This is a genomic window from Pseudoalteromonas sp. BSi20495, assembly GCF_000241185.1.
In the GTDB taxonomy this organism is placed as follows: Bacteria; Pseudomonadota; Gammaproteobacteria; order Enterobacterales; family Alteromonadaceae; genus Pseudoalteromonas; species Pseudoalteromonas fuliginea.
Map to the genome: position 1 here is coordinate 1 of NZ_BADY01000175.1, position 57,671 is coordinate 57,671.

Annotated in this window: 34 protein-coding genes, 1 tRNA gene and 1 pseudogene (1 of these 36 running past the window's edge); 17 read left to right on the top strand and 19 right to left on the bottom strand. The window is 39.3% G+C overall.

What is annotated here, in order from left to right; genetic code table 11:
• Positions 1-142: 142 nt before the first annotated feature.
• Together nadA and P20495_RS01445 are read left to right on the top strand one after the other, a co-directional pair.
• Positions 143-1,183: a quinolinate synthase NadA gene (nadA, locus tag P20495_RS01450; protein ID WP_008139136.1), complete on the top strand. Its 1,041-nt coding sequence runs from the start codon at positions 143-145 to the stop codon at positions 1,181-1,183.
• Positions 1,184-1,444: 261 nt separating this feature from the next.
• Positions 1,445-1,534, top strand: a tRNA-Ser gene (locus P20495_RS01445).
• 140 nt (positions 1,535-1,674) lie between these two features.
• Here P20495_RS01445 and P20495_RS01440 read toward each other — a convergent pair.
• The 3 genes from P20495_RS01440 to P20495_RS01430 all read right to left on the bottom strand — a co-directional run bounded on the left by P20495_RS01440 (position 1,675) and on the right by P20495_RS01430 (position 13,935).
• The gene (locus tag P20495_RS01440) at positions 1,675-4,356 is read right to left on the bottom strand and encodes a CHASE domain-containing protein (RefSeq protein ID WP_008139137.1); all 2,682 of its coding nucleotides are present in this window, start codon (positions 4,354-4,356) and stop codon (positions 1,675-1,677) included.
• Between the two features lie 300 nt (positions 4,357-4,656).
• The gene (locus P20495_RS01435; protein WP_008139138.1) at positions 4,657-10,836 is read right to left on the bottom strand and encodes a pectinesterase family protein; all 6,180 of its coding nucleotides are present in this window, start codon (positions 10,834-10,836) and stop codon (positions 4,657-4,659) included.
• A 135-nt stretch (positions 10,837-10,971) separates the two neighbouring features.
• Positions 10,972-13,935, bottom strand: a complete 2,964-nt coding sequence (locus tag P20495_RS01430; RefSeq protein ID WP_008139139.1) for a TonB-dependent receptor — start codon at positions 13,933-13,935, stop codon at positions 10,972-10,974.
• A 512-nt stretch (positions 13,936-14,447) separates the two neighbouring features.
• Between P20495_RS01430 and P20495_RS01425 the strand changes: the two genes are divergently transcribed.
• A complete protein-coding gene (locus P20495_RS01425; protein ID WP_008139140.1) occupies positions 14,448-15,317 on the top strand; it encodes an alpha/beta fold hydrolase in 870 nt (289 codons plus the stop codon).
• A 68-nt stretch (positions 15,318-15,385) separates the two neighbouring features.
• Here P20495_RS01425 and P20495_RS01420 read toward each other — a convergent pair whose 3' ends face one another.
• On the bottom strand, positions 15,386-15,775 hold the full coding sequence (locus P20495_RS01420) for a DUF2750 domain-containing protein (protein ID WP_008139141.1): 390 nt from the start codon (positions 15,773-15,775) through the stop codon (positions 15,386-15,388).
• 224 nt (positions 15,776-15,999) lie between these two features.
• On the opposite strand from P20495_RS01420, the gene P20495_RS01415 reads away from it, so the two are divergent.
• From P20495_RS01415 to P20495_RS01370, 10 genes and pseudogenes are all read left to right on the top strand, one after another.
• Complete coding sequence (locus tag P20495_RS01415; protein WP_008139142.1) at positions 16,000-17,043, top strand: alkene reductase; 1,044 nt, start codon at positions 16,000-16,002, stop codon at positions 17,041-17,043.
• A gap of 194 nt (positions 17,044-17,237) precedes the next feature.
• Entirely contained in the window at positions 17,238-19,607 is a 2,370-nt protein-coding gene (locus P20495_RS01410; protein ID WP_008139144.1) for a TonB-dependent receptor domain-containing protein, read from the top strand.
• Positions 19,608-19,681: 74 nt separating this feature from the next.
• The gene (locus P20495_RS01405; RefSeq protein ID WP_008139146.1) at positions 19,682-20,809 is read left to right on the top strand and encodes an alkaline phosphatase family protein; all 1,128 of its coding nucleotides are present in this window, start codon (positions 19,682-19,684) and stop codon (positions 20,807-20,809) included.
• The gene (locus tag P20495_RS01400) at positions 20,806-21,867 is read left to right on the top strand and encodes an alkaline phosphatase D family protein (RefSeq protein ID WP_008139148.1); all 1,062 of its coding nucleotides are present in this window, start codon (positions 20,806-20,808) and stop codon (positions 21,865-21,867) included. The genes P20495_RS01405 and P20495_RS01400 overlap by 4 nt, the downstream gene beginning before the upstream one ends.
• 161 nt (positions 21,868-22,028) lie before the next feature.
• A complete protein-coding gene (gene recC, locus P20495_RS01395) occupies positions 22,029-25,328 on the top strand; it encodes an exodeoxyribonuclease V subunit gamma (RefSeq protein ID WP_008139150.1) in 3,300 nt (1,099 codons plus the stop codon).
• Positions 25,315-28,878: an exodeoxyribonuclease V subunit beta gene (recB, locus tag P20495_RS01390; protein ID WP_008139151.1), complete on the top strand. Its 3,564-nt coding sequence runs from the start codon at positions 25,315-25,317 to the stop codon at positions 28,876-28,878. Before recC ends, recB begins: the two co-directional genes overlap by 14 nt.
• Positions 28,875-30,855 (top strand): annotated as a pseudogene (gene recD, locus P20495_RS01385) (exodeoxyribonuclease V subunit alpha). The gene recB and the pseudogene recD overlap by 4 nt, the downstream one beginning before the upstream one ends.
• 431 nt (positions 30,856-31,286) lie before the next feature.
• Positions 31,287-32,612, top strand: a complete 1,326-nt coding sequence (locus P20495_RS01380; RefSeq protein ID WP_008139154.1) for a PAS domain-containing methyl-accepting chemotaxis protein — start codon at positions 31,287-31,289, stop codon at positions 32,610-32,612.
• A gap of 562 nt (positions 32,613-33,174) precedes the next feature.
• Positions 33,175-34,245, top strand: a complete 1,071-nt coding sequence (locus P20495_RS01375) for a hypothetical protein (RefSeq protein WP_008139155.1) — start codon at positions 33,175-33,177, stop codon at positions 34,243-34,245.
• A 55-nt stretch (positions 34,246-34,300) separates the two neighbouring features.
• Entirely contained in the window at positions 34,301-35,362 is a 1,062-nt protein-coding gene (locus P20495_RS01370; RefSeq protein WP_007375306.1) for a hypothetical protein, read from the top strand.
• Between the two features lie 67 nt (positions 35,363-35,429).
• On the opposite strand, the gene ttcA is transcribed toward P20495_RS01370, so the two are convergent.
• From ttcA to ccoN, 11 genes are all read right to left on the bottom strand, one after another.
• Entirely contained in the window at positions 35,430-36,344 is a 915-nt protein-coding gene (gene ttcA / locus P20495_RS01365; protein WP_007375305.1) for a tRNA 2-thiocytidine(32) synthetase TtcA, read from the bottom strand.
• Positions 36,345-36,501: 157 nt separating this feature from the next.
• Complete coding sequence (gene uspE, locus P20495_RS01360) at positions 36,502-37,434, bottom strand: universal stress protein UspE (RefSeq protein WP_007375304.1); 933 nt, start codon at positions 37,432-37,434, stop codon at positions 36,502-36,504.
• Between the two features lie 103 nt (positions 37,435-37,537).
• Positions 37,538-38,275, bottom strand: a complete 738-nt coding sequence (locus tag P20495_RS01355) for an FNR family transcription factor (protein ID WP_007375303.1) — start codon at positions 38,273-38,275, stop codon at positions 37,538-37,540.
• 42 nt (positions 38,276-38,317) lie between these two features.
• Positions 38,318-38,989, bottom strand: coding sequence for a sulfite exporter TauE/SafE family protein (locus P20495_RS01350; protein ID WP_008139160.1), 672 nt, complete (start codon positions 38,987-38,989; stop codon positions 38,318-38,320).
• Positions 38,982-39,149 carry a cbb3-type cytochrome oxidase assembly protein CcoS gene (ccoS, locus tag P20495_RS01345; RefSeq protein ID WP_002963071.1) on the bottom strand — a complete coding sequence of 56 codons (168 nt, stop codon included), beginning with the start codon at positions 39,147-39,149 and terminating at the stop codon, positions 38,982-38,984. Before ccoS ends, P20495_RS01350 begins: the two co-directional genes overlap by 8 nt.
• Positions 39,146-41,521: a heavy metal translocating P-type ATPase gene (locus P20495_RS01340; protein ID WP_008139161.1), complete on the bottom strand. Its 2,376-nt coding sequence runs from the start codon at positions 41,519-41,521 to the stop codon at positions 39,146-39,148. The genes ccoS and P20495_RS01340 overlap by 4 nt, the downstream gene beginning before the upstream one ends.
• A gap of 8 nt (positions 41,522-41,529) precedes the next feature.
• Entirely contained in the window at positions 41,530-42,021 is a 492-nt protein-coding gene (locus P20495_RS01335) for a FixH family protein (protein WP_008139162.1), read from the bottom strand.
• A gap of 149 nt (positions 42,022-42,170) precedes the next feature.
• Positions 42,171-43,205, bottom strand: a complete 1,035-nt coding sequence (ccoP, locus tag P20495_RS01330) for a cytochrome-c oxidase, cbb3-type subunit III (protein ID WP_007375299.1) — start codon at positions 43,203-43,205, stop codon at positions 42,171-42,173.
• Positions 43,202-43,387: a CcoQ/FixQ family Cbb3-type cytochrome c oxidase assembly chaperone gene (locus tag P20495_RS21075; RefSeq protein WP_024597380.1), complete on the bottom strand. Its 186-nt coding sequence runs from the start codon at positions 43,385-43,387 to the stop codon at positions 43,202-43,204. The genes ccoP and P20495_RS21075 overlap by 4 nt, the downstream gene beginning before the upstream one ends.
• A gap of 6 nt (positions 43,388-43,393) precedes the next feature.
• Positions 43,394-44,068: a cytochrome-c oxidase, cbb3-type subunit II gene (gene ccoO, locus P20495_RS01325; protein WP_033016430.1), complete on the bottom strand. Its 675-nt coding sequence runs from the start codon at positions 44,066-44,068 to the stop codon at positions 43,394-43,396.
• A gap of 12 nt (positions 44,069-44,080) precedes the next feature.
• A complete protein-coding gene (ccoN, locus tag P20495_RS01320; protein WP_002961515.1) occupies positions 44,081-45,514 on the bottom strand; it encodes a cytochrome-c oxidase, cbb3-type subunit I in 1,434 nt (477 codons plus the stop codon).
• A 342-nt stretch (positions 45,515-45,856) separates the two neighbouring features.
• Between ccoN and P20495_RS01315 the strand changes: the two genes are divergently transcribed.
• The 4 genes from P20495_RS01315 (at position 45,857) to P20495_RS01300 (ending at position 52,669) form a co-directional block, all read left to right on the top strand.
• Complete coding sequence (locus tag P20495_RS01315; RefSeq protein WP_008139164.1) at positions 45,857-46,282, top strand: hypothetical protein; 426 nt, start codon at positions 45,857-45,859, stop codon at positions 46,280-46,282.
• A gap of 1,153 nt (positions 46,283-47,435) precedes the next feature.
• On the top strand, positions 47,436-49,886 hold the full coding sequence (locus P20495_RS01310) for a TonB-dependent receptor (protein ID WP_008139165.1): 2,451 nt from the start codon (positions 47,436-47,438) through the stop codon (positions 49,884-49,886).
• Between the two features lie 167 nt (positions 49,887-50,053).
• Positions 50,054-51,148 carry a hypothetical protein gene (locus P20495_RS01305; protein WP_008139173.1) on the top strand — a complete coding sequence of 365 codons (1,095 nt, stop codon included), beginning with the start codon at positions 50,054-50,056 and terminating at the stop codon, positions 51,146-51,148.
• A 168-nt stretch (positions 51,149-51,316) separates the two neighbouring features.
• On the top strand, positions 51,317-52,669 hold the full coding sequence (locus P20495_RS01300) for a hypothetical protein (RefSeq protein ID WP_007375296.1): 1,353 nt from the start codon (positions 51,317-51,319) through the stop codon (positions 52,667-52,669).
• Between the two features lie 120 nt (positions 52,670-52,789).
• Here P20495_RS01300 and P20495_RS01295 read toward each other — a convergent pair whose 3' ends face one another.
• The 4 genes in view from P20495_RS01295 to P20495_RS01280 are tightly spaced (at most 59 nt apart) and all read right to left on the bottom strand, a layout consistent with a single transcriptional unit that may run on beyond the window.
• Positions 52,790-53,041 carry a hypothetical protein gene (locus tag P20495_RS01295; protein ID WP_007375295.1) on the bottom strand — a complete coding sequence of 84 codons (252 nt, stop codon included), beginning with the start codon at positions 53,039-53,041 and terminating at the stop codon, positions 52,790-52,792.
• Between the two features lie 26 nt (positions 53,042-53,067).
• Complete coding sequence (locus P20495_RS01290; RefSeq protein ID WP_008139176.1) at positions 53,068-53,904, bottom strand: peptidoglycan binding protein CsiV; 837 nt, start codon at positions 53,902-53,904, stop codon at positions 53,068-53,070.
• Positions 53,904-57,377: a transcription-repair coupling factor gene (mfd, locus tag P20495_RS01285; protein WP_008139177.1), complete on the bottom strand. Its 3,474-nt coding sequence runs from the start codon at positions 57,375-57,377 to the stop codon at positions 53,904-53,906. The genes P20495_RS01290 and mfd overlap by 1 nt, the downstream gene beginning before the upstream one ends.
• A 59-nt stretch (positions 57,378-57,436) precedes the next feature.
• On the bottom strand, positions 57,437-57,671 hold the 3' portion of the coding sequence (locus P20495_RS01280) for a carbon-nitrogen hydrolase (protein WP_008139179.1). 659 nt of this gene lie beyond the right edge of the window; the window shows 235 of its 894 coding nt (coding positions 660-894); its start codon lies beyond the right edge, outside the window — the gene reads right to left on this strand; its stop codon occupies positions 57,437-57,439.

Consider the following 57,671-nt stretch of genomic DNA (forward strand, 5'->3'; position numbering starts at 1 on the left):
ACTCTCTAATACTTTCCTTTATATTCTTTTTTAAATTCCCACTTTATTTTTTATAAACAGCCTCGCTAGTTTGCTGTTATTTGCTTTGATATTCTCGTATAATTCGCCCTAATTAATGCACTGTAGATAAGTGGTCGAGAACATGAGTCTAGCTCAAACTATTATGCCTGAAGGTTATATCTTTCCCCCTAAGCCAGCACCGTTAACACAAGACGAGCAAGGCGAATATAAAGCGCGTATAAAGCAATTACTAAAAGATAAAAATGCAGTACTTGTTGCCCATTATTATACCGATCCTGAAATTCAAGCACTTGCTGAAGAAACCGGCGGCTGCGTTGCCGATTCGCTAGAAATGGCACGTTTTGGCGCACGTCACGATGCAGATATGATTATCGTCGCGGGCGTAAAATTTATGGGCGAAACAGCTAAAATATTAACACCCAATAAAACGGTTGTTATGCCAACGCTTGAAGCAACATGTTCGCTTGATATTGGTTGCCCGATAGACGATTTCTCTGCGTTTTGCGATCAGCACCCAGATCGTAAGGTGGTTGTATATGCAAATACCTCTACTGCGGTCAAAGCGCGTGCCGATTGGATTGTAACGTCATCGTGTGCACTTGAAATTGTAGAGCACCTAGATGAGCAAGGCGAAAAAATCATTTGGGGACCAGATAAGCACCTTGGTAGTTATATTCAAAAAAATACCGGTGCTGATATGCTTATGTGGAATGGTGCATGTATTGTACATGACGAATTTAAAACTAAAGCTTTAAAAGATATGAAGTCGCTACACCCAGATGCAGGCGTATTAGTTCATCCAGAATCGCCAGCAGAGATTGTTGCACTTGCCGATGCAGTAGGATCAACGAGCCAACTCATAAAAGCTGCGCAAACAATGCCCAACAATAAATTTATTGTTGCAACCGATCGCGGTATTTTTTATAAAATGCAGCAACTATGCCCAGATAAAGAGTTTTTCGCGGCTCCAACGGCAGGTGAGGGCGCTTCATGTAAAAGTTGCGCTCATTGCCCTTGGATGGCAATGAATGGCTTAAAAGCGATTGAGGAAGCCCTCATAAGCCCTAAAGGTAAAGAAGTATTCGTTGATATGGATTTACGCGAAGGCGCACTTAAGTCACTTAATCGCATGCTTGAATTTACCGCGAGTATGGCTAAGTAACCTAAACTCTGGCTAGAGAAAATAAATTTAAATATCATCATATTCAATACGTAGTAAATCTCTTAATCAGAGTTCAGGTTAAGTCATTTTAAAGTTTAAATTAAAAACGGTTAAATCTTGAATTTAGCCGTTTTTTTTACTTAAACGTAAGTTATTGCTTGATAAGTAAGCACTTGAAGGTTCATATTTAAAAATGCCTTGCACCTTGTGGGCCTATTTCATACTATAGCGTGCCGTTGCATTATACAATTGCAACACTGTGGAGGGATGGCTGAGTGGCTGAAGGCGCACGCCTGGAAAGTGTGTTTAGGTTTATCCCTAACGAGGGTTCGAATCCCTCTCCCTCCACCATTATTCTTAAGGCCCAGTTATTAATTTAACTGGGCTTTTTAATGTAAAGTAAACTCTGCTCAACTATTGGTTAGGCGCGACAAAGTAATTTGGAGTATGTTGTTAATTCAATCTACTTAAACTTGATTTGTTGAGGCATATCAAATGTTTTCCTCTGTATTATTCATATGTAGTGCTTTTATTAATTCTTGTTTTTCAATAGGCTTAGAAATATAGCCATCAAAAAGTTGTTTATACAGTTCTTTTTGTTCAGTAAAAACATTGGCCGTTAGGGCTATAATGACTTGTTTACTATTTATTTTTTTTATTTTTTTACAGGCCTCAAAACCATCCATTTTCGGCATCTGAATATCCATAAGAATAATGTCAGGTAACAACGATTCATATAATGCAATTGCTTCAAGCCCATTATTAGCTATTACAATATTGGCTTTAGTCGGCTCTAACATTGCAGTTGCAACCAGTTGATTAATTTTGTTGTCTTCTGCGATTAAAATTGTTTTGTTTGATAAATCAGGAAATTCTAAATACTTTGTATTTAGATCTATTGCTTTTATATTTGCTTTCTTCAGTGGTAAATAAACACAAAATTGGCTTCCAGAGTTTAATGTGCTGGTCACTTTAATTTCACCTTTCATGAGGCTAATTAACGATTTTGTTATTGGTAAGCCAAGCCCTGTTCCACCATATTCTCTGGTAGTAGACGTTTCTGCTTGCTCAAAGCGTTCAAATAATCGATCAATTGCATTTTGTGATATACCAATGCCTGTATCTGAAACAATGCCGTATATTTTATTATCGTCAGTTAACTTAAACTCAACGGTTACACCACCTTCGTGGGTGAATTTAATGGCATTAGAGATTAAGTTAATGAAAATCTGTCTCAGCCTAACCGGATCACCTATCCAATAGTTGTGATCAATATTAGATATGAAACGTAAGTAAATGCCTTTCTCATTAGCAAAAAGTGCGAGATCCGACTCTAAATGGTTTATCAACTCATTCAGTTCAAAGTGCATGCTTTCTAATGATAATTTACCGGCTTCGATTTTAGAAAAGTCGAGAATATCGTTGATGATGGTTGTTAATGCTCTTGTTGAGTATAATGATTTTTTTAAATATTCTTGTGATTTTTCATTAAGTGGCTGCTCTTGTAGTAGTTGCAAAGTACCCAAAATACCATTCATTGGGGTACGAATTTCGTGACTCATATTTGCTAAAAACTCTGATTTAGCCTTAGAGCTTTGCTCTGCTAATTCTTTTGCTTGTGCAAGTGCTTCTTCATGTTTTATTTGCTGTGTTAAATCAAATGCGATACCTAAAAAACCAACTACTTGACCTCTATTATTGAGCAATGAGGTAATGCTTAAATTAATTTGGATATGCTTACCGTTAGAATCTATGTATGTCCATTGGTTTATATCAGGTTCGGTGGGGGTTGCTTTAACGACAAATACTTCAAAGCCAGGTTTAATAGGTTTGTTTAATTCTTTTGTTAATTGCTGCGCTTTTTTAACTACTTCATCTTCTACATGAAAAATACTCGGGTTTTTAATACCAATAATTTCGCTGGCTTTGTAGCCAAGTAGTTTCTCTGCAGCAGGATTAAATTCAGTAATTAGGCCGTCTTTGTCTGTAGCAATAATAGAGTAACTCGCACTGTCTAAAATACTGCGTTGTAAAGTACTTATATCGGCTATTTGTTGGGTGCGTAACTTTACTTCAATTTCTAGTTTTGAATTTGCTTGTTCAAGTATTTGTTCGTGCTTTTTAGCGGCTTCTACTTTGAGTTTTATTCTTTGTGCCCTGCGATAAAAAAATAGCTGTAGAGCGAATATAAAAAACATTAAGAAGACGGTTAAAAAGACTCCATCAACGAGTGCTTGATATTTATTAGCTAAATGGAGGTTGGCGATAAAAGATTGAGAACCATACAGTGTTACTTTCCAGCTTCGTCCCATAATATTGATAGTATTAGAAGTTTGAAACGCGGTGTTATTATTCTTATTACCGTAATTAAAAAAGGTAAATTCAGTACTGTTATTTAAATCACTGATGCTTAAACTATTTTCGTCTACTTGAGAAAGTGACTCTAAAATATTGTTAATTAATAAAGGGGCATAAGCCCAACCTACCAATTTGTCTAGGCGATGTTGTGTATTTTTTGGCACGATATTTTGTTGATATACAGGGAGTAAAATCAAAAAACCTTGCTGTGGTTTTTTGTCAGCCTGTACTAAGGTAATTGGCGCCGATAATTGGGTGCTATTGTTTATTGCTGAGTTGAGTGCTGCTTGTCGGCGTATGTTCTCAGAGCCAATATCAAGACCAAGTGCTTTTGAATTATTCTTTTCAGGAAAAATATACTGAATAATAAAATGCTCATCGTTGTCGTCTTTGAGTGACTTTAAACTAAAGGTATTATCGGGCCGCTCGTTTTTAGCGTGTTCTAAAAATTGATCTAAATGCGCTGGTGATACTCTTTTAATAAAACCGATACCATCTGCACCAGGGAATTCTAAAGCATAATTTCGGCTATTTGAGTAGTTTTGCATCGCTTGATAATTTAAATTATCAATGCCAATACCGTGTATAAATCCTTTTAAGCCGAATAGCCCATATTGATATAAATTAACCCTATTGATGATACCTGTGGATAATGAGGAAAGTCGGTTGTTTAGAGCCGTTGAAATAACAGCATTACGTTCGCGTTGATATTGAATATGCTGAGAATAAGTGAAAGTAGCACCTATAATGAGGATAATAATTTGGATGATTACTTGTAGTAAAAGCCCATTATTAATCCTGCTTTTTGCAAGCATTCATTCGTCCTTTTATATGTACTTATATAAGCGTTTAGTATCTTATGCTCGGACTAAATATAGCACTTATTTTGAATGTTACAACTTAGGCTTTTTTTGTAATTTATATAATGGACAATACCTTATAGAGTTGTATCGACTTGAATTCGAGGTAATATGTTAATCTTAAGTTGTTACTTATTGTGTTATTTGAGCTGGACTTATTTGTAATAAGAAATAACTAAAAATGTAGTTTTATATTAAAGATATAAAAATGAAAGCCCCATAGAATCAACATAAAGGGCTTTTTACTTGGGAAGGTTACTGAATTGTTAGTTCATCTATCGTAATAGTTGCCTCACTCTCTGTACGGATAGTTATAAAAGAGGTTGGTGTGGCAACAAAACCATCAACAGTATAGGTTTGCCCCAGTACTAGCTCTTCCAGCTTTATAGAGTAAAACTTAGAACTACCGTTATGTATTGAATTAGCACTTCCTGAAGTATTGTTGTCTACGTATATCTGAAAGCTTTTAGCTGTATTACCGCTTACAGCATCCACCTTGAACGTTACTTGGTAGTTATTTGATAGGTCTAGTAATCCGCTTGTTTGCGTATCGTCACCCGTGGTGTTAGTGGTCGGTGTTGTATTTGCAATACTAATACGTGTACCGGTCATGGTTAGTTTTCCGTTACTTACCTGAACACTGCCTGTAACACGGTGAAATAGGGGGGTGTTGCTCCCTGCAAGGCCTGATAAGTCACGGTAACGATTACTGAAAAATTCATCAGCGTTGTTTGCAGAAAAATTTTCAGTAAATGGTAGCCCTAACGGCTCTTGAATCGGCGGCTCTGTAGGCTCTTCAATCGCTGGGATATCTAAATCACTTTGATCTATTTTACCAATACCTGCATGCGCAATAACATGATCTTTAATAGCCATAACAGGGGTTAGTGTGTACTCATAAGGCACTTGGTAGCTACTTGTTGGTGTAATTCCATTTTCGGTTACTTCACCCGCTACGTCACCGTCTGGTACTTCACCCCAGGTAACGGTATCACTGAGGTAGTTACCCGATGTATTCCAATAGCCAATAGTATCTGAATAAAACGAGATCACTGGGTTTTTGGTGTTTTCAAAGTAGTTACCTTCTATTTGAAGCTCCGCCCCCATACGTGAATTTATGGCACTAGAGGTAATGTTGTTGTAGTAGTTATTAAATACATGGCCGCGACCGAATCTAAATAAGGGTACTCGCGATACAATATTTTCAAATCGGTTATGGTGAAAAGTAATAAAGCGATTTTTGTTGGTACTGGTGTCATCATCACTATGACCGTGTAATGAGGTTTTCCAGCTATCGTGTAAGTAGTTATAAGAAATTGTGATGTTTTGCGCGCCAGATTTAGAATCAATTAGGCCATCATAAAAATCTTGATCTGAGTCTAGCGATGAATATAACTCATTGTGGTCAATCCAGATATTAGAGGTACTTCCGTTTTCATCACCTTCAATTGAAATACCATCCTTACCACCGGTAAGCACTTGATTAATTTTTAAATTTTGAATTATGATATTATTCGCTCTGCGAATTTCGATGCCAATACCATCCAAATGACCACGATCTGCTACGCCCACAATAGACACATTATCCATATCTTTTATCTGAATTGATAAGCCATCACCGCCACTGTTCGCATCAGTAATAACACCATCAACATAAATGATAATAGGTGTACTGGTTGCTTTTGCTTCACTTAATGCTGCTTTTAATGATGAGCCATTATCTACAGTTACCACAGTGCCATTAGTACCACCGGTCACATCAAAGTTATAACCAGCAAATCCTAAATTCACGTTAACAGATATTACTTTTACAGGTTCGTCAGGTAACACTGGCACTGGTAAAGGGGTTGGGGTCCACCCTGCGCCATCGCCATAACTTGCAAAAATACTATCACGTTCAAGCAGTTGAGCTACTTCACTTGTTTGTAAAATATAACCACCATTACGGGTGCTTAAATCTAGTGCGTTACCTTGCATATCCATGCTGCCGTATTCACGCCAGCCGCTTGTTGCTGAAGGTGCTTCTGGATTTGGAGCTGGTTGATTTTCAACACCTTGAACAGCCCAGCCAACAGTTGCAATGTGGGTATCAAACTTGTTATTGATAAGGGTTACATTATCAAAGTATGAAGAGCTACCACTACTGCGGGCAAGATATGTTGAATTGTCTAGTACGCCATTACCAATAGGGCCAGGACCATTGGTAAACTCATTGTTTAAGAAAATAAAGCCAGGATCGGTTTCTACCGGTACACGCGCTTGTAAAACGTAGCCACCTTTGGTGTCTTGGGTTGGATCACCATTTTTAGAATCACCTAGGGTACGTATTTCGCTATCTTCAAATAACGAAGTAACTGGGTATCCCCATATGAAGTCTACGTTACCGGCAACTAGCGTGTTGTAAAACCAAGTATAGCCTTTTAGTAGTAGGGTATCTTGCTCACTAATAAAGTTTGCGTTGTTGGCAACCAAACGATATTGGCTATTGAAATAAATAGTTTCAGCTTGATTTGATACGCTGTTACTACGAATGTGCGTGTTTTTTAACGTTAGATTGTTAATAACCAGCATATCTGTGCCTTCAACCAAAAATACACTACGGCCGCCGTTTGGAGTACCACCGCCAAGTGCCGCGCTACCACCTGAACCGCTATTAAGTGTTTCGTAGTTTTCGTACTGAATAATAGTGTTGTTTTGGCTTTCACCTTGTAGCGTTATATTATTTTTATTGCGCAGAAATAGCAGCTCATTGTAAGTCCCGTCTTTTATTGAAACCGTTGTTTGCTCATCTTTATCAAGATGCTGCATTGCAAAATTAAGTGCGCCTTGCACGGTTCTAAAGTCAGCAACGTCATTATCGTCAACGAGTAGCTCATTTCCTGCAGGGGTATTTACTTTGGTTGTAAATGTCCACTGACTGTTATTGCCAAGTCCAGCGAAATCCATGTCATTTAATTTAGCACCAGTAACAACGTCGTCACCGATAACTACACGATAAGTTTGGCCGTACTCAAGCACACTATTGCGAGGCTTAATGATTAATGTATTGTCCACTAAGCTAATAGGGAAGTAATTTACAGCACGTATGCGATCTTGCCCAGGGTAACCAATTACATCGATGTTTTTACCTACTTTTAGGGTATCAACTAAAGTGTCATCACTTTGTTTATAAATCCTAACTTCGCCAAGACTACCTAAGGTTGGTGTTACACCGGTAGTATCAAAATCAATTGAAATTAACGTATCAACAAATTGATTATTTGCTGATTTTTCAGGCATTAGCTTACCGCTTAGGTCACCATAATCGGTGCTTGGCATCACAAAGCCTTCGACAACATTTACTTCAATCGTTCTGATTATTGTTTCATCAGAACCTGATACAAACTTAATCGTTGCTTCACCAGCACTGAGCGGGCTTAACGTAACTACATCGCCTGAGATATCAGCAGACACTACGTCTTTATTACTCGATGTAACGCTGAAGGTATCGGGTGTAACACCATCGTTTTTAATTGCTGTCACATTAATTATGAGCGGATCAGTGGTTGTACTGGCATCCCATGCAGGATCTTTATAATCAAGGGTTAATTGAATTGGCTTAATACTTGGATCGCCGACTTTAACGTTATCAAGTTCAAATGAGCGGTTGTTAGTAAACAAACCAATTAGGCCACGAGCGCTATACGTGCTGTCGCTAATTGTGCCCATTTTTTCACCATTCAGATATGCAGTAAGTTCTGAGTCTATCATTTCAAAGCGGGTGGTATACCAAACGCCATCAGTTGTACCGCCTTTTTCACCTAATAAGATAGGAGACTTAGCTTGTACAGGTCGAGAAATAGAACCGTCAACAGTCACAGCCACTTCTACTTGTGTGCTACTTGTCGAGTTTTGTACATTTAAGCCACCAGCAAGCCAGTTGCCTTCACTTTCATAACGAGCCATTAAGTAGAGCTGTTTGCTCGCTGTTGTACTGTTTTGACGTGGTCGAATATCAGCTTCAAAAAAGTAGTTACCGGTATCTGGCACATTTTGTAATGCGTCTTCAGTGGCTAAAATGAGCTCACCACCAACACCACCGGCGGTGTAACGCATAACGTTGTTACCACTTAAATCTAAAATATCAAATTCACCCACGGCGCCCGCTGTGTTATCTGGTTTTGCAATAATTTTCCAGTTGGATAAATCGCCTGCTGAAAAGTCATCACAAAAATACAGCTCAGGAGAGCTATTACATTTAAACACGCTCGGATCGTCTAAGTATTCGATACGTAGATTTTTAATAACAACCGTCCCGCCATTTTCAGTACGCAGCTGTAAAAATGAAGTTGCTGTTGCAACTTTACCTTCAACAACTAGCGTAGTGTCAGGTACTAAGGTGTTAATTAATTCATTGTAAAATTTTGAGCTAGAGCCATGAATTGACTTTGAGCTGCTAGAGGTATTGTTATCCACGTAAATTTGGAAGTTATTATCACCATCAGGATCGCTCACACTCACGATATCTATCAAAATTTGATAGGGGCGCGATAAATCAAAGCTACCAGTTGTACTTTGATCTGTTTCGGTCGTCTCTACATTTGGCGTTGTATTACCCATTGTAAAGCGGCCACTATTAATTTCTAAACCGGTATCAATAACAGAAACCGATCCACCTGTCTTTTTAAACATAGGGACGATAGAGCCGTCAGCTGCTGTAATCGCGGAAAAATCAGTTGAAAATAAATCACCTGTTACCGTTGTAAAATCAGTAACAAATGGGAATGGCGTTGTCGTGTCTCCCCCTGTTGGTGGTGTGGTTGGATCAGTAGGCTCTTCAATTTCAGGTACATCTGTGGCAACCGTAATTAACTCTAAATTATCTAACGTAATTGATGCCGCGCTATCAGTTCGAATCTGTAAAAATGAGTTTTTAATCTCTGCATTTAATACGCCTTGCGCGCTTTCGCTGTCCAGATCAGGGCCTGTTACTACGTCTTCACCTGGTTTATAGGTATATGTAAAGCGTTGACCTTGAGGTAAATTTTCAGCTGTAATAGCTTTTGAATAAAATTTAGATGCTTTGCCATGTACTGAGTTGTCTTGGCCAGTCGTATTATTGTCAACATACAATGACAGAGTACCCGCATCATTATGGGCAATAACATCAAAGCTAATTGTAAAGCCTTCACTTAAGTTATAAATACCTTTACCCAATGTGTCACTTGGGCTTGTTTCTTTGCCTGGCAGTGTGTTACCAATACTAAAGCGGTCGCCTTCAAGCACTATATTGCCATTTTCAGCATCAAGTTCTAAGCTACCACCGGTTTTGAAGTAAAGAGCAGCACTGCCAATCTCATCACTTACGCTTTTATAGGTAGACTTAAAGAAGTCTTCAGTGGTGGTGTTAAAATCTTCAATAAGTGCTTTGCTGTTCTGTTCTGCTAAATTGTTGAGGTTTTCAAGCTCAATGGCAGCTTGCTCTTCACTAAATACGATAACGTTATTTTTAGCATCGTCGTTACTATCGCATTTTGCAATCATGTCGCTAAGCGATGCGTCATCAGATTGGTGGCACAAACTATACACACTATCAACCGTATTAAATGAACGTGAAATTAGGTATTGTGTATTTGACTCACCATTAACAGCAGTTGTAAAAGCGAGTACGCGATCACCAAATATAAATTTATAATTGCCGTTGCCAATAATTTCACCATCAGCTGTTCTAGTAAATGTGCCCGTGGAGTTAGTATCATCAGCGGGGCTAAAATTAAGTATTTCAATACCGGCAGTACTGCCTTTTACCAAAGGGTTGTATACATCACCGGTAAATAGTGACAAGTTAAATGCATTAGGCTGTGTACTGTTGTATTGCTTATACACAAAATCAACAAAATGTAATATAGCCTGATCAGCATCAATGAGTTCCGTTGTTGGTGTGCCTGCATTTGCTAGCCAAACGTTTACATCTGCCGCAAATTCATCTTCACTACGACTAAAATAATCGGTAATTGTTTGGCCTTCTGATAAGTTGATCGTTGCTGCATCGGCTGTTGTGGCACTAATGGTAATACCGTTACTCACATCGCCATCACTATCAAGTGATTGAAATAATCGCAAGCTGTTTACAACAGCAGGATGAAATACAGTATCGGTTGAAAATAAATTTAAAGGTGACAAGATATTACTTGCCGCAATAGATGGAAACGCAATATCTCCTATTGCAAACGTAATCGCTTCGCCGCGAAAATAGTTAAATTGACCGTTGGCATCGGTTACACCATCAGGTACTGATAAACTTGTGTAACTTAAGCCTGCAACAGGGCTATCTACAAAGGTTCCTTGAATAGCAGGGGCGGGTGCTTCTTTAACGTTAATTGAACTTTCTTCCTGGCATCCCGTTAATATTGTACTGAGTAATAATGTGGTGATTACACTTATTTTTGTTTTCATACATCCCTCCAAGGATGAACTTTTTAGCGTCTGTGTTGGCAGTGTGTGATGCACACGTAGAGTGTGCTAATTTTTAGTTTTGTGTATTTAATCTGTACTCTGGTTAAGAGATTTATTATTTAGAGTTCAGATTATTTAGTAGAATTTATAATTCATACCAAGTTGAAAGGTTCGTCCATAGTTCTCACGCTGATACAGGACAGCACCACCAGATAGCTCATTACCTGCGAAATAGCGAAGATCAGATTGATCGGTTATGTTAATTGCATCAAAGTAAGCGCTTAGGTTTTTGCTAAAGTCATACTTGAGTTTAAAATCTACGGTAGTAATTGCGTCTTGATATATATCCGCCCATTTTTTACATTCGTGGGGATCAGATATATTTGCAGAAGCAGGGCAAGCACCAACTTCTTCAAGGATTTTTGAACGGTAATTACTGATTAAACGAAGTGACAAATCGTCATCTTCCCAACCGAAAGAGATGTTAGCAGTAATATCTGCTTGTCCAGGTAGTGGCATTTTATCTACACGTATAGAATCGTCTAGCGTTGCTTCACTGCTTACTACCGTCATATTACTTTGCCAAAACAAACCATTTTCAAAAAATTGATTAAAGCTCAATTCCATACCATATACATTGGCAGTGTCACCATTGAGTGTGATATCTACTTGATTTAGTTGTAAGTCTTGTAAAATTGCAAACTCAGAAACTTGATTAACGGGCAATGTTAAAGGCAATTCATCCAAGCGCATTTGAATACCTGAAACATCAACGATAAAATTATCAATATCCTTATAAAAAACAGCAAGTTCCATAAAGAGTTCTTTTGAAGGATACCAACCAATTGATGCATCGAAGTTAGTTGAGCTCATTGCAACTAAGTTTGGATTACCTACTTGTAATGCGTTATCAGGGCCTAAAACATAGTTTTGTAAATCAAGTGCGCTTTGGCCATCCTGCGAGTTAAAACAGTCATCGGTGGCTGGATCACACAAGCTAATGTCATTATCAAATTTCGCATAACCACGTGCTTGTTTAAACGAAGGTCGGGTATAACTAGTCCAAAGTGATGAACGTACTAATACCGTATCAGATGGCTCATACCGTATATGCATACTCGGAAAATATTCACTGTAAGTGATACTACTTTCGGGAAGGGGGACAGCTAGATCGAGTGTGTTTATACCATCGAACTTCCAATCATCATTCTCAAGTGACATAAAACCAGTGGATGAGAATTCAGTGTGCGCATAGCGTACCCCAGTGATTACTTTTAAGTTATCCGCTAGACGTAGCTCAGTCATTACGTAGGCGGCATAAGTATCTTCGTTTAATGTATAATCTTCTTTAGTACTATCAATTGACGTTTCACCACCGGTGGCACTTTCGCGCGTAATTGATGTTGCATCAACCATGTACTCCATTTGCGAGCGAGATACAAACGGATAAGAGAAATCACTATTATTAGGTATTGCGTAGTCATAGTTAGTTATATTAGAGTTCGCAACAGTAATACAAGTTTCATCCCCATTGCAGTCACTATCATCAATGCTATAACTCCAGCGATCTTTGTTGTTATAGTGCTCGCGTTCATTATAGGTACCACCAAACTTGATATAATTTATATACTCCGAGTCAAACTGTTTGGTTAAATCTAATTTTAAGCTACTAATTTCGTCAGTACGAGTGCTGTCCTCCATAAACAAGTTATCGTATTCCATGTTGGAAAGATTGCTTAAATCTCCATCAGCTTCACCGTTGAATACATCGCCTTCGTCACTTAATGCAAACCCGCCTAACTCAGCGGCTTCTGCGGGAGTAAGTACACGTGCCACAATACTGTTTTTAGACGCTTTGCCGTAGACAATATTTTCTCTTTCACGAAATTGCACACGACGGTCACCTACAGACTCATCATCTGTTTTTGAATATGCATACTCATAATTTATTTTCCAGTCATCACCTACGTAATTTTCACCCCCAATACTCATATTAATAGTGGTTTTTTCGCCTTCTTGAACAAAATATTGGTTCATTACATCAATGTCAGACAGTGCAAATTCTTTAGTTTCTGAATTTACATAAATAACTTCGTCATCTTGGTCGCCATTATAAAAATTATAGAATTCACGTAGTGCTATATCTTCATCTGTATAGTTTGAGTAATTGGCACGTAAATAGTAGAAACCAGAGTCTGTTGGTTTAAATTCGATATTAACCGTTGCGGTAGTTCTTTCCCTATTTGCTATTTCACGGCGGTTTTCTAATTGCGCAGGAGCTAAAATTTCAGGTGCGCTTTCAATGTCTTCCGCAGTTAGGCCTATTCCACCTTTTAAAAAATTTAAATCACGGGTACTGTGATGCCTATTTTCATCCACTTGTGTTTTACGATCTTCGTAAGATAAGGCAAACCCAATACCAATGGTGTCATCAAGAAACAATTGAGTCCCATCAATACTAAATTTAGGAGAGTGTTTTTCGCGCAGCTCATTGTAAGCGTCTTGAATTTTTATTTTTAGGGTATTCTCACCTCGATCATAAGCAGAGATCGATTTAACATTTACAGCACCACCAATTGAATTTAGGTTCATATCAGGAGTCAGTGTTTTAAAAACTTCAATGGAACCAAGAGAATCACTCGTTATACCGTCCAAACCTACTTTTCGGTCATCTCCTGCGCCAGATAACTCAGCACCGTTCATATTTATTGCTACAAACTTAGGTCCTAAACCACGAACAGCTACGTATTTCCCTTCTCCTTCACTTCTTTCCAGTGTTACACCTGGCATTCTTCTTAATGACTCTGCTACATTTTGATCAACAAAGTTGCCCATGTCATCAGTTGCAATAACTGAACTAAATGCATTACTGTCTCGCTCAAGTGCACGTGCTTTTAAATCAGCTTGGTAAATACCGGTAACACTAATAATTTCAATATCATCTTCTGGTGTTTGAGGTTTACCTTCTTGTTTCGATAATGCACTAGAGATCGGCTTTTCTTTATTGTTAAGCTCATCAGCGGTTGAAGAGCTTTGCCCATAAGAGGGAAGGGCTAATAATAATGCAGCTGCTATTGTGCTGAGTCTCATGCTTTTCATGATTTTTCCTTTATATAAGAGCGTTGTGTGTAACAAAAATGATACTTAGATGCCTATTGCCACCGGTGGCATTTGTGTTTTATGACGTTAACACTTCATTAATAAATATGTCAATCGTTTAATATTCGGGCAGTTGATTTGTGACTACGTAGTTGAATATAGTTATAAAGTATTATTTGAAGTTTTAGTATGTGTTATTTAAGGCGCTGTAATCGTGGTTTGTTCATACTTTTAGATGTGTTCTAATTAAAAAAGAAAATAAATCAGCTTGGGTCGTTAATCTACTTATTTAAAAATTTATTATAAATACGAAAAGAGTATAAGGTTTTGTGCTAATAAACTTTTTATAGTTAAAAAAAGCGACTGACTGTTTAGTTAGCCGCTTTTTAAATTTATTTAGGAGCTGTTGATTTTTTCGGATTAAAATTTTTCCTAAATATCAATTTTATTACCTCTTCATATCACTCTTATGATAGAACTACACAAATAAATAATAAAAATTAAGCTAATACATGGTTTCCCTACAGCAGTGGCAGTCTCAGGGTTCATTTACCCAAATTAATGGTCATCAAATATTTACAAAAGTAGCCGGCGATGTAACAAAACCTGCGCTGCTTTTAATACATGGCTTTCCAAGTGCTAGTTGGGACTGGGAAGGTATGTGGCAAGCGCTTAGTGAACATTATTTTGTAATTACACTCGATATGCTAGGTTTTGGTTTGTCAGATAAACCTAAAAATGCAGGCTATAAAATTACTGAACAAGCCGACTTATATACTCAATTTTTAAAAACGTTAAATATTAATGATATACATATTTTAGCTCATGACTATGGCGATACTGTGGCTCAAGAGTTATTAGCAAAGCAAGTAGTTAGCCAAAGTGACTTTAAAATAAACAGTGTCTGCTTTTTAAATGGTGGACTGTTTCCTGAAGTGCATAAACCCTTATTTATACAAAAATTATTATTATCTAAGTTTGGTTGGCTAGTGCCAAAATTAATGAATAAACAAAAATTTGCCAATAATTTAGTGACTATTTTTAGTAAAAGTACACGGCCTTCAAAACAAGTGGTAGACACACTTTGGGAGTTGCTAATTTATAAAGATGGTTTAGCCGTTATGCCTAAACTTATCAGTTATATAAAGCAGAGGCAGCAAAACAGAGAGCGTTGGGTTGGTGCCATCATAAATAGCAATATACCACTTACGTTTATAGCAGGCGCAGAAGATCCCATCTCTGGTAAGCACATGATTGAACATTATAAAAAGCTGGTCCCCAATGCGCGCGTACAAGAGTTTGTAGAGCTTGGGCATTATCCGCAAGTAGAAAATCCAGATGCAATTACGCAGGCTTACTTGAATTTTAGATATTGCCAATAAAAACGCGGCTACTAAATTAAGTGCCGCGTTTATAAATTTTAGAACTCTGAGTATTTAGGCTTTGAACCTTAATATTTTTTCTTCGGTGCTCTTAATTGTTTTTCAAACTCATCTGAAAACAATATCGTGCCGTCGTCTTCCTCAGTAGGAAAGGCAGCAATAAGTAAATCATCCTCTTCAAGGCCTGGTGTCCAGCGACTAAACCAATCAGCAAGTGGAATTGCTTTAGCGCTACAACCAACCCATTCGCCAGTTGCCCATGCCTCTGCAAATTCGCGAGTTGGCCAAACTGGAACACAGTCGTCATCTTCGTTGGCAAGCATAACGCAGCCATCATCATCGTTTAAAATCCATACTTGTTTAAATTGTTGTACGGTTTCGAACATATAGGCTAGGCGTTTTTTTGCCCCAAGCCCTAAAATTACTGCGTGTTCTTCACTTAAATTTGGCGTTGTCATAATTAGCTCACTCTTAATTACTATATCTAAATTATATGCACACAAGTATATCGAGTTATATGACAGAGTGTTGAAAAGTTGTTATTTAATTTCAGCAATGCAGATCTAATTTGTATATTGACCAGTATAAGTCCTCACTAATTTGAGCGATCACTCAAGATAAGCTTGAATGTTTGTAAAAAGGCCACATTGTAGTAAGCATATATTTAATGAAGGATTAAAAAATGACAACCGATCTACTTGCTCCGTTTAAACTAAATAACACGATTGAGCTTAAAAACCGCGTACTTATGGCGCCATTAACGCGTTGTATGGCTGACGATAACTTAGTGCCAACACAAGATATGGTTGAATATTATGCTCGCCGTGCCGAAACTGGTTTAATTATTAGTGAAGCAACTATTATTCGTCCAGATGGACAAGGTTACCCAAATACACCGGGTTTATTTAACAGTGAGCAAATTCAAGGTTGGAAAAAAGTAACTGACGCAGTGCACGCTAATGGCGGCAAAATGTTTGCACAGCTTTGGCATGTTGGCCGTGTTGCACACCCTCACTTTTTTGATGGCGATGTACTGGCACCATCGGCAATTGGCGTTGAAGGCTCAGTACCTCGTATGCGTGAGCTTACATACATCACACCAAAAGCAGCGACTATAGATGACATTAAGGGCCTAGTAGCTGATTACGCAAAGGCGGCAGAAAATGCGATTGAAGCGGGTTTTGACGGGGTAGAAATTCACGGTGCTAACGGGTATTTGATTGACCAGTTTTTACATTACGCTGCAAATACACGCAGCGACGAATACGGTCAAACGCCTGAAAATATGTCGCGTTTTGCACTAGAAGTAACCGATGCAGTTATCGCCGCTGTAGGTAATGAGCGTACTGCTTTACGTGTTACACCGGGTGCTTATTTTAATATGAGCGAAGATAACCGTGATAAAGCGGTATTTGATTACTTATTACCAGAGCTTGAGAAGAGAGATTTAGCATACTTACACGGTGGTATTTTTGACGACAGTACAACGTTTGAATCGCTTGAAGGTAAAACAACGTCTGAATTTTTACGTGCAGGCTACAAAGGTACATTAGTAGGCGTTGGCAGCTATACTTTTGAGTCAGCAAAAGAAGCAATTAACGATGCTAAGTTTGATCTTATCGCTATTGGTCGCCCGCTTATCGCAAACCCAGATTACATTAGCAAAATTGCAAACGGTGAAGAACTAGTACCTTACAGCGATGAAATGCTAGCTGAATTAAAATAACAGCTAAATATCATATTTAGTTATTAAGGCACCTTAAGCCAAACCTTTGGGTGTCTTTTTTTGTACATATTCCCGCCATAAATCTTCCATATTTGTTTAACCTTTATGTAAATAAAGTTCATCCTCGTTGTCATATTTAAAATTCATACTGTGCTCGTTTTCATATTTCATAATTAAAACTAAACGGGACAACAATGTACGCCTTAAAAAACAAATCGCTATTGAGCATGGCTATTGCCATGGCTGTATCAACATCTACTTATGCTAACGACAGCACCATAGAAGAAGTAACCGTTGTAGCTAAACCAACGAGCTACGCTAACAATGTTATTGAGCCTGCAATGCTTGAGCAGCAAAGTTCGGTATCGAGCATATTATCGGTTATTGATAACTTACCAGGTATTAGCATAAACGAAGGTGATGCATTTGGTGGCGACGATTGGTCTACTACAATCACTATGCGTGGTTTTAGTATTGATGGGAACCAACAACAATTAGGAATGACCGTTGATGGCATTCCCAATGGTGGCTCTAATTACGGCGGTGGTGCTAAAGCTAACCGTTACTTGGAGAGTGAAAATTTAGCAACAGTAGAAGTAGGTCAAGGTACGTCTGATATTAAGTCGGCTTCACTTGAAGCACTAGGCGGGACATTTAACTTTGTAAGTAAAGACCCAAGCCTTGAAAAAGGCACTACCTTTGCTTATACATCAGGCAGCCACGATGCCACGCGTTATTATATTAAACACGAAACAGGCACTGTTTTTAATAACACACAAGCGTACGTAAGTTACTCGCAAACAGATACAAGCCGCTGGATTGGTTCAGGCAGTAATGGGGGCAAAGACAACCAACACGCTGAGCTTAAGTTTGTATCTAATTTTGACGATTTAACGCTCACTGGTCGTTTATCTTACGATGATGTAAGCGAGACAAACTATAACAGCGTAAGCCTTGAGCAGTTTGAACAAACACCTGATTGGGATCAGCTAACATGGAATTGGACAGGAGTTCCGCATTTTGACCAAATGTTTGCAGAAGGTTGGGGAACGCTTCGTGAAAATACCTTAGGCTATTTAAAATTTGAATACGCGATTTCGCCAACTTCATTATTAACCGTTAGTCCTTATTATCATAAAAATTCAGGTCGCGGCGATTGGATCCCACCTTATTTAACAACGCCGGTTGATGAAAATGGCGACCCAACAACCGAGGGTGGCACTAATGCAGGCTCTTATGGTTTTGCTGATAGTGAAGGCAACCCGCTTGCACCCAATGCCGATTGTACGCAAAGTTTGAGCTGGCCATGGGAGTCGGGTCCTGGTTTAAATCCTGCGTGTTACGATGCAACAGCAACGCCGGTTATGTCTTACCGCCATACGCATTACAACAAAGATCGTTTAGGTGTAACGGCAAATTACCAAGCTACATTTGGTGATCACGATATCGAAGCGGGCTTTTGGTATGAGCAAAGCGAACGTGATGAATCGCGTGATTGGCACAAAGTAATTGATGCGCGTATTTATCATCACTTTGATAGCACGCCTTACTGGACACAATACAAAAACACTTTTGATACCGATACATTCAAATGGTACCTACAAGACTCGATTAATTTTGGTGACTTAACATTAAATATTGGTGCAAAACAATATTTAGTTGAATTACAAAAATACGACCACTTTGCTAACGAAAGATCAGATAAAGTAGATAGCGACTCAGACGTGTTATTTAGTGGTGGTGTATTGTATCAGCTAAATAACAGCACAGAATTATTTGCTAGTTACAGCGAGAATTTTTCAGCAATAAAAGACGGTGTACTTGAGCGAGATAGCTCAACACTTACAAACATAGAGCCAGAAACTGCCGACAACATCGACTTTGGTGTACGTTACCAAGCCGACAGATTAACCCTTACAGCAACGGCTTACAGTGTTAAGTTTGATAACCGCATTACCTTTATTGCCCCTGGTAGTGGCACAGACGGCATTGATTACACCATTGGTACAAATGGCTCGTACGTAAATGTAGGGGGGATTGACTCAAATGGGCTCGAGCTTGCAGCAAGCTATATGTTAACACCAAGCTGGAGCGTGTACTCGTCGTATACGAATAGCAGTTCTGAGTATTCGTCGGATGATCCAAATGCATACGATTCACAGGGTGTAATATTAAGAGATGAAAGTGGTAATGAGGTAGCACCGAGCTTTAGAAAAGGCGACAGCATAATAGATTCATCAGAGGATTTATTTGTGGTATCTACCGATTACTTTAGCGATGGCTTTCGTGTTGGTTTATCGGCTAAATACACCGGTGAGCGCTTAGGTGCATGGCAAGACGAAGACACTCGCACGCGTAATAAAGTAGACGGCTACACCGTACTTGATTTTAATGCAGGTTATTCAACTGACGTAGATGCAGGTCCGTTTAAAGCCATTGACGTATCGTTTGTTGTTTATAACGTTACTGACAAAAGCTACTTAGCAGGTGGTACTGGTAACGGCGCTACTTATTACATTGGCGCGCCACGCACCGCAGCAGTTACATTTACTGCTGACTTTTAATTAAGTTTTAGTAATTGAATTAAAATGAAGCCCATCATTGATGGGCTTTATTATATCAAAGGGCGCAAAACGCGATGAAAACGATTTTAAAAGTAACACTATTTAGCTTAAGTGTATTAGCGAGTAACTTTGCAACAGCAGCGCAAAATGTAGTGCTGGTAACGCTTGATGGAGTACGCTGGCAAGAAGTATTTAATGGGGCTGATAATAGCTTAATTAATAATACTGATTTTGTTAAAAAGCCAGAGCAATTAAAGACCCAGTTTTGGGCAAAAACAGCAAATGAGCGCCAGCAATTACTAATGCCTTTTTTAACGCAAGTAGTGGCTAAAAAAGGGATTATAATTGGCGATAGAGCTAACGGCTCTACTATGTCTGTAAGTAACCCGTGGTATTTTTCATACCCTGGTTATAACGAAATACTCACCGGTGAAGTTGACGAAAATATAAATAGTAACAACAAAGTGCTCAACCCAAATAAAACTATTTTAGAGCGTTTAGATAAGTTACCTGAGTTTAAAGATAGCACAGCCTTATTTGGTAGTTGGGATGTATTCCCATACATTGTAAATACTAAGCGCAGTAACGTGTATGTAAATGCAGGTTTTATGTCAATTGAAGAGAATTTATTCACAGATGCGCCACTGTTAAATGCGCTACAAAACGAAATCCCCAGTCCTTGGTATAACGTACGACTAGACAGTTTTACGTATCGCTTTGCTAAAGCGTATATGTTGGCTAAAAAGCCTAAGTTGTTAGTGATAAGCTTAGGCGAAACCGATGACTTTGCGCATGATGGTCATTACGATCAATACCTTAAATCGGCAAGGCAAAGTGACGCGTTTATAAAAGACTTATGGGCAACCATTCAAACTACAGCGGGTTATAAAAATAACACCACACTAATTATTACTACTGATCACGGCCGTGGCAATAATGCCAACGATTGGCAACATCACAGCTCTAAACGTGCACTTGCTGAGCTAGAGTTAGGTGAAAATACCTACCCAGAAGGAATTATCGGCTCTGAACATATTTGGCTTGCAGCCATTGGCCCCGCAATAAAAGGTAGTGGCTTAATTAAAACTAAAAATGAGCTTAAACAAGCGCAAATAGCGGCGACCGTTTTAAAGGCGCTTGGGCAGAATCCAAATGAAATAAATTCAAATATGGCGCCTGCTATTAGCGAGATTTTAAAATGAAGAACCTATTAAAACCATTAACCCTAACTGCCTTGGCGTTGAGTTTGGTTATTAGCGCAAGTATTACTGCCGCGCCATCTAAAATTCTATTTGGTTCGTGTGGGCATCAAGATAAAAACATACCCATATTTAATGCAATTAACAAAGAGCAGGGGGATTTGTTTATATTTTTGGGTGACAATATTTACGGCGATACCAACGATATGGATGTACTTGCCGATAAGTACCAACGTTTAGGGGCAAAGCCTGGTTTTAAAACGTTAAAAGTGCAAACGCCTATCATTGCTATGTGGGATGACCACGATTATGGCCAAAACGATGCAGGTAGAGAGTATCCGCATAAAGAGCTATCACGTCAAATTATGCTTAATTTTTGGGATGAACCTGTAAACTCAGCGCGTCGCACTCGCCCTGATGGAATTTATACCTCGTACATGTATGGTGAAAATGAGCAAACCATACAAGTAATAATGCCTGATTTACGTTGGAATCGTGATGCGCTAAACCATGTAAGCGAGCTTGAATACTACACTAAACGTAAGTTAAATAACCAAGGCCCGTATAGTCCCAGTGAAGTGAAGGGTGCATCCATGTTAGGTGAAGCCCAGTGGCAATGGCTTGAACAAGAGCTTAAAAAGCCTGCTGCAATAAAATTGATTGCCTCAAGCTTACAGCTTTTACCCGATTTTACAGGTTGGGAGTCATGGGCAAACTTTCCTGAAGATAGAAACCGTTTATTTGCATTGATTAAAAAGCATAAGGTAAATGGGGTAGTGATCATCAGCGGCGATACGCACTGGGGTGAAATATCAAAGTATCAGCAAAACCTTGATTACCCATTAATTGAGATGACCAGCTCTGGCTTAACTGAAAAATGGAAAGACGTAAGCCCTAACAAACACCGAGTAGGGAGTTTTACTCATAACGTAAATTATGGTGATTTAAGCATTGATTGGCAGCAAACTGATCCCACTATTTCACTTAAATTAAAAGGCGTTGATGGCGAAGTAATAATGCAAAGTGACTTTAGTTTATCAAGTATTAGCCCTTATAAATAAACTCACTACTACGCACAGTATATAAAATAGATGCTGTGCGTATAAAAATCTGTAAATTAGTTCTTAACTCTCTGATTTATTAAAGCCAATTACCCGTTTGCGCTACCCCTAATATTGAAAATATCTTACACTGGTTTTATCTCAAGCAAGGTCAGTGTTATATGCTAAATATTATTCAATCAAACCGGATGGAAGCCCTGCAAGCGCAGTTCCATCAGCTGTTAAAAGTAAACCCATTGCAAAGCCCGTTCGACAAAGAAGTAGTGCTAGTGCAATCGCCGGGTATGTCGCAGTGGTTAAAAATAGGTTTGAGCGAAAACTTAGGGGTCGCAGCGCAGGTTGATTTTCCGCTGCCGTCGAGCTTTATTTGGCAGTTGTATCAGCAATTGCTGCCAAATGTCCCTAAAGAGTCGGCATTTAATAAGCCCAACCTTGCTTGGAAACTGTTTGCAATTTTACCAACCTGCATTGATGAACCGCTTTATTTGCCGCTAAAAACCTATTTAGAGGGCGATATCGACGGGCAAAAAACCTTTGCGCTGTGCGAAAAAATAGCCGATGTGTACGACCAATATTTAATGTACCGACCGCACTGGATAGCCACATGGGATAGCGGAAAAGATGAGCTTGATGACGTAGATGTAGCCATTGCCCCATGGCAGCCTGATTTATGGCGACGCATTGTAAAACTAAGCCAAGACCTTGGGCAAAGCCAATTTCATCGCGCTAACATGCAAGGGCAGTTACTTGCAGCACTTGAGACTATGGACAATAGCATACTGCCACAACGCATTAGCTTATTTGGTATATCGGCGATTGCCAGCTCCCAGCTAGACGTATTTGAAGCGCTGAGTAAAAAAACTGAGGTTATATTATTCTTTTTTAACCCAAGTGAGCACTACTGGGGCGATATTATAGATGAAAAAACAGCAGCTAAAATAAGCGCTAAATACGCCAAAATGCCGCTGGTGGAAGCGCAACAAAAAAAACAAACCAATCCAGATGAAGAATACTACTTTATAGGTAATCCGTTGTTATCGTCGTGGGGTAAATTAGGTCGCGACTATTTTGAACAACTTGTACAGTTAGATGCCCGTTGGATTGATGGTTTTATTGATGTGTTTGACGACACCTTACTAGGGCAAGTACAAAGCGAGATTTATCAGCTTGCATTTAAAGGCGAATCACTGACTGATAACAAAGAGTGGTTTATTAACGACGAAGGTAAATTACCAATCAGCGCAACCGACACCAGTATTACGCTCAGCGATTGCCATACACCGCTTAGAGAAGTTGAGCGCTTGCACGACTACTTACTTAACTTATTTAATCAAAACCCAACGCTTACTCCCAAAGACATAATTGTCATGATGCCCGATGTAGGCACTTACAGCCCCTACATTGAAGCCGTATTTGGCGGGGCACAAGGCAGCCGCTTTATTCCTTATGCATTGGCCGATTTAGCCATAGAGCAAGAAAAGCCCGTCCTTAGCTCATTTGCGAGTTTAGCTAACTTACCGTTTTCGCGCTTTGGTGTGTCGGATATTCTCGATTTATTACAAGTTACGCAAATAGCCGAAAAATTTGGGCTTGAAGCACACGAATACGAGCAAATTCAATACTGGCTTGAACGTGTTGGGGTTAAATGGGGTATAAACGCAGCGCATAAAAGCAGCTTTGATTTACCCGCTATCGATTTAAATACCTGGCAACATGGGCTCAACCGTTTATTGCTTGGCATTGCCATGCGCGACGAACAATGCCCGTTTAACGGCATTTACAGCGCTGACGAAGTAGAAGGTATGGCGCTTGATACACTCAATAAGCTCGTGCACTTTATTGATGTACTGCAAAGCTTTAAAGAGCAGCTAACGCCTGATGACACGCTCACTAATAAAGCGCATATTTTAAGCGAGCTATTAAACGCCATATACGAAAGTGAAAGCGACGACAGCTGGGATTTATTAGTACTTCAAAACGTGCTCGAAGAGTTACAAAAACACCACGACAACGGCGATTACAGCAAGGCGGTTTCGCAGCGTATTGTTAGTTACTTAGTTAAACAAGGCATTCAAGAAAAAGGAGTAGGGCAGCGGTTTTTGGTCGGGCAAGTAAACTTTTGTACGCTTATGCCAATGCGCGCAGTGCCATTTAAAGTGGTGTGTATGCTTGGTTTAAACGATGCCGACTACCCACGTAACGTACAGCCCATTGGTTTTGACTTAGTACCTTATTCTAAAAAGCAAAAAGGTGACCGATCACGTAAATTAGATGACCGCTACTTATTTTTAGAAGCGCTATTGAGTGCCCGCGACAACCTATACATGAGTTACATTGGTCGCTCGTGTTTTGATAACCAACCGCGCATGCCATCAACGCTTGTAAGTGAGCTTTTAGAGTATATTGGGCGTAGTTTTGTATTAAGCGAAAAGAGTAAAAAAGTACTGCCCGCATGTCTAATCAATCAGCAGCATTTACAGCCCTTTAATAGCCATTATTATTTAGCAGACGAACAAGCCAATACAGTGCTGAGCAACCACAGTTACAATCCAATTTGGCTGCCAAGTGAGTCAATTAAACCACAACCGGTTATTGCGCTTGATGTGACTGTGCCAGAGCAGCTAGATCTAGATGTATTTATTAGAAGTGTGTGCAGCGCACAAGAGAGCTTTTATCAGCAAACATTAGGTTTACGTCTGCCACAATTTAACGAAGTAGCAAAAGACGAAGAACCATTTAGCCTAGATGCACTGCGCCGTTACTTTTACCTTGATGAAATACTTAAAGCCAATATAAACGAGCAACCACTAAGTACCGAGCAAATACTGCAGCGAGGTGAGTTACCTCAAGCCAATGTAGGCAGCCTCATATTTGAAAGTATGGAGCACCGAGTTGACGCGCTTGCAGGGCAGGTTAAAGAGCACATTAAAGGCGGGAAAAGTGAGCCGATAGAAGTTTTGCTTACCATTGAAGGCACCAAAATAGAAGGCTGGTTCAATCATGTTTATTTGCAAAAACAAGTGTTTTACCGCAGTGCGAGTATTAAAGCGAAAGATTTAATTAAAGGCTTTATTTATCACCTTGTAGCGCAAAGTATGGAGCATCACGTAGAAACATTGTTACTTGGGCTTGATAAGCAAATTACCTTTGCGCCCATAAACAAAGCCGATGCGGATGCACTATTAGCCGATTGGTTTGAGTTATACAAAGCGCTGCGCGCAGAGCCTGTGCCGTTCTTTCCGGTAAGTGGTTATGAATACGTTAAAAGCGGCGGCGATATAACAAAAGCAATGAGCAAATTTAGCCCGCAATACATAGGGCGAGGCGAGGGCGAAAACCCGTATATTCGCTTAACGGTGCAATCGCTAAACGACTGCCAAGAAGAATTTATAAAATGGAGTGATAAATTGCTCACGCCTTTATTTGAACACGCAAAGGAGAGTGACCATGCAAGCGCTTAATCCTCTTACTATGCCGCTCATTGGTCAAAGTTTAATAGAAGCAAGTGCGGGTACCGGCAAAACCTATACGATTACGGGGCTGTATTTACGCTACTTATTAGGCATGCAAATAGAAGGTGAGTTAAATACGCCGCTCAGTGTTGAGCAAATTTTGGTAGTAACCTTTACCGACGCTGCTACCCAAGAAATTAAAGACCGCGTACGCAGCCGAATTATTGCTGCGCGCGACGCATTGCTTGGGCAAGACCCAAACGACGAACTCATTGAAGGCGTAATTGCCAAAATTGATGATAAGCACCGCGCCTTTGATTTACTCGATGCAGCTGCTAAATCAATGGACGAAGCCGCTATTTTTACTATTCATGGCTTTTGTCAGCGGATGCTAAAGCAACATGCGTTTGAGTCGGGTGTGGCGTTTAATCTCGAATTTATTTTAGATGAGCGCGACATATTACTCGAAACTATTAAAGATTTTTGGCGGGCATTTGTATACCCACTTAATAAAGAACGCACCGATGCTATTTTAGATGTATTTGCCGCACCCGAGGCTTTATTCGCTCAAGTGGCGAGCATTTTAAACAAAGCTAATGCGCACATTACACCACAAATAAATTTAGATGATGTATGGAAAGCCCGTGACGAGTACATAACCCGTGTGCCTGCATTTAAAAAAGCGGTGTTAGAGCAAGAGTTTATAGGTGCGATTAAAGGCTCGGGTTTAAGCGGGTCTAAAACGGCAGCACGAAAAGGCAGCCTTGGTGCGCTTGAAGCATTTTGTTTAGGCGGCGATTTGTTTTTTGAATTTGGCACTAGCAAGTATTCGTTTGAAGTGTGGAGTACAGAAAACTTAAGCGATGTGAGCAATTATAAAAAAAATCAGCCATTATTTGTGCATCCATTACTGAGTCAGTTTGACGAGCTTGCCGCACTTAATAACACCATAAACCAAGGGCTCAAAATAGCGGTTGTACAACATGCAGCACGCTGGGTAAAAGCCGCAATAGTTAAGCGCAAGCAAGAGCAAAGCGTTATCACCCCAGATGATTTATTGACCAATTTACACAGTGCGCTTAATAACGAGCAAGGCGACGTACTAGCGCAAAAAATTGCGCAGTTGTTTCCGGTTGCCATGATTGATGAATTCCAAGATACCGATCCGATTCAGTACGGTATTTTTAGTAAAATTTATGGACAACAAAATACCACGCTTGCCATGATAGGCGACCCCAAGCAGGCTATTTATGGCTTTAGGGGCGCAGATATTTTTACGTACATTGGCGCAAAAGAAGCTGTACAGACTGATCAGCAATTTACGCTGGGGACTAACTTTCGCTCAAGCACCGATATAGTCAATAGCGTTAATAGTTTATTTGGCAAACACGCTAACAGCTTTATTTATAACGACGCTATACCGTTTAACGCAGTAGCTGCTAAAGGTAAAAAAGCGGAAGACTCTTTTTTAATTGATGGCAAACCCGCGACCGCATTCGAATTTAATGTATTTGTGGATGAAGCCGCAGACGAAAAAAACAAACCAACCAACAAAGGTGTAGGGCAAGCACATTTAGCCACTCACTTTGCTAATAAAATAGTGACCCTGCTTGAAAAAGCAAAACAAGGGGATGCGTGTATTGGCAGTACCCCTGTCAGCGCTGCCGATATTTGTATATTAGTGCGCGACCGTGTTGAAGCGCAAATAATGAAAAAAGCGCTAGATGATGCCAAAATTTCCAGCGTGTATTTATCGCGAGAAAGCGTTTTTAGCCAAGAGCTTAGCCATCACCTACTTAACTTTTTAACAGCGCTGCATGGTCAATATGACGAGTCATTGCTGCGCGGTGTTTTAGCTGGTCCGCTATTTTGTTTAAGTTATAACGAAATACATGCACTCGCCGATGATGAAAATAAATGGCAAGACTACTTAAACTTTTTTGCACAACTTAGCCACATTTGGAACAAGCAAGGCGCTATGGCAATGCTTGAGCGCTTAATGAGCCATAACCAGCTTAGCGCTAAATGGCAGGGGTTGGGATATAACGTTGAGCGTTGGCTGACAGACTTTAGGCACTTGGGCGAAATACTTCAGCAAAAACAAATAGAGCTTGAAGGCACGCTGCGTTTGCTGCGATGGTTTGCACAAAAGGTAAGCCAACAAGACGGTGAAACAGTACAAGTGCGCCTAGAAAGTGACGCCAACTTGGTTAAAATTGTCACTATGCATGCCTCAAAGGGGCTTGAATACCCTTTGGTATTTATGCCGTTTGCCAGTGGCTATCGCGAAACAAAAGAAGCGCTTTATCATAATAATGGCAAGCTAGTTTACGATTTAAGTAAAGACGAAGATGCCCTTCAAAAAGCAGAACAAGAACGCCTAGCTGAAGATTTACGCCTGCTATATGTAGCACTTACTCGCGCCGTACATTTTTGTGCGCTTGGTGTTTATAACATAGGGCAAGGACAAAGTAGCCGCTTGGCTATGCAAAGTAGTGCACTTGGGCATGTTTTATTTGCAGGGCTTGAACTTGCCAGTAGCCAAACATGGCGCACGCATTTAAGTGAGTTTTGCGACGCTAACAGCGCGATGAGCTATCAGCAATTTACCTCACACACATTATTAGAGCAGGGAACACTTTGTTTTAATAACAGTGAAAGTGCGCAGCAAACGTTAAGTGTTAATAAAGTAACGGCAAATATTGAGCGTAACTGGCGAGCAACCAGCTTTAGTGCGTTGAGCTTTAAAAAGCACAGCGACCAATTAGCCCCAGGGCGAAGTGATGAAGATCACGAAAAAGACGAGTTTGCAGTGCAAGAGGACGAAATACCATCACCTTATAGTTTTCCTAAAGGGGCAAAGCCTGGTAGCTGTTTACACGAAATATTTGAACAAATAGATTTTACTAGCCCAATAGTTCACCCAACTAATACTGAGCAAAACTTATCTGAGGTAGTTAAGCGCAGCCTTGAAAAATACCACATAGGTGATCAATGGCAAGAGGTGGCTGAAAAATGGGTGCTTGATGTTCTTGCGTGTCCCCTAGATAAGAGCCTTTTGTCATTGGGCGTGCTTACACCCAATGATTGCCTAGTCGAAATGGAATTTAATTTACCTCTTGAGAGTTTAAGCGCACCTAAGCTAAACGAAATACTGATTAAACATTTTGGTTTTGCACAAAGTAAGCTTGAATTTTCGCACGTAAAGGGCTTGTTAAAAGGCTTTGTCGATTTAATATTTTGCTACCAAGGTAAATATTATATTTTAGATTATAAGTCTAATTATTTAGGTAGCACGCCAGCTGATTACGAGAGCGACATGCTTGAGCAAGCGATGAGCAGTCATCAGTATCATTTACAGTATTTAATCTACACGGTAGCACTGCATCGGTTATTAAAACAACGCATAGCCGATTACTCAATAGAAGCCAATTTAGGCGGTGTGTATTACACCTTTTTACGTGGGATGCCTGCAGGGCAAGGCGTGTACTTTAAAAAGCTAACTGTAGAACAAGTGATTATTTTAGATGGCTTATTTAGCCAAGGAGCTATGCTATGAGCGATTTAAATGAGCAACCTGGCTTGTTTGACGATATAGACGACGTTGTGTTAAATAATACGATTATCGAAGTCCCGTTACTTGAGTATTTATTAGCGCAAAATCGACTACGTGTGGTTGATGTTAAACTCGCAGAATTACTGTGTGCTAATGACATTGAGCAAACTCATAATGAGCTGTTTTATATTATTTTATTACTTTGCTTATCGCAGCAAAGTCAGCATAGCTGCCTAACTTTAAATGAGGTTGATTGGAATAATCCTTTTAACTTGCGCAATAGTGACTTTAATAAACTCGATGGCAATGTACCCAGTACGCTAAGCCCGTTTGGTGATGACTTTAACGTACACACAGCGCTTAGTTATTTACAAAGCCATGAAAGCGTAGGCGAAAATAAACCACTGCAACTGTTTAACGAGCGACTTTATTTTGCGCGCCTTGCCGGTTATGAGCAAACACTCGCGGATAGATTACTAAGTATGAGCGAGCGAAAGCTCAATATTAACAATGAAGTATTGGCTGAACTTTTAAATACCTATTTTCCTGCAGATTCTGCAATTGAAACTGATTGGCAAAAAGTGGCATGTGCGATTGCCGCCACCAAAGGCTTTAGCGTGATCACGGGTGGTCCTGGGACAGGTAAAACCACCACAGTGACTAAGTTACTGGCTATTTTACAGTCACTTTATAAAACCGCGCCGCTTAGCATTAAGCTGGTGGCACCGACTGGTAAAGCCGCTGCACGTTTAAGTGAGTCTATTTTGGGCGCTAAAAATAAGCTCACAACGATTCCTGATGATATAAAAACGCTGATACCGCAAAGCGCCCAAACTATTCATCGCTTATTAGGCGTAAAACCGTTTACTAATAAATTCAGACATAACAAAAGCAATCCGCTGCATTTAGATGTACTAATTATTGATGAAGCCAGTATGGTCGATTTATCGCTGATGGCTAAATTAATAGAAGCACTACCTGCGCATACGAGATTAATACTCCTAGGTGATAAAGATCAGCTTGCCTCGGTAGATACCGGCAGCGTAATGAGCGATTTATGCCAAGGTTTAATACTTGAGCAAACGCCAAGCTACTCGCAAGCACGTTGTGATGAGCTAAATAGCTTATGTTTTAATAATGAGCCTAAGCTCGTAGCGCAAAGCGTGAGTGAATTTAAACTCGCAGATTGCGTTGCCTTTTTACAGCACAGTTATCGATTTGATGCACAAAGCGGCATTGGTCAACTCGCACTTGCGGTAAACACCAATAACACCGGTATTTTAAATTACGTAGAGCAAGAAAGTACTGAAGGGCGTTTTAACGATGTAATTTTAGATTACGACTTTGTAGCAAAACCAATTGAAAAGCTCGTTAAAAGTGCAGCAAGTCATTATGCAAAATATTTTAACTTAATTGCCCAAGGTGCAGATGTTGCGCAGGTGCATGCTGCTTTTGCTAGTTATCAGCTTTTAGCTGCGGTACGAGAGGGCGATTACGGCGTGCATAGCTTAAATCAGCGGATAGAGCGCGTATTGCAACAGCAAGGTTTAATAACAGTTAGCCCTAATACTCATCATTATACAGGCATGCCCATTATGGTGAGTCAAAACGATTACCAGCTTAAGTTATTTAACGGCGATATTGGTATTTTAATGCCCGATGAAAGTAATCAGCTCAAAGCCATATTTATTGATGAGCAAGGTAACCAACGAGCATTTTCGCCAGCACGACTACCTGCACACGATAAAGTATATGTAATGACTATTCATAAATCACAAGGCTCAGAATTTAGCTACACCGCTATGGTACTGCCACCGCTAAAACAAGCGCGCATGGGTATTAACAGGCAATTAGTGTATACGGGAATAACCCGCGCTAAAAATAAGTTTGAGCTGGTGGCTGACAAAAAAAGTACTGCAACTAGCAATGAATAAAAGCGTATCAAGAGCATCAGGTTTATATGAAAGGTTACAATTTTAAGCTTAGTTTGAATTTTTGATTAATAATTTAGCTTCAAACTGCTTGTTATTTATCGCGTTATTATAAATGTCTTCTATACTAAAATTAATTTTATATTAAATGTATTCGGGCGTGTTGATCTTTGGTGGGTGAATTTGCAGCAGTGTGTTTGGTTTTTAGGCAAGGCAGAACCTATGTAGTGTGGTATTCCCCATAAATAGGCGATAACGTAGTATAAATACCAAACATACGCTGCCCTTTGGGTTCTTTCTAGGGACGATTAACTCTTTGTTGCCTACATGGATGTAGGTAAGGGGCGTGAGCAGGACGCGGAAGCTTTGCTCGGTTTTTACTTAGCCCACTAGGTTACAAACCTCGCGCCGTGATTTAATCGCCCCTAGATTGAACAAATTTCAATCCACAAAGGTCAACACGCCCTAGTAAGGATATTAATGTTTTTTTCTAAAAATAAGCAAAATGAAATAGCCTCTTTAAAAGCAGAACTCTATCCTTTACAACAAGTGTGGGAAGGGCTTTACCGAGAGATGTTAGTACTGAACATTCTCTATGATGGTAGAATTTCGCACGCTAATGATAGGTTTTTAGAAAACTTAGGCTACAACGAAGACGATCTTACTAATAACTCTTTTGACGATTTTATTACAGATTCGTCTCGTCAATCTTCAGAATTTAAAAGCCTACAGCAAGCTATAAAAAAAGAAGGACATTGGGGAGGTGCATTACAAATTGCGCGCGGTGATGGTAAAGCTGAATGGTTACGTTTAATAGTACACCCAGTAAAAGGTGAGCAAGACCAGCTGCTCTATTTTTCTATATTCGGGAGTGTACTTACAAAAACAATTACAGCTTCTCGCGAGCAAAGCGACACTATCAAAGCAATATATCGCTCTATGGCTGTAATCGAATTTGATTTAGAAGGACATGTTTTAAAAGCTAATGATCAATTTTTGGTAGCTATGGGCTATAAAGAAAGTGAAATTATAGGCAAGCACCACCGTACATTTTGTGAGGGATCAGAAGCAAACTCTCAAGAGTACTTGCAATTTTGGACTAAGTTGCGGGAAGGAAAATTTATTGCGGAACGTTTTAAGCGCGTAGATAAACATGGCAATATTGTATGGTTAGAAGCGTCATACAATCCAATCTCAAATGATGCAAATGAACTTTATAAAGTAATGAAATTCGCGACAGTTATTACAGAGCAAGTAAATCAAGAAATAGCAATATCACAAGCGGCCGAAATTGCTCATGGCACCTCAACCCAAACCGATAAAAAAGCAGAGCAAGGTGCGCTTGTTATACAAGATACAGTCGCTGTTATGACTGAGTTGGCCGTTAACATGGAGCAAGCTGCTAGTGAAATATCAGCGCTCGATCAGCAGTCACAACAAATTGCGAGCATTGTACAAAGTATCAGCAGTATTGCCGAACAAACAAATTTATTAGCGTTGAATGCCGCAATTGAAGCAGCTAGGGCTGGAGAGCAAGGTCGAGGTTTTGCTGTTGTTGCAGACGAAGTAAGGTTGCTTGCATCGCGTACCTCAAAAGCAACAGAAGAAATTGTTGAAGTTGTGCAGCGTAATCAATCACAGACACAAAATACGGTGGCTGTAATCGAGAAAGGTAAAGAGAAAGCAGAGCAAGGTTTAGCATTATCTAAAGAGTCAGGTGATGTGATGCAGGAAATTCAACAAGGTGCGCAAGAAGTTGTGAATGCTATAGGGCAATTTACTAATGAACTTAAAGCTAATGGTTAGCCTAATTGTCTCCTCATTTTAAAGCTGGTCTTCCTAAAGCACTTAAACATTAAAGGTTTAAATGCTTTAGAAAAACTTAGCCACATTTGCATTCATAAACACGAAGCTAACCGAATTAGTTTAATTTTAATACTCCTCAGTGTAATCTTTTAAATCAGTCCAATAATTTCAAATTTAACAATTATCGTTTTGTTAACCCATTAATAAATGTGGAATAAATTATTTTCCAACACAAATGATAATAAAATGTTGCATTTTAGTGGTTTGTTCCTAATACTGTTGAATGCCTGAGCTGACAAGCTCAAGTACATTGAACATGAATACCTTAAATATAAATAACCTGAGCTTTAGATAGTAAATCTATCTCAAACTGCTACTTCAGCGCCAACTGCGATTGCAACAGATCCACTACTGACGAGTGAATTAGCCTTGTTTTCACTGAAAATCGCTGGCTTAGAGAAAAACAAATTTGACTATCATTGTGGTTCAATATGTTAGTAAATCTATTAGTTAGAGTTGAGGTTAAATAGTAAATATAAAACACACCACATTAAGGAATTGTATGAACAACAACAAACGCACACACAAACTAATAAAACCAAACCATTTACTTGGTGCGGGACTCGCTATGTTAATGAGTTTTTCCGCTGCGAGTAAAGATTACAAAATTATATTAATTCATGGCTTACAAGTGTCGCAAATAACAAATAAATCAGGCAGTGATGTTGTCAATGATGGTGAAACATATTGGCAATCGTACTGGAATAATCGCGCTGACGAACGTATTGATTGGCCTTCATACGAGCGTGTAGAGGGTAAAATAGCCACTGATTGGGTTTGGCCTAAGTTGAAACAAATTTCGCGTTCTAATTTGTGTAACGATGGCTGTGTGCTTGTAACTCATTCTACAGGTGACTTAGTTGCACGCCATATTATTGATAATCAAGAAAACTGGTTAGAAAACGCGGGGCTACAACCGCTTAATATTGTTGCTACGTTTGATTTGGCAGGGGCTGGCGGTGGAAGTGAGCTCGCTGATATTGCAGTGAGTGCATTAACCGGTGCTTCATGGAACTTTGCGATAGATGCTGCACTCAAATGGTGGTTAGGCAGCGATGTAACGCAAGCAATTGGTGTATTACACGATTTAAAAGTAAATAATGCACGTAAAATTTCACCATTTCCTGACGCACGCACACCACGCTTACGTTTTGTTGCTGATGGTAATGCATACTTAGGCCTAACGGGTGGTTTTTTAAGAGGTAACGATGACTCCGTTGTAGCATCACACTCATCATGTGGGGCAAGTTCTGTAGGATCGTTTGGAAGCTGTAGCCGCAGTATCGATACAGATGGACAGTTAGATTCACAAGGCGATGCAGTAACAAGCTTTATGCCAAACCATTATCCTATGATGATGAGTGATAGCTATAGCCACAATGAAATTCATAATGCACAACGCAAAGGTAATGTAACTATTGCGATGAATAATGTGAATGTTGATGGCCAAAACGTAGGTTTTAATACGTTTGATGAATCAACAGGTACTTGGTTTTGGAAAAAACAATACCGGTACATAAAGGATTCTAATAATTTAAGTGCATCGGCGCTTATTTATAATGTGATTCCATAATATAAAAGCGTGCAGTTACTAACTGCACGCTTTATGCAGGATATGAATATAGTCTATGAAAAAATTTTATCTGATCACTTTAATCATTAGCGTTGCTTTATTTGTGCTGTGGTTTACAAATAATAATGACTCAAAAAAACTGGATGAGACAGAAAAAAAACCAATATCAAAGTCTCTTAGTGCCCCAAATACAGATCCTGTAAAAGTAATAGCCATTGATGTACCTAAAGTAAAAAAAACACCATCTAAACAACAAATTGCTTTTAATGAAGATTTAACAAAAGCAGCTGAACAAATAGTTATGCAATACGAAAGTGCACTTAAATTTCCTCCTTATTCTCAACCGTTGAGCACATTAGATGAGGATCGTCTAAAGCCAAACCAGTTTTATCCGGTATCGAGCCCAATTGACGAAACTGGCTCTGCGCTTACGTTAAGCCTTGAGCAGTATCGTTTTGTATACCCAGAAGAAATAAGGTTAAACGTAAGCGCGCAAGGGCTCGGTAAAGTGGTGGTTGAGCTGGCAAATACAGACACAAAAGAGGTATTAAATACTCATACTGGCAGTGCACACGAAGGAGAGGCGAGTATAACGTTTAAAGCTAAAGAAGATTATCCTCGTAGTTTACAATTGTTTGTAGAGGCTGATGTGGCAGGTAAAAAAGTACCCGTAGTTGCGCAAATTCAATATATGCCACCAAGTGCAACCTTAATTGGCTTTAATACAGCCTATGCACAAAATGAAAATATGCTTATACCAGCAAATCTAACCGTCATAAAAAGCGGTTTATATCGGGTGAGAGCTAATTTATATAATGGTGATACACCACTAGCTCACTTAGTATCAAAGAAGAGGTTAACGCAGGGGAGTCAAACACTTAATCTAAAAGCTCACTGGTCTGTATTACCACAAGGTATTACAGAAATGCGCTTAAGTGACTTTGTTGTTGAGAGAATGTCACCAAGCCCAGGTGAGCGAAACAGCTTTGGGAATAGTGAAATAAGTCAATTTGATATTAACGATTTTTCGTACGATAGCTTGCAGCAATTACCCTATCAGGCTAATGCACAAGAAAAGCTGAGCTTGGAGTTTTTACAAGGCTTAGCTGAGAGTTGAAAATAGAGCGTAATACTAAATTGGTAAATTATAAGGGTTTGTATATAAATACAAACCCTTAAATTAGTTAGCTTAGGTTTATAGTAACTACACTTGGCGCTTCTTGTTCATCAAGTTCATTTGTAACAGGCACTTTAGGAATGTCGGGTTTATCAAGGGCGATATCACCACCATTAATTACTTCACCGGTTTGTAAATTTTTAAAATCAAATAGATCAGCATCGGCCAAATGCGAAGGAACTATATTTTGCATTGCAGTAAAAATGCTTTCTATACGTCCTGGGTGCTCAGCATCCCATTTAGCGAGCATCGCTTTTGTATGTTTACGTTGTAAGTTTTCTTGCGAGCCACATAAATTACAAGGAATAATAGGGTAACCTTGTGCAAATGCGTATTGGGCTATATCGGTTTCTCTGCAATATGCAAGCGGGCGAATAACCATGTGCTCACCGTTATCACTCATTAATTTAGCGGGCATACTCTTTAGTTTACCGCCGTAAAACATATTTAAAAACAAGGTTTCAATCATGTCGTCGCGATGATGGCCAAGCGCAATTTTTGTAGCACCTAGCTCTTTTGCTGTGCGGTATAAAATACCACGACGTAAACGAGAGCAAAGTGAACAGGTTGTTTTCCCTTCAGGAATAATATCAGTAACAATACTGTAAGTATCTTCTTCTACAATTTTGTATTCAACATTTAATTTATCAAGGTATTGGGGCAATACATGCTCAGGAAAATCTGGTTGTTTTTGATCAAGGTTTACAACAACTAGATCAAACTTTATTGGTGCAACACGTTTTAAATGCTGCAGCATTTCAAGCATTGTATAGCTGTCTTTGCCACCTGATAAACACACCATTATACGGTCACCTTCTTCAATCATATTGAAGTCCATAACGGCTTGACCAGTTTGGCGACGTAAACGCTTTTGCAGCTTATTTAAGTTAAATTGAGCTTTAGCTTGATCTGAGTGTGACAATTACGCCCCCTAGTAAAACAATGCAGCAAAGTTATTTGCTAAAAATAAAGGGGCGTATTATACCCAAACCACCTGAATATGCGAGTTTAGGATGTAATTAAACGCGGTATTTTTAGCAAGTAAGGTACGTGCTGTTATTTGCTAAAAAATTTTTTGGTTAATCTAGCTTTTTTGCCAACGGGCTTACGTAACCATCGGGTTTAAGTGCCAATACATCGCAGTCAAGGCTATCAATTACATGCTCTGCAGTATTACCTACAAGTGCTGCACTTAAACCTGTACGACCTACAGTACCAATAACAACCAATTCACTATTTAATCGCTTAGCCACATCAGGAATTACATCCTCTGGTAAGCCTTCTTCAATAAAACATTGTTCTTGGCTTAAATTAAATTCAGCGGCAAGTTCATTGGTTGATTCGTGGTGATGTTTTTTAACTGATTCGTTATAAAGTCCAGGGTTAAACTCAGGGATTTCGATAGCGATATTAACGGGGGTTGCAGGGTAGGCATTAACTAAATTGAGTGTTGCATTGGCGAGTCCACATAAAAATTGTGCATCTTTGATAACTCGTTTATTAAGTGCTACATGTTCTTCGTTTTCACTAACTGCATTTACAGCAGCTAAAATATTTCCGTTTGCTGGCCATGCCATTTCTTTTACAAACAATACCGGAGCTGGGCATTTACGTACTAAGTGCCAATCTGTAGGGGTGAAAATAACGGATTTAAGTGCACCATGTTGATGTGTGCCTTTAATTACTAAATCGTACTTTTCATCAATTACGGCATCAATAATAGCTTCATAAGGGCGGTTATGCCATACAACTTGAGTTTCAATACTTATATCTTTGTAGGGAGAAACCAAATCACTTAGCCATAGTTCGCGGTCTTTAACAACAGCGTCGCGCATAGCTTCTCGTTCATCGCCAGAGAGCATTGTGGTCATTTCATAAGAGAAGTCATAAACCGTCATAAAGGCGGTAATACTTGCGCCAGATTTCTTAGCTAAATCTATTGAACGTGCTAAACCGTGTTGATCGTCTTTGGTAGGGTCAATAACTGCAATAATGCGTTTAATAGTGTCCATGTGCTACTCCATTTACTTAACGGGTGTATTTTTAGTGTAACGTAAATACAAAACAGTTAAAGGGGTAGCACATAAATTGTTGTTCTAAATCAAACTATTTTATTTAGCAAGATTTAACAATTGCTGCGGCTTTAGCTAATGCATTGTTATCTAAAATAGTAATAAATTTACCTTCTACTTTAATTAAGTCAGCTTTTTGAAAACGGCTTAATAAGCGGCTAATAGTTTCTACGGTAAGGCCTAAGTAGTTACCTATTTCACCACGAGTCATGGTAAATCTAAATTCTTTACGCGAAAAACCACGCTCGCCAAAACGCTCTGACAGGTTATAAATAAAACTAGCTAAGCGTTCTTCTGCTGATTTTTTATTAAGTAATAACAGCATTTCTTGATCGTATGTAATCTCACTGCTCATTAAACGCATAATTTGTTGACGAAGTTTTGGTAATTTACCAGCAAGTTCATCAAGTGTATCAAATGGAATTTCGCATACCATTGACGTTTCGAGTGCTTGCGAAAAGCTCTGATGCGCCATTTTGCTTATCGCGTCAAAGCCCACCAAATCGCCCGCTAAATGAAATCCGGTTATTTGCTCATCGCCTTGTTCTGATAGTGTATAAGATTTAAATGAACCTGAACGTACTGCATAAATAGCTTGTAAAGGGGCGCCTGATTCAAATAAGTAGTCGCCTTTATGGAGTGGTTTTTTTCGCTCAATAATTTCGTCAAGCTTATCCATTTCTTGGCCATTGAGTGAAAATGGCAAACACAATTGACTGATACTGCAGTTATTACAGCTAATAGCACAATTGCTTTTAGCGCGACTTTGAGAGAAATCCATATTTTAATCCGTTTTTAATTTTTATGCACGACGTTGTCTAGATTAGTGTACCAGCTTGTCGGTTGCAATAATCAATAAGTAGATACCATACCAAATTATAACACTGCCTAATACAATGCGAGTCCATGGATGGTTAATAATACTATTTAGCTTTTGTGCGGTGATACCTAGAGTGATCATTGCCGGAAAAGTACCTAAAGCAAAACAAAGCATCACTAAAGCGCCATCTAAAGCACTTGGACTAGTCATCGCCCATGTAAGCGCTGAGTATACAAGTCCACAAGGCAGCCAGCCCCACAATGCACCGTAACCTAGGGCTTTAAAAGGAGAGTTAATAGGCATTAAATATTTATTTAGCTTAACAATGTGTTGCCATACCAAGGTTCTACCTATTTTCTCTAACCACTGCAGCGTAGGGCCCAAGCGCATTATATATATGCCGACTAGGAGCATAAAAATAGCTGCAATGAATGAAAGGGCTAAAGAAAAAGACGTATTTTGCCTAGCAAATTGACTGCTAATACCAGCAACAAGCGCGCCTGCTGCCATGTAGCTAAGTGCGCGTCCAATATTATAAGCAAATGAATAGGTAAATGTTTTACGTTTGTCGCTTGCCAGTTGTAATGAGCTTGCAATACCGCCGCACATAGCAATGCAATGGCCGCTACCTATTAGCCCCATTAAAAATGCACTGGTATAAAGAGGATCAATCATTACTTTTGTTGTGTTGCTCTTTGTCGTCTTCAAACAAAATACTATGACCTTGTTTGTTTAAATCAGAAAACTGCTCACTTTTTACGGCCCAAAAAAACACGCCAATAGCAATAATGACAAATAAAATGGCAATGGGGATCAAAATGTAAATTATGCTCATAACTTTAATAGCCTTAGTGAATTACTAATCACGATAATTGAGCTGGCAGACATGCCAATAACAGCCATCCACGGAGCAACTAAGCCTAATGCCGCCAATGGTAATATGGACGCATTATACAATAGAGACAGCGCAAGGTTTTGCTTAATAATACGTCTTGTTTGTTTTGCCACATTGAGTAAATGATCGATTGAAGCTAAATCGCTATTAAGAAGCACTACATCGGCGCTATTTTTTGATATGTCAGCACCTGTTTCCATTGCAATGGATAAGTGTGCACTGGCAAATACAGGACTGTCGTTTACGCCATCGCCGACCATTGCAACTACTTCGTTTTGTGACGCCCATTGTTCAACGGCTGTTTGTTTATCTTGTGGCGAACATCCAGATTGCACACTTTCAAGGTTGAGTTGTTTAGCTACTTTTTGCCCAGCATCTGATGCGTCACCGGTTAACATATGACACGTTAAATTTTGCGATTGAAGTGAGCCTATAAGCTTTTGAGCATCGTTTTTCACTTTATCAATAAAGTAAAAACGTGCTACAACTTGCTTATTAATATACAAGCTCGCTTGTGCATTTGATTTTTTGCTATCAAACCAACCACTTTTACCAATTGCGTAATGATTGTTTGCATCTTGTGCGCTAATTCCCAGACCTGGATGCACTTCAACGTTATCAAGGTTGTGGTGAGCAGGGGTAATTTCATCAAAAGCACTGGCGATAGGGTGTTCAGAATAACGCTCTAACATAGCTGCCATATCTAGCACTTGCGCTTTTGTGTATTGCTTATCGATTATATCCACTTCATCAAGGCTAAATTTACCTTGGGTGAGCGTGCCTGTTTTATCAAACGCAAATAACGTAATTTGTGAGAGTGTTTCGAGCACATGCGCTTGTTTTATCAACACGCCTTTACGAGTAAGTGTTGCAACCGCGCATGTAAGTGCGGTTGGTATCGCTAAACTCAGGGCACATGGGCAGGTAGCAACTAAAACCGAAATGGTGATCCAAAATGCGTGTTCAGGGTCAATTTGGTACCAGCCAATAGCTGTAAGTGAAGCAAATATAAGTAAAGACGCAATAAACCATTGCGCTACTTTATCTGTAATTTCAACCAGTTTAGGGCGTTTAGTTAATGCGTTGTGTTGCAAGCGGATAATTTGATTTAAAAGCGTGTTTTGGCCAATTTTATTAATTTTTATTTCAATAACGCCATCGTGGTTAACGCAACCGGCATAGACATTGTGGCCGATAAATTTTGTAACGGGTTGGTGTTCGCCCGTCATCATTGATTCATCAACCGTAGTTTTACCTTTAATAAGTTCGCCGTCGGCCGGAATTGTTTCACCGGCTTTAATAAGCACTACATCATTAAGCTTTAGCTTTTTTGCTGCAATTATAAGTTCTTCGCCACTTTCGTTAATGGTGCGGGCTGTTAGTGGTAATAATTTCTGTAAGTTGGCAGTAAACTCGCTCGCTTTTAAACGCGCTCTAAATTCAAGATATTTACCTAATAACAGCAAGAAGGTAAACATACACACAGATTCAAAATACACTTCGCCGACTTGCATAAATGTGGCGTAACAACTTGCACCAAACGCACCAAAAATAGCCAGTGATACGGGTAAATCCATATTGAGCTGCCTTGCTTTTAGTCCATTTATAGCATTGGTTAAAAAGGGCAGTGCACTGTATAAAATAACCGGAGAGGCTAGTACTAAGCTGATCCATCTAAAATACTGCTCAAAATTGCTGTCCATGCCGGAGAACATGCCAAAGTACATAGCAAATGCAAACATCATAACTTGCATGGTCATTAAGCCTGCAACACCTAAGCGGCGAATATAGGCTTTTGCAGTTTGCTGTTTTTGTTGTGCTTCAATATCTGATTGAAACGGGTAGGCTTTATAACCAATTTTAGCTAAGGAAGTAATAACTTCACTTAATGGGGTGCTAGTTTTGTCCCATTGGATCATCGCGCGATTGGTAGATGTGTTTACATCAACACGTTTAACTGAGGTTAAATTTAAAAGTTGTTTTTCGATTAGCCATGCACATGCTGCGCAGGTTATACCTTCCACGCTCAACAATACTTCTGAGATATTATCGTTAGTGGCTATAAATTCGTCTTGAATGTCTTCGTTGTCATAACTTTTTATAAATGCGAGTTGCTCAGGTACTAGCTGTTCGACTTTTCCAGCGCGAACTGTTCGGTATTTATAGTAATCGGTCATACCTTGATCAACAATATTTTGCGCAACAGCTTGGCAGCCAATGCAACACATCGGCTGGGCTTTATCGTCAATGATAACGCTTGCGCTAAATCCAGTTGGCACACTTTCAAGGCAATGAAAGCAAAAGTTAGACATAGTAATGACTACTTATAGTTAGGATTAACTAAAACGGTTTCAGCCGTCGGTAGAACAATGTTCTCTTTTAGTTTCCAACTACCATCAATTGGCTCAATAAATACAGAATATGCACCTGGCGTATACTCATCAAGTAATGCAGTAAATTCTTGATTGGCATTAGGCGTAAGTGTTGCCTCAAAGTCATGCGCTTTAATAGTACGGTGGTAAAACGAAAGTTTTAAAACATGTACGTTGCTGCTATCGCCTTTTGTAAATTTAAAGCTTACACGTTCATTAGTAACATTTAATTCGCCGTGTAAATAAAGTGCTTTTGCTTTTTCAAACTTGGTTAATTCTAAGTTTATTGCTTTGCCTTTTTTGTAGTAGTCGTCAACAACCATATCTGGGCCGTTACCTATCGCCGTAATAAACAAGCTAATACAGCCAATAATGGCAACTAACGGAAAAAAGATTAAAAACCAAGGCCAAAAATTTTTATACCACGGAGTAGGTTGCATAGTGTCTCTAAAATTAGTTTAGGAAGCGTTATTTTATAGGAATTATACGTAAAAGACTAAAAAAAAGCCTCACAGTGGAGGCTTTTTTGATCTGGATTAATCTATTGAATTAAATAAATTAATTTATAAACATTTTATTAACCGCGTGCTTATTTATCTTGCGATAAACTGTAAACGTAGGCTGTTAATAAGTGAATCTTATCTTCACCTAAAATGTCTTTCCAAGCAGGCATTACACCAGCACGGCCGTGGTTAAGCGTTTCTTCAACAGCGCGTTGAGAGCCACCGTATAACCAAATGTTATCAGTCAGGTTAGGTGCGCCAAATGGTAGGTTATGTGCAACCGACCCTTTACCATCAGCACCGTGACATGCGGCGCACATTGCAAACTTAGCGGCGCCTGCTGCTGCATCTTTTTGGTTAACAGTACGGCCAGAAAGGCTCAGCACATGTGCTGTCATTTCTTTAACGCCTTGCTCGCCAAGAGCTGGGCCCCAAGCAGGCATCGCTGCAATACGACCATTAAGCAGAGTTTCTCTAATTTTGTCTGGTGTACCGCCATATAACCAATCTTTATCAGTTAGGTTAGGGAAGCCAGTTCCACCACGCGCATCAGAGCCGTGACATTGCGCACAGTTTTGTGAGAATAAACGCTGACCAATTTCGATGGCTAATTGGCCATCTGTTTGCTCATGTTTGTCGCCATTTTTTAGAGCAACTTGCTGCGCTGCGTCACCTTCAAACTTAGAATTAACTAAATCTAAAACCGGCACTTGTGCAAGTCGGTTAAAAATAGGACCAAAGCGTTCTTCTGCGGCTTCGTACTCTTTATCGAGTTTAACAAAACGACCTTCAGCTTTGGCCTCTGCAACTGCTTTTTTAGACTCAGCTAAAGACGTAATACCTTGATTAGAACTAGTCCATTTACCTAAACCTTCCCAGTTACCTAAACCTGGGTAAGCTGCAAGGTAATATACTGACCAAATAAAAGTTGCGAAAAACATGTAAGTCCACCATTTTGGTAGTGGATTATTTAGCTCTTCAATGCCGTCAAATTCATGTCCACAGCTTTCACCTTCTTTTACGCCAGCATAGTTTTTTAAGTTCCAAACTAATAAGCCAAAGATGATGCATAAGCATGCAAGGGTTAATACAATAACCCAAATACTCCAAAAGCTAGTCATTTTTCAGACTCCTTTTCCTCGTTAGAGAGTGTGTTGTTATGTTTTTTTTCATCTTCGAAAATGGCATTAGCAGCGCTATCAAAACGATTTTTGCTACGCTTGCTGTATGCCCATACAACAATCACAATAAACAATACTAAAATTACCAGAGTCAAAATGCCTCTGTATGTTCCGTAATCCATAATAATTTACTTCAAGTGGGTACCAAGTTGCTGTAAATACGCGATTAGAGCTTGCATCTCCGTTGCGCCTTCGCCGTTATTCATAGCGTTAACTTTTTCAACATCAGCTTTAAGTTCTTCGTCGCTGCCATAACCTAGGCCCGGGTGTTTAGGGTTTTCTGGGTTAATAGCAAAAGTATCACGGAAAATTTGTAGTTTTTTCAGAGTCAGGCTTGTATCTACCTTATCCTCTGCTAACCAAGGAAAACCTGGCATATTCGACTCAGGAACCACGGCACGTGGGTCAACTAAGTGAGCATAATGCCAATCGTCCGAGTAACGTTTACCAACGCGAGCAAGGTCAGGACCAGTACGTTTAGAACCCCATTGAAAAGGGTGATCCCATACTGATTCGCCTGCTACAGAGTAGTGACCGTAACGCTCAACTTCATCACGAAAAGGGCGGATCATTTGTGAGTGACAGTTATAACAACCTTCACGTACATATATATCACGGCCTTCCATTTCTAAAGCGTTAAGAGGGCGTAGGCCTTCTACTGGTTTAGTTGTGTCGTCTTGGAACATTAGCGGAGTAATTTCAACTAATGCACCAAAGCTGATAGCAAAAACAGTCAGAATAGCCATAAGGCCAACGTTTTTTTCTACTATCTCATGTTTATTTTGTGAATTTTTATTGCTCATCATCTCACTCCGTTATGCTAATTGTGCTTGCGCGTCTAACTTCAGAGATTCTTTCTCAGCTGAAATTGTACGGAAAACGTTATAAGCCATAACTAACATGCCTGTTACGATGAATACACCGCCTACAAAACGCATGATGTAGAAAGGATGCGACGCTTCTAAAGACTGCACAAAGCTGTACATTAATGTACCGTCAGCATTCACTGCACGCCACATTAGACCTTGCATTACACCAGAGATCCACATTGCAACAATGTATAAAACAACACCTACAGTGTGTAACCAGAAGTGGGTATTAACCAATTTAACGCTATACATACGACCTTGCGCAAATAACGCAGGAATTAAGTGGTAAATAGCACCAATTGAAATCATAGCAACCCAACCTAGCGCACCTGAGTGTACGTGGCCGATTGTCCAATCTGTGTAGTGAGATAACGCATTTACAGATTTAATTGCCATCATAGGACCTTCAAACGTAGACATACCGTAGAAAGACAATGAAACAACTAAGAAACGCAGTACTGGATCAGTGCGTAGTTTATGCCACGCGCCAGACAGTGTCATAATACCGTTAATCATACCACCCCAAGACGGTACGAATAGGATAATAGACATAACCATACCTAAACTTTGCGTCCAATCAGGAAGCGCAGTGTAGTGAAGGTGGTGAGGACCAGCCCAGATATATAATGAAATTAGTGCCCAAAAGTGAACTACCGATAAACGGTATGAGTAAACTGGGCGACCTGCTTGTTTTGGTACAAAGTAATACATCATACCTAAGAAACCAGCAGTTAATAGGAAACCTACAGCGTTATGACCGTACCACCACTGAACCATAGCATCTACCGCACCTGCATAGATTGAGTATGATTTAGTTAACGACACAGGCACAGCCATGCTGTTTACAATATGAAGCACTGCAACAGTAATTATAAAGCCAGCATAGAACCAGTTAGCAACATAAATGTGCGACACTTTACGCTTGATTAAAGTACCAAAGAATACAATGGCGTAAACAATCCAAACCACAGCGATTAAAATATCGATTGGCCACTCAAGTTCTGCATATTCTTTTGAGCTAGTAATACCTAAAGGAAGCGTTATTACTGCTAATACTATAACCAGCTGCCAGCCCCAAAATGAAAAGGCGGCGAGTTTGTCTGAGAAAAGACGCGTTTGACAAGTACGTTGTACGACGTAATAAGACGTCGCAAAAAGTGCACTAGTACCAAATGCGAAAATTACTGCGTTCGTGTGTAACGGACGTAGTCGAGAGTATGTTAACCATGGTGTATCAAAGTTAAGTGCTGGCCAAGCTAATTGGGCAGCAATCAGAACCCCAATACTCATGCCAACGATGCCCCAAATCACTGTCATAATAGCGAATTGGCGTACAACTTTATAGTTATACTCAGTTTGTGATGCTACTGTTTGGCTCATTTTCTGGCTTCCGCTGCAATAAATGCGTTTAGAAATGAATTACCCACTTTTAAAAAGTGGGGCCTACTATTACTTCACAAGCATGTTACCTAAAACGTTCAAAGCATGAATGCTTCAGAAAACAAACTCGAGAAACCCTTAATTTTTGCGGGTGAAATGATAAATTTTTTGACCTAAAAAAGATAGGTCAATTACGTAATATTATGACATCAATCAAACTTTGTGAGCTTGTTGTTTATTTTTTGATACAGTTTGTGCCATATTTCGACTAATAGTAACACTCCCACTTGTTATTTATAGACCCGATTATTAGTATTCGCTTTTATTTACAGCGAGATTGTTATGCTTATATATAGATTACCCATATTTTTTATAGCGTTTTTTTTATTAATAGCATGTGATTTTTCTGAAAAAAATGAAGCCCAGCTTCTAAAAACAACGCAATGTGATGCCAATTTACCATGTACTTTCCCAAGTGGTGTTAAAGTATGGTTAAGCAATTCTACACTTTCCCCCGAAACTCCATTTACAATTTTCAGTGAGCTACCAAACGGGTTGCACATTACAGACGCAAAATTAAAAGGCGTTACTATGTATATGGGGTACATACCTCAACAGTTCATAAGAAAGGGTGGACTTTGGCAAAGCAACACTATGGTCGGTATTTGCTCTGAAAAGAATATGCTTTGGCGCTTGGAGCTCACAATACTTAATCAAACATCTTTAGTAGAACAGGTACTTAACTATAATTTTTATGTAACGTACTAACATATAAAGTTACGATATTTAAATTAATTAGATCACTCAGAAGCGGTTTATCTTTCGAGATTGAATTTTCAGCAGAATGCATCGTTTTTAGGCAGCGTACGCCTGCGCAGTATTTTTATTTCAACCAAGCGGTGATAACACAGTATAAATGCCAAACATGTGCCGCCCTATGAATTAGACCTAGGGATGATTTCCCTTTGTAGCTCGCTTTTTTAGCCTGCAAGGTTACAAATCTCGCGCCGTGATTAAATTCCATTACGTAGAACAAACTTAATTCTGCAAGGTCAACAGTCCTTAAAGCTTTTACATAAATTAGTACGTATTAAGTTTTTATTGATTGGGTAGGAACTTATTAAAGTGATGACGCAATTTATGACCTAACCTTGTTGATAGCCATTCCTAGTTTATATCCACAGTCCTACACTAAAGAATAAGTAATCCGATTTCAGGTTAAGCAAAGCCCAGTTCTGATCACTTGTAACTACTAGGCCAGCAAAAAACATTTTAAAGAGATATTTTGAACAGCGAGTATTTGGTGTTTAATGATTATTGTCAGCTATCTATAAAGCAACGGTACGAAACAGGCTTTTACTTAAGCTAAAAAGTAAATGTATGCTCTTAAAATAAATATCTAAAAGTAAGCCATGGCTAAAATTATATTTACTTTTGATGTGATTTTAAAAAGTTCAATTTTTAATGTTTCCTGAATAAAAAATTTCTCCTGAAACGCCTCCTAAGCAGCTAAATAAGACTAATTAATCGCTCATTCTGCATAAATATGGTTAGTAATTAACATTTAGTTTTGCGGTTTTAATAATGCGCTGTGATTAACTTGTTAATTAATCAAATATCGGGATATTTTTCCACTAATTACATTTGATTACAAAGTGAATCATTTTGATTTCAGATGTTTTTCGAATGTATCATAAATCATATAAATCACTGATATTTATGTGTATTTATTAATTAACAATGAAACAATCTGTAACGTGTGTACCTTTACTGGTTATTCTATTTTTACGGAAATTAAAATTTGACCGCTCGTTAAGTTTTCGTTCAGTTAAAAGCGCCTAAGTTGCCGACCTGACTCACTATTCTTATAACAAGTGAGCATTACCAATCACGGTAAATTTCCAACAAGTAGGGTTCTTTAATGAAAAAATCAACTCTTGGTTTAGCTGTAATCGCAGCAATCCCGATGTTCTCAAGTGTGCAAGTTTTAGCGGCTGACGAAGCAGCTACATCAATTGAAAAAATTCAGGTAACGGGCTCTCGTATTAACCGTACTGATATGGAAACAGCAAGCCCAATCACAGTTATCGGTGATGACTTCATTGCAAAAAGTGGTTTCACATCGGTTGCTGACATACTTTCTACTCAGCCATCCGCTGCAGGTATTAGCTTAGGCGCTTCAAGTAATAATGGTTCAGGTGGTTCTGCGACAGTTAACTTACGTGGTATGGGTTCACAACGTACACTGGTATTATTAAATGGTCGTCGTATGGTTTCTTCAGGTACCGGCGCAGATTCTTCTGTTGATTTAAATACCATTCCTGTAGCAATGATCAAGTCTATCGAAATCTTAAAAGACGGCGCGTCTGCAGTATATGGCTCTGATGCAATTGCTGGTGTTGTTAACATCATAACAAAGAAAGATTTTGAAGGTTCAGAGCTTAACGTTGAAGGCAGCCGCACTACAAAAGCTGATGGTAATAACTACGGTGTTAGTTTATTACACGGAATGAATATTGCCGATGGCAACTTAGTTGTTGGTGCTCAATACTCAAACCGTGGTGAAGTAATTCAGTCGGATCGTCGTTTTGTAGAGCCTGGCGAGTCTTCATATATCCCTGAAGGAACACTGGGCGGTAGAACTTACCAGGGTAATAGTACTTTTGAAGATAGAACTACTTCATACGACTTCACAACATCAAGCTATGCTCAAACACCTAATGAGCTATACAGCTTATTTACTAGTTTTGACAAAGAGCTAGACTCAGACACTACATTTAATGTTGATTTGATGTATACACGTCGTGAATCTAACCAACAACTTGCACCACAACCAGCAAGTATTGATTTAAGTACTTCTAGCTTGGATTCAACTTACACAGATAGCTTCCGTGACGCAGATACAGGCGATCTTGCTGACTCTTTAGAGTACAGAAGAAGAATGGTTGATGCTGGTCCTCGTATTTATGAGCAAGAAACTGACACTTACCGTGTATCTGTTGCATTACAAGGTTTATTAGATAACGATGCAAGCTGGGATGTAAGTGCAACTTACGGTCGTAATGACTCAAAAGATAAAGTTCAAAACTCAATTAATGCAAGTCGAGTTGAAGAAAGCATTTATGCAAACCAAGCTCTTTGGTTCAGCGGTGATTCTTTAGATCGTAGCTTATTAACATCTAACGATTCAATTTATACTGAGTCAAACGAAGGTGGTAACGAGCAATTTATTCTTTCAGCTGGTTATAGCGCAGTAACAGAAAGTGATATTGGTTACGCAATCGGTGTAGAAAACCGCTTTGAAAGTGGTTACTACACACCAGATCTAATTACTCAGCTTGGTGAGAGCACAGCTGCACAACAAGATCCAACTGAAGGTGATTTCTCAGTACAGTCTATCTACTTTGAAACATCTATGCCGGTATTAGAGACTGTTACCCTTGAAGGTGCTGCTCGCTACGATAACTACTCTACCTTTGGTGGCGAAACAACGTGGAAACTTGGTGCAACGTGGAATGTAACTGAAGAGTTTATGGTTCGTTCTGTATTAGCTACTGGCTTTAGAGCACCAAACGTATCAGAACTGTTTGGTGGTAACTCAGGTTCGTACGATTACCTAGCTGATCCATGGGGCAACGAACAAGATGCTCAAATACTTGTAAACTACACAAGCGATAACGATCTTAAAGCCGAAGAAAGTCGCTCTTTCACTTTTGGTATGGTTTGGGAAGTAGCTGACGGCTTATCAACAACCCTAGATTACTGGAAGTTTGATATTACTAATGCGATTACTCGCTTAGATGTTCAAAACGAAATGAATAGCTGTTTTGCAGGTGACTCAGAATCATGTTCATCAGTAAATATCACACAATCTGGTGACTTATCTAACCTAAGTTCAGCACTAACTAACGTAGGTTCTCAAGAAACATCAGGTGTTGATTGGAATATTAGCTACTCTGCAGATAACTACCGTATAAACCTTGATACAACTTATTTAATTAAGTTTGAAGAAGATGACATTAATTACACCGGCACTATTGATGGCAACATCGGTGGTTACTCTAAAATAAAGTCTAACCTTTCAGTTAATTACGATATAACGGATTCTTTAAATATCCTTTATAACGCAAGATTCCTCCGTGGAATGGATGGTGACTACTACGGTGAAAACTTTAGTACTGACAACGTTATTTACCACGATATTTCAATGAGCTACAACTTGAATGATGCATTACGATTTACTGGCGGCATGAACAACATTTTCGATAAAGAGCCTGAGAAAGTATTAGGTGGTAACGATATGGGTACTGTTCCAGAAGTTTATGATGTAATTGGTTCACGTGTTTTTGCAAGTGTAAACTACAAGTTTTAATTAGCACATTAATCGTATTAAGGCTCTATTTATAGAGCCTTTTTAAGAATAAGCAAGTACCTATATTAGGTTTTAATGGCTTTATGCAATTCGAACTATTTTGATAATCTGCCTTGATTAGTTATTTATAAGGGCAATTTTTAAACAAGGAAAGAGGGTTTATTTATATGAGAAAGACTTTAAAGTTAAGTTTATTAGCAGCAGTAATTTCGTCTACAAATGTTCATGCTGATTATAATCCACGAGATGTAGCTTGGGATACATTGACCAACCTCTACGGTGTAATATTTAGGGGAGAAGAATTCGATATATATCAAGATTGGCCTGAACCTGGCGATTATGCTCCGCCAGGGAATTATATGGATCCTTACTATAATACTGATGGGCCAGTTACAATGATGGGCTGGTATAAGCAGTTTGATTATGGTGGGATGTTTGACTATGGCTATGGTACTTTTGCAGATGGTTTTATATCTACTTGTGGCGGTTCCAGAGCATATAAAGATATGCCCATAGTAAATAGTACGTCTGCCTATAAGTCAACGTATAGCATTGAAAATCAGGAAGACTACTTAGCGAAAGTAATTACTGCATATAAGGGAGTTCCGATTAGGCTTAGTGCGTATAGGCATGGAGGGGCAACAAAATTACTTGCAGACTCTTTTTATTATTGGGAGTTTGGTGATGGAATAAGAGCTTTTAGTGATAAAGCACACGACAATGATGTAGAGTATTCATTCAATGAAACGGGTGAATATTTAGTCAAAAGCTTTGTGCTATCAGAAGAATTTAACATTGGTATTGGAATAGGCGGTGATTCTTACGGTGGCGAAGTCAGAGGTTTAGCTCCTACTTTAGACATTGACCAGGGAGATACTTTATATATCGAGGGCTGTGATTTCGCGTATATCGACGTTAAAGAGAACCATACTCCAAAAGCAGATTTCTTCGTTACCAAAATAGAGCCTGACAGAAGCCATACTAACTTTACTATTTCTGCTAGGTCGACAGACATAGACGGAAATAAACTCTATCATAAATGGTCTGTAACTGGGAATGGATATCATACTGAAGGTGAAGGTGACACCTTTAAAGTTCGTTTAAGAAACCCTTCAGGCCCTAATAAAAGTCACTTTAGCGTTACATTGACGTCAACAGATAAAGGTAAATCAGATACTTACACTAGCTCAATTACAACATTAGAATATAAGCAGCCGCCTCCGAAACCAGGCCAACCAGGAACCCGTCCTAGACCTCTATAATATGAATACGTACTATAGGAAATAGCTTAATATGGGCTACATAAAAGTTTTATTTTTCTGTAGCCCTGTATTTTGCTTTTACTTTACCTATATCATTATATAGGCCTTTTTATTGAACAAAACAAAGGAGACAAGTACACTTAATACCATTATTAGAAGGAGAACTGATTGTTAAAACAAGACGAAAACTTATCTTTTGTCATTGAACCAGAACTGAACCCCCGTTCTGAGCAGCGTATTGATCTGTACTTTTCGATTCCGAACGAAATGGGGATTAATCCGCAAACCCTCACTGAAGAATCCTACTTTAATAACCATTTTAAATCGCACTTAGCGTATAACGCTAATAATATTCATTTGCCCTTGGTGCGAAGTCGTTTTGTTAGTAAAAACAAAGGCGAACAGCAAGATTATCGGCAAAATCTTAATTTATTCTGTTACCAAGTACGTTTAGCACTCGACGCCGATATAAAAGATGCGTTAAAAATTAGCGAGGCTGATGATTTTTATAAACGCGCCAATGAAGTGTACGAACAAAGTGAAGGACTTTTAAAAAAGCTGCGTCGATATACGCCTGATGATGAAAAGTTACTGCCATTTTTTACCAATGCCGATAATTACTTGAGTTGGCATGTTGAGCAATCTTTTTTAAAGCTTTTAGATGAAGGCCCACGTAGCAGCGATTATGCAAAAGAACGTAATGAGTTACTACAATTTTGTAAAAATGAAAATACGTACCGCGCTGATAAAAATTATAATTCTGAAACCACCATGCAAGATGCTAATCGAATAACGAATAAGATGCGCTTGCTACAACGCTTAATTGAGCATGGCGTTATATTACAGCGGCAAACGCGATTTTTGAATAGCTATCTAAAACGTTTGGTTAAAGGCACAGTGACGGCCGTTATAATGGCTTTTGTGATGGTGGTAATATTAAACGCGCGCTCAAGTTTTACAGAAGTAACTGCAACCCTTATTTTGATTTTAGGGCTGATCTATGGCTTACGAGAAATATTTAAAGAAGACATAACACGTGTAATCTGGCGGGCTATTGTGCAGGGTAGACCTAAATGGCGATTTAGTTTTAAAAATAGCATTACTAAAGATAAAATAGCGAGTCAGTTTATTTGGCTCGAATACACACGTTTTAAAAAAATCCCTAAAGAAGTTAAATCTATTTTTTCAAAACGTCGTCAGCAAAATAAACAAGCGGCTCAGTGGTTGCATTTTGCAAGTGAAACGCGTGTAAGCGCAAAAGAATTTTTACCAGGTTACGATACGCTACAGCAAACATTACATTTTAACCTTGCACCATTTGCACGTTACTTAAAGCGGGGAGAGGGCAAGTTATATCATTTAGACAGTAATAAAATTTCTAAGCAGGCAGTAGAAAGGCGCTATCAATTAAACATGGTGCTGGTGTTAACTGAAGAGGATAAAAAGCTTTACCAACGTTATAAAATTACCCTTAATCGCAGTAAAATAGTCAATATAGAACTTATTTATTCTACAAAATAATACACCTTTTATTAAAAACATGATCATTCTAGCGAATTAAATAACTCACTAATTTAATGCAATTAGTATAAAAAAGGAGGGCAGATTTAAATCTGCCCTCCTTTTTCTATAAGTATACGTCTATTTAGTTAAACCGTGCTTACTGTATAAAGTTACTTTATCTGATACTAATGTGATTTCTATATTTTTAGTCTCATCACCCCAAACGCAATTAGTATGAAGTGTTTTTTCTACACAGTTATCCGCACTACCTAATAGTGTTTCTACTTCAGTTTTATCCATTCCGATTTCTATTTTTTCGTAATTCTCTAAGCTTACTTTTGAACAAGCTGCAAGGCTAAGTGTAGCCACAATAATGAGGAGTTTTTTCATTGTTATTTCCTATTTGGTAAATACGATTAATGATTAAATTTTCTTATTTGTACAATCATTCCCATACGAGGATGATCAAAGTAATGAATCTCGCTGCTTATCACACGTCTAAACTGTGAAAAGCGGGCCGATTCTATGTCGCCATTTTCTAGCTTTTGACTGATATCAAAATCGGCTGTTATGTAGAGATAATGACGTAGATGGATTTTAAATAAGCCCTCTAATTCCCAATTAACGTTTAGTTTATCTGGATCGTTAAATAGCTTAGGTTGGGAGTTTAGTAAGCTGACAAAATCGGGGTTTGAGTAGCTAGGAATGGTGTTTATGTTATTTCTTATATGTTTACCTGCAATTAAGCGCACGCTTGGTGCACGGGACTTACTCGCTTCTTCAAAGCGCCAACCAGTATGCAGAATAGGTGTTAATCCTTTTCGTACAAGCTCTGTGTATTGAGTTTTAAACTGTAATTGTTCAGGTGATAAGAGGTAGGTTTGTTCCATAGTTTCTTGCGTTTCAGCAATTGGCGTTACCGGGAGTTCATCGTAGCTTTGTATATAGTCAATACTATCGTCACACACATTCGACTGTGGATTTAGATTAACTAAAGAGTCGGTAAATGAGCGTTTTTGAAAACGAACGTCACCATCAATACACGCTTGCATTGCTTGCTCTTTATAAAGAGGTGTTAGTAAGTCTAGGGTGTTCTTATCTTCGATAGCTTTGTGTTTAAGGCTAAAGTCTTCTTGTAAGTAAGGGGCGGGGAGTTGTTTAAATACAAGCACCTCAACCTCAAACCAACGCTCTGCAAATGCAGTGCTGCTAAATAAGCAGCATAAAACAACAAGCGATTTTTTTAGCAACATTAATGGCTAACCTTTTTTTCGAAATCTGCAATCATTGCAGTGACCATTTTTAAGCGTTCGCGGGCATTTGCCTCACTAATTGCAAAGCGCAGTTTATTTGCGCCATCCATTTTGTACACCTTAGGCGCACTTTGTATCAAGCCAATGATGAAGCTAGGGTTAACCTTGGTATCTTGGCTAAACTCAAAGTAACCGCCTTTAGGGTTCGCTTCAATTTTTGTAATGCCTAAATTACTGGCTTGCATTTTAAGTTGCTGCAGGCTAAATAAGTTTTTAGCAGCATCAGGCAGTAAACCAAAACGGTCTATCAACTCGACCTGTAGTTCATCCATATCATCAAGGTTAGCACAACTAGCAACGCGCTTGTACATACCTAAGCGTGCATTTACATCGTGTATGTAGTCATCAGGTAATAATGCAGCCAGTTTTAAATCTACTTCGGTTTGTTTTTGAAGTAGGTTTTCAAGCGTTGGTTCTTTACCTTCGCGCAGCGCATTTACTGCTTGTTCGAGCATTTCCATATACAAACTAAAGCCGATGGTTTGCATTTGACCTGATTGATCATCGCCAAGTAACTCACCCGCACCACGTATTTCTAAATCGTGTGTAGCGAGGGCAAAACCTGCACCTAAATCTTCTAACGATTCGATTGCTTGTAAGCGTTTGCTCGCATCTTTAGAAAGCGCTTTAGGGTCACCTGTTAGTAGGTAGGCATACGCTTGATGGTGGCTTCGACCCACTCGCCCACGTAATTGGTGTAATTGCGCAAGGCCGAGTTTATCTGCTCTATCCATAATAATGGTATTGGCCGTAGGTACATCGATACCTGTTTCGATAATTGTGGTACATACCAGCACGTTGTATTTTTGATGATAAAAGTCAGTCATTATTTGCTCAAGCTCTTGCTCGCGCATTTGGCCATGAGCTGTAGTCACACTCGCTTCCGGCACCCATTCACTAATTTCTTGTGCAACACGCTCAATAGTTTCTACATTGTTATGCAAAAAGTAAACTTGGCCACCGCGTTTAATTTCTCGCAGTACTGCTTCGCGTATTAGTTCTACATCGCGTTGACGCACAAAGGTTTTTACCGCTAAACGTTTAGCAGGCGGCGTTGCGATTATTGATAAATCGCGCATGCCGCTCATGGCCATGTTAAGTGTACGAGGTATTGGCGTTGCAGTCAGTGTGAGTATGTCTACATCAGCGCGCAGTGCTTTAATTTTCTCTTTTTGGCGAACACCAAAGCGATGCTCTTCATCAACAATTAATAAGCCTAAATCGTTAAATTTAATGTCATGTTGAATAAGTTTATGTGTGCCAATAACTATGTCGAGCTTACCGTCGGCCATTTTATCAAGCGTGTCTTTTTGCTCTTTAGTGGAGTTAAAGCGCGAAAGTACACCAACTTCAATAGGAAAATCAGCAAAGCGGTCTTTAAAGTTTTCATAGTGTTGTTGAGCCAGCAAGGTGGTGGGCACTAAAATGGCTACCTGTTTATCATCGTTAACCGCTACAAAAGCAGCGCGCATGGCCACTTCTGTTTTACCAAAGCCTACGTCACCACACACTAAGCGGTCCATGGCTTGCTTTGATTGCATATCGCCTAACACTGCTTCTATGGCGTTGCGCTGATCGTCAGTTTCTTCAAACGGGAAGCTATCGCTAAATTGGCGATATGCAGGGGCGTCTAGGGTAAATTTATTACCAGGTTTTGCTTGGCGCTGTGCATAAATGTCGAGTAATTCTGCTGCTACATCACGAACTTTTTCAGCCGCACGTTTTTTTGCTTTTTCCCATGCATCTGAACCAAGTTTATGCAGCGGGGCGCTAGCTTCTTCACCGCCAGAGTAACGACTCAGCATATGCAATGCGGATACGGGCACGTACAATTTAGCTTCACTTGCGTAAGTAATCGTAACAAACTCAGTAATTACACCTGCGGCATCAATTGTTTGCAAACCTTGGTAACGCCCAACACCATGATCGAGATGCACAACAGGTTGTCCTTCCTTAAGCTCAGCTAAATTACGGATTAGCGCATCTTGGCTGGCTTCGTACTTGTGCTTGCGGCGTCTGCGCTGAGATACTTTTATACCAAGCAGTTCTTGCTCGGTAATAATAGAAAGGCTTGGTTTAGTACCAAGTACGACACTTTGCTCAAGCGGACTTACTATTAAGCCTACGTCACTCGCGCTTTTTGTAAATTGTTCGAGTGTTTCAAATTCTTTAAATTTTAAACCGCTTGGTTTTAAAATGCTCAGCAATGATTCGCGACGACCGTCCGATTCAACACTGAGTAATATGCGGCCTTTTTTCTTTTTTTGCTCTGCTACATAATTTATAAACGCGCCATAAGGTTCATGCTGTTTATGGTCGATTCGAATAGTAGGCAGCTCGCTAACGCTTAAGTTTTTATTGCCTGCTTTAGTACCAAGCTTTGCAAGGGATAATCTAATACGTGCAAAATTGCCTAAATTAGAAAACAGCTCTTCAATAGGCTGATAAAGTGCATTGGGTTCAAGTAATGGACGAAGTGGGTCAACTCTGCGGTTTTCATAGCGTACATTTACATCGTGCCAAAAGTTATCTGCCGCATGCTCTAAATCACCCAGCTGCATAACAGTTGTTGTATCTGGCAGGTAGTCAAAAATAGTCGCGAGCTTTTCAAAAAACAACGGCATGTAGTATTCAATACCTGCAGGCCAGTTACCTTTGCTTACTTGCATGTATACTGAATCTTGCTGCGAGCTTGCGCCAAATTTTTCACGGTAGCTTATTCTAAAACGTTCAATATCAGCGTCGTTAGTAGGAAATTCATGCGCTGGAAGTAGCTCAATTTTATCTACTTTTTCATCAGAGCGCTGTGTTTCTACATCAAATAAGCGAATGGTATCGAGTTCGTCATCAAAAAAGTCGAGTCTAAATGGGTGTGGGCTACCCATTGGGTATAAGTCAACGATTGAGCCGCGTATAGCGTATTCGCCGTGCTCCATTACTTGTTGAACATTTAAATAACCAGCTTGCTCTAAGTTGTCACGAAAGTTATGTGTGTCTAGCTTGTCGCCCACTTTAAAGTTTATTGTTGAACCGTAAATAAACGAGGCAGGGGCTGTGCGCAACATTAGAGTAGATACAGGCACAATTAACACACTTTGTTGTTCTTTTTTTAAGGTATTTAAAGTGGCTAAACGGGCTGAAATAATATCTTGATGGGGAGAAAAGTGATCGTATGGCAGAGTTTCCCAATCAGGAAATACCATGACTGGGTTATCGGGTAATAAATATTCTAATTCTGTTTCAAGGCGTAGTGCGCTTGGTGTATCAGGCGTAACAATCAAGACTAAGTTGTCTTGTTGTTTAACGCCTTCAGCAATGGCAATACTTAAACCACTTCCGCTTAGCTGGCCCCATTGAATTTTATCTTTTTGAGATTTTACCCAAGGCAAGGCTGCCCATTGCTCAAACGCCATTTATTACTCCATTTATAGTTGGCTCTTAGCAAGTAAGAGCCATCTTGAGTTAAGTTTACTTAGTCTCGGTATATTTTTGTTAGGTCTTTATAGTGATCAATTCGTCTATCACGTAAGAAAGGCCAGATACGTCTTACGTTTTCTGAGCGTTTTTGATCAATTTCTACTACTAAAATTTGCTCATCAGTATTATTCGCCTCTGCTAATAGCTCACCTTGTGGGCCTGCAATGAACGAATTCCCCCAAAACGCAATACCATCGCTTTGCCCGCTTGGGTCACTTTCATGACCTACG

Coding starts and splice junctions, on each gene's coding strand:
- nadA (WP_008139136.1), top strand. CDS start 143: ATGAGTCTAGCTCAAACTATTATGCCTGAAGGTTATATCTTTCCCCCT.
- P20495_RS01440 (WP_008139137.1), bottom strand. CDS start 4,356: ATGCTTGCAAAAAGCAGGATTAATAATGGGCTTTTACTACAAGTAATC.
- P20495_RS01435 (WP_008139138.1), bottom strand. CDS start 10,836: ATGAAAACAAAAATAAGTGTAATCACCACATTATTACTCAGTACAATA.
- P20495_RS01430 (WP_008139139.1), bottom strand. CDS start 13,935: ATGAAAAGCATGAGACTCAGCACAATAGCAGCTGCATTATTATTAGCC.
- P20495_RS01425 (WP_008139140.1), top strand. CDS start 14,448: ATGGTTTCCCTACAGCAGTGGCAGTCTCAGGGTTCATTTACCCAAATT.
- P20495_RS01420 (WP_008139141.1), bottom strand. CDS start 15,775: ATGACAACGCCAAATTTAAGTGAAGAACACGCAGTAATTTTAGGGCTT.
- P20495_RS01415 (WP_008139142.1), top strand. CDS start 16,000: ATGACAACCGATCTACTTGCTCCGTTTAAACTAAATAACACGATTGAG.
- P20495_RS01410 (WP_008139144.1), top strand. CDS start 17,238: ATGTACGCCTTAAAAAACAAATCGCTATTGAGCATGGCTATTGCCATG.
- P20495_RS01405 (WP_008139146.1), top strand. CDS start 19,682: ATGAAAACGATTTTAAAAGTAACACTATTTAGCTTAAGTGTATTAGCG.
- P20495_RS01400 (WP_008139148.1), top strand. CDS start 20,806: ATGAAGAACCTATTAAAACCATTAACCCTAACTGCCTTGGCGTTGAGT.
- recC (WP_008139150.1), top strand. CDS start 22,029: ATGCTAAATATTATTCAATCAAACCGGATGGAAGCCCTGCAAGCGCAG.
- recB (WP_008139151.1), top strand. CDS start 25,315: ATGCAAGCGCTTAATCCTCTTACTATGCCGCTCATTGGTCAAAGTTTA.
- P20495_RS01380 (WP_008139154.1), top strand. CDS start 31,287: ATGTTTTTTTCTAAAAATAAGCAAAATGAAATAGCCTCTTTAAAAGCA.
- P20495_RS01375 (WP_008139155.1), top strand. CDS start 33,175: ATGAACAACAACAAACGCACACACAAACTAATAAAACCAAACCATTTA.
- P20495_RS01370 (WP_007375306.1), top strand. CDS start 34,301: ATGAAAAAATTTTATCTGATCACTTTAATCATTAGCGTTGCTTTATTT.
- uspE (WP_007375304.1), bottom strand. CDS start 37,434: ATGGACACTATTAAACGCATTATTGCAGTTATTGACCCTACCAAAGAC.
- P20495_RS01355 (WP_007375303.1), bottom strand. CDS start 38,275: ATGGATTTCTCTCAAAGTCGCGCTAAAAGCAATTGTGCTATTAGCTGT.
- P20495_RS01350 (WP_008139160.1), bottom strand. CDS start 38,989: ATGATTGATCCTCTTTATACCAGTGCATTTTTAATGGGGCTAATAGGT.
- ccoS (WP_002963071.1), bottom strand. CDS start 39,149: ATGAGCATAATTTACATTTTGATCCCCATTGCCATTTTATTTGTCATT.
- P20495_RS01340 (WP_008139161.1), bottom strand. CDS start 41,521: ATGTCTAACTTTTGCTTTCATTGCCTTGAAAGTGTGCCAACTGGATTT.
- P20495_RS01335 (WP_008139162.1), bottom strand. CDS start 42,021: ATGCAACCTACTCCGTGGTATAAAAATTTTTGGCCTTGGTTTTTAATC.
- ccoP (WP_007375299.1), bottom strand. CDS start 43,205: ATGACTAGCTTTTGGAGTATTTGGGTTATTGTATTAACCCTTGCATGC.
- P20495_RS21075 (WP_024597380.1), bottom strand. CDS start 43,387: ATGGATTACGGAACATACAGAGGCATTTTGACTCTGGTAATTTTAGTA.
- ccoO (WP_033016430.1), bottom strand. CDS start 44,068: ATGAGCAATAAAAATTCACAAAATAAACATGAGATAGTAGAAAAAAAC.
- ccoN (WP_002961515.1), bottom strand. CDS start 45,514: ATGAGCCAAACAGTAGCATCACAAACTGAGTATAACTATAAAGTTGTA.
- P20495_RS01315 (WP_008139164.1), top strand. CDS start 45,857: ATGCTTATATATAGATTACCCATATTTTTTATAGCGTTTTTTTTATTA.
- P20495_RS01310 (WP_008139165.1), top strand. CDS start 47,436: ATGAAAAAATCAACTCTTGGTTTAGCTGTAATCGCAGCAATCCCGATG.
- P20495_RS01305 (WP_008139173.1), top strand. CDS start 50,054: ATGAGAAAGACTTTAAAGTTAAGTTTATTAGCAGCAGTAATTTCGTCT.
- P20495_RS01295 (WP_007375295.1), bottom strand. CDS start 53,041: ATGAAAAAACTCCTCATTATTGTGGCTACACTTAGCCTTGCAGCTTGT.
- P20495_RS01290 (WP_008139176.1), bottom strand. CDS start 53,904: ATGTTGCTAAAAAAATCGCTTGTTGTTTTATGCTGCTTATTTAGCAGC.
- mfd (WP_008139177.1), bottom strand. CDS start 57,377: ATGGCGTTTGAGCAATGGGCAGCCTTGCCTTGGGTAAAATCTCAAAAA.